This is a genomic window from Pseudonocardia sp. ICBG162, assembly GCF_020496225.1.
GTDB classification, from domain to species: Bacteria; Actinomycetota; Actinomycetes; order Mycobacteriales; family Pseudonocardiaceae; genus Pseudonocardia; species Pseudonocardia alni.
The window spans coordinates 841234-897341 of the sequence record NZ_JAHLJD010000017.1; the positions used below are offsets into that span (position 1 = coordinate 841234).

Sequence of the window (56108 nt, forward strand, 5' to 3'; positions counted from 1 at the left end):
GCGGTCCGCGGACGGGTCGAGCAGCTTGTGCAGGTGCCCCTCGGGCAGCCACACCAGCGTCTCGAGCTCCAGGGCGTCGAGGAAGCGGACGCGGCCGGTGCGCAGGTCCTCGATCCGCAGGCGACGGCTGTTGGCGTCGTCGTCGACCCGGATGCTGACCTCGGCGAACTCGTTGCCGACGATGTCGGGGGCGATCTCCATCAGATCAGGAACGACAGCGTCGCGATCGCCCTGGCGTTGTCGACCAGGGCGACCTTCTTGTAGGACAGGGCGAGCTCGCCGTCGACGACGCGGAGCCGGTAGGTGGTCCGCCCGGCCCACAGCCGGTTGCCCCGCTCGCGGGACTCGACGAGGACGAAGTTGGCGCCGACCTCGGTGTCCCCGGTCTCCGGGACGGTCCCGAGGATCTCCACGTTGGACACCACGCGCCGCAGCCGGGACGCGGGCACCTGGGAGTGCCGACGCCCGGTGCGGTACTGCTTGATGCGGGTGGCGATCCGGTTGCGGTTGTCGTGGATGATCGACATCTGCGTCATGCGGTCGGCGTCGTCGTCGTTGGCGGGCACCCAGTAGAGGGCGTCCGGGGTCCAGAGCGCCTCCCAGTCCTCGTAGCGGTGCTCGTCGGCGTAGCGCGCCTCGCGGTAGAGGAACTGCTCGACGGTGCGCAGGTCCAGCTCGGTGGTGGTCATCGGCCCTCCGTCATCAGCCGGGTGTAGTGCTGCCAGAACCCGCGCATGCCGGTCTCGTCGGTGGCACCGCCGACGGTGAGGCCGCGCTCGTCGACGTGCTCGCGGTCGGCGCCGCGGCGGATGTCGAGCCACTCCGGGCGCAGCTCGGCGACGCCGGCCTGGTTGCGCTCGTACATCTCGGTGTCGTCGGCGAGCAGCATCCCGGCGGGCCCGACCGAGCCGATGCACTGCTGCAGCATCCGCCGGTTCATCTCGGGGGCGCCCTTGAGCTGCACGGCGGTGACGTGCTGGACGGTGAGGTCCGCGGCCAGCGGCTGGATCGTGAACAGCTGGATCTCGGCGATGAACAGGTTCGGGAAGATCATCACGTGCGGTCCGCCCTCGACCAGGATGTCGTGGGCGTCCGGGCCGTAGGTCTCGCGCATCCGGGCGGAGTAGCCGGGCACCTTCTCCTCGGTGGTGCCGAACCAGCCCAGCGGCGTGCCGAGGCGCCGGAACTCCGGGCGCAGGTCGTTCTCGCTGTGGCCGCCCCCGAGGTCGCGGGTGACCGCCGTGGACTTCTCGCCGTAGAGGGCGCCGATCCCGCTCTCGGCGACGCTGAAGATCGACGCGTGCACGAACTGCGGGTGGTAGCCGTCGGTCTCGTTCTCCGCGAGGAGCTTCCAGTTGGCCTGCGCCCGGTGCTGCAGGAACCCGGCGGTCAGCTCGATCTCGCCGTCCGGCGAGAGCCGGACCAGCCGGTCGATCTCGCCCTTCGCCTCGCCGAGGTGCTCGTCGAGCGTGGGGCCGTCGGGGGCGAAGCTGCCGAACACGAAGCCCTGGTAGACCCCGACCCGGGCGACGCGGCCGAGCCCGAGGTCGAGCTTGCCGCGGCCGCCGTAGCCCTGCGGGAACGGGTAGCCGAGCATCCGGCCGTCGTTGCGGTAGGTCCAGCCGTGGTACGGGCATCGGAAGGAGCTGGAGTTGCCCGCCGAGGCCTCGCAGACCAGGTTGCCGCGGTGCGCGCAGCGGTTGAGCAGCAGGTGCACCTCGCCGTCGGCCGTGCGCGTCATGATGACGTCCTGCGGGCCGATGGACTTGCGGACGTAGTCGTTCGGTGCGGCGATCTCGCTGACGTGGCCGACGTAGACCCAGGTCCGGTACCAGATGCGCTCCAGCTCGTCGGCGAAGATCTCCGGCGAGGTGTAGAGCGAACCGTGCACCCGCCGGGGCTCGATCAGCTCCTCGTAGGGAGCCGCGGGGGGACGCGGCGCGCCGGCGGGGGCGGTCGGGGTCACTGTCGGTTCCTCTCGTTCACAGCTGGTCAGGGGTAGAGCCGGCCGACGCTCTCGATGACGCAGGCGGGCTTGGCCGAGCCCTCGACCTCGAGCGTCGAGCGCACGGTGACCTCGACGAAGCCCTCGCCTCGGCGCACCGACGCGATCTCGGCGGCGAGCCGGACCTTCGAGCCGACCGGGACGGGGGCGGGGAAGCGGACCTTGTTGAGCCCGTAGTTGATGCCCATCCGGACGTTGTCGACGGTGTAGAGCTCGTTCAGCAGCCGCGGCAGCAGCGACAGGGTCAGGAAGCCGTGCGCGATGGTCCCGCCGAACGGGCCGGACGCGGCCCGCTCCGGGTCGGTGTGGATCCACTGGTGGTCGCCGGTGGCCTCGGCGAACAGGTCCACCCGGCGCTGGTCGATCTCGGTCCAGTCGGTGGGCCCGAAGGACTCGCCCTCGGCGGTCAGCAGCTCCTCGACGGAGTCGAACACCCTGGTCATCGCACTCATCCCTCGATCCGCAGCGCCTCGGTGGGGCAGGCCCGACAGGCCTCCTCCAGCTCCGAGCGCTGTGCCTCGTCGGCCTCGGCCTGCAACAGGTTCAGCGAGCCGTCGTCGGCGACCTCGAAGAAGTCGGGGGCCAGCGACTCGCACAGTCCCAGCCCGGTGCACTTGTCGTAGTCGACCACCACACGCATCGGTGGTTCCTCCTCACAGGTTGAGCGTGCACGGCATGGACTTCACGCCGTCCACGAAGTTGCCGACGAGCTGCACGGGCTCGCCGGTCCGCAGGTCGGGCACCCGGTGCAGCAGCTCGCCGAACAGCGCGCGCAGCTGGGTCCGCGCCAGCATGTTGCCCATGCAGAAGTGCGGCCCGCCGCCGCCGAACCCCACGTGCGGGTTCGGCGAGCGGGTGACGTCGAAGACGTGCGGGTCGGTGAACACCCGCTCGTCGCGGTTGCCCGAGGCGTAGAACATGACGACCCAGTCGCCCTCGCGGATCTGCTGCCCGTGCAGCTCGACGTCGCGGGTGGCGACCCGGCGGAAGGTCATGACCGGGCTGGCCCAGCGGACGAACTCGTCGGTCGCGGTGCCGATCGTGCCGTCGAAGTCGGCCTGGAGGATCTTGCGCTGGTCCGGGAACCGGGTCAGCGCCTCCATCGTGCGGCTGATCGTGTTGCGGGTGGTGTCGTTGCCCGCCACCGACAGCAGCACGAAGAACGCGGCGATCTCCTCCTCGCTGAGGCTCTCGCCGTCGACCTCGGCCTGCACGAGGCTGGTCATGAGGTCGTCGCGGGGGTTCTCGCGCCGGTCGTCGGCGAGCTCCAGCCCGATCGTGATGAGGGTGACCAGGGACTGGTTGAGCAGGTCGGCGGGCTCCAGCCCGGCGCGGACATCGGCGTCCGACCAGGACACCATGCCGTCGGCGGCGTGCGCAGCGGCGTCGCGACGCTCCGGGGACAGGCCGCACATCTCGTAGATCGTCCACATCGGCAGCCGCCGGGAGACCTGGTCGACGAAGTCGCAGTCCCCGGTCGCGATCAGCTCGTCGACGATCCGGCGGGCCTGGTCCGCGATCTGATCCTCGATCTTCTTGACCTGGCGCGGGGTGAACGCGGCGCTGACGAGCCGGCGCAGCTGGGTGTGCCGTGGTGCGTCGGTCGCGAGGAACGAGCTGGCCGCCTCCAGGATGTCGCTCGGGACGTCCTCGATCATCACGCCCTGCCCGGAGCAGAAGGTCGCCGGGTCCTTGCTGACGGCCTGGATGTCGGCGTGCCGGGTGATCGCCCAGAAGCCGGCGTCGTCCTCCTGCGGCAGCATCGACCCCTCGGCGGGGCGCTGCCAGCTGACCGGACGCTCGTCGCGCAGGATCCGCAGCCGCTCCTCGCGCCCCTCGGGGGTCAGCGACCAGAACTCGAGCGACCCCACCGATACCGGGTCGTGGTCGGGCCGGGACTGCACCATTGCTCCCCCAGGACGGTCTCGTTTTTAACATTGATTAATCTCGCGCAAGAGGACATCACGGCCGTCCGTCCGGTGTCAAGACGGCGACGCCGCGGTCGCACCGGTGTTTAATCCCGCGTCGAAAGACCGGGCCGGAGAACGGGAGGCACAGTGGATCTGGGACTGCGCGACGCACGGGTCGTCGTCACCGGGGCGGGGGCCAACATCGGGCGGGGCATCGCCCGGGTCCTGGCGGCGGAGGGGGCGCGGGTACTGGTCGTCGACATCGACGGCGAGCAGGCCGAACGGGTCGCGGGCGAGCTGCGCGACCTCGGCGCACCGGACGCGGCCGCGTGCGCGACCGACCTGACCGCCGAGGGCGCGGGCGCCCGGGTGACCGCGCAGGCGGTGGCGGCCTGGGGCGGGGTGGACGTGCTGGTCAACAACGCCGGGTGGAGCAGGCCCGGCTGGTTCGCCGAGCAGACCGACCGGGACCTCTGGCGGCGCACGGTCGAGGTGAACCTGTTCGCCGCGATCGACTGCACGCAGGCCGTGCTCGGCCCGATGCGCGAGGCCGGCCGGGGCGCGATCGTGTTCCTGTCCAGCGACGCCGCCTACGGCGCCGTCCGCCAGGGCATCTACGGCGGCACCAAGGCGGCGCTGATCTCGCTGGCCCGCACGGTGGCGCGGGAGAACGGCCGGTTCGGGATCCGCAGCAACGTCGTCGCCCCCGGGCTGGTCCTGCCCCCCGAGGACGACCACGTGGGTCCGAGCTCGGTCTGGGCGGGCGGGGCGGACGCGCTGTTCGCGCCGGACCAGGTCGACGCGATCGTCCGCACCCAGGCGCTGCGCCGGCGCACCACCCCGGCCGACGTCGGCAACGCGGTCGCCTGGCTGGCCTCGGAGACCGCGGCGCACCAGGTCACCGGCCAGGTCGTGGCCGTCGGCGGCGGCTCGTCGATGCCCTGAGCCGCTCCGGCCGCGTTGACGGAGCCCTACCCTGTTACCTATTCTGAATTAGAAAAATATCCGGGCCCCCGAGGAGACACCGATGCCCAGCTCGCTGATCGTCGCCGACACCGAGGAGCGCGCGGCACTGCGCGACGCGGTGGCGACCCTGGTCGGTCGCTACGGCCACAGCTACTTCATGGAGAAGGCGAAGGCCCACGAGGAGCCGACCGAGCTGTGGAAGGAGCTCGGCGCGGCCGGGTTCCTGGGCGTGCACCTGTCCGAGGCCTACGGCGGTGGCGGCGGCACCATGAGCGACCTCGCCGTGGTCGTCGAGGAGGCCTCGTCGCAGGGCGTCCCGCTGCTGATGATGGTCATCTCCCCCGCGATCTGCGGGTCGATCATCGACGCGCACGGCTCGCACGAGCTCAAGGAGCGCTGGCTGCCGGGGATCGCCGACGGCTCGCTCAAGATGGCGTTCGCGATCACCGAGCCGGACGCGGGCTCGAACAGCCACGAGATCACCACCACCGCCCACCCCGACGGCGACGGCTGGCGGATCCGCGGGCAGAAGTACTGGACCTCGGGCATCGACGAGGCGGACGCCGTCCTGGTCGTGACCCGGCAGCCCGAGCCGGGGCCGGGCGGGCGCCACCCGCTGTCGCTGTTCGTCGTGCCGACCGACGCCGAGGGACTGACCTGGCAGACCATCCCGGCGGCGCTGCAGCAGCCCGAGCACCAGTTCACCGTGTTTCTCGACGACGTGCGGGTCGGCCCCGAGGCGCTGATCGGCGACGAGGGCAACGGCCTGCGCCAGGTGTTCGCCGGGCTCAACCCGGAGCGGATCACCGCGGCCTGCATCTCCAACGGGATCGCCCGCTACGCGCTGGACAAGGCCACCGGCTACGCCAACGAGCGCCAGGTGTGGGGCGTGCCGATCGGCTCGCACCAGGGCGTCGCGCACCCGCTGGCCGAGGCCTACATCGGGACCCAGCTGTCGCGGCTGATGACCTACCGCGCCGCCGAGCTGTTCGACGCGGGCGCCGACGCCGCGGAGGCGTCGAACATCGCGAAGTTCGCCGCGGCCGACTCCTCGCTGCGCACCCTGGACCAGGCGATCCAGAGCCACGGCGGGAACGGCCTGTCGCTGGAGTACGGCCTGGCCGACCTGTGGTTCGTCGCCCGGATGCTCAAGACCGCGCCGGTCAGCCGGGAGATGGTCCTGAACTTCGTCGCCCAGCGCAGCCTGGGCCTGCCCGCGTCGTACTGACGTCGTGCCCCGCGCCCACACGGTCCGGACGGCGGGCGTCCGGGGCCCCGGCGAGAAGTCGGCGCGGACCCGGCGCCGGATCCTGGACGCGACGGCGTCGCTGCTCGCGACGTGCGGGTACGCCGGGACCCGGCTCGCCGACGTCGCGCGGCTGGCCGGGGTCCGGCCGCCGGCCGTCTACTACTACTTCGACTCCCGCGAGGACCTGGTCGAACAGGTCGTGGTGGCGGGCATGGTGCGCAACCTGGAGCACGTGCGGGCGCAGGTGCAGGAGCTGCCGGCCGGGGCGACGGCGATGGACCGCATCTGCTGCGCGGTCGAGGCCCACCTGCAGGTCGTGCTCCGCATCTCCGACTACACGGTCGCCTCGATCCGCAACACCCAGCAGCTGCCCCCGGAGGTCCGCACCCGGCAGCTGGCGGAGCAGCAGCGCTACAGCGAATTCTGGCGCGAGCTCGTCGAGGCCGCCCGTGACGCGGGCGAGCTGCGGGACGGGCTCGACCCGCGGGCGGCCCGGATGCTGGTGCTCGGCGCGCTCAACTGGGCGTGCGAGTGGTGGAGCCCCGGGCGCGGCTCGCTGAAGTCCCTGGTCCGGACCGCCCGGACGATCGTCCGGCGCGGGCTGTCGGCTCCGACCGGCGGTTGACCCGACCGGAATTTTATCTAGGTTCGTTTATTCGATCGGTCCACGCCCTCTCCCGCCTCACGGAGGCCCGTCATGAGCACGCAGGCCGTCAGCTCCACCTCCCCCGCCCCGGCGACCGGGCGCTCCGAGTGGCTCGAGGGCCCCGGCCCCGGCCTCGTCGAGGGCACGGTCGGCGGTCTCCTGCGCGAGCAGGCCGCCGCGCACCCGGACACCGTCGCGCTCGTCGCGACCCGGCACGACGGCAGCGCCGGCCACTGGACCTACGCCGAGCTGCTCGACGAGGCGAGCCGGGTCGCCGGGACCCTGCTGGAGCTCGCCGGGCCCGGCGGGCACGTCGCGATCTGGGCGCCGAACGTCGCGGAGTGGACGATCGTCCAGTACGCGGCGGGCCTGGCGGGGGTCGTGCTGGTGGCGCTCAACCCGGCCCTGCGCCCGGGCGAGCTGGAGTACGCACTCACCCTGTCCCGCTCGACGGTCCTGCTGCACGCCGACCGGGTGCGCGACCACGACCTGACCGGCGTCGTCGCCGACGTCGTGCCGCGGGTGGCCGGTCTCGCCCACGTGGTCAGCCTGTCCGACACCGACCGGCTGCACGGCACGCCGCTCGACGGCGGCTCGCCCGACATGCCGGAGCGCAGCGCGCCGGACGCCCCGGCGATGATGCAGTTCACCTCCGGGACCACCGGGCGCCCCAAGGGCGTGCTGCTGGCGCACCGCTCGCTGCTGAACAACGCCCGGCTCACCATGTACACCGCCGAGGCCCGCGACGGCGCCGTCGCCGTCGCGCCGCTGCCGACCTTCCACACCGCGGGCTGCGTCATCTCGACGCTGGGCCCCGCGGTGCTGGGCGGCACGGTGGTGCTGATCGAGCGGTTCGAGCCCGGCGCCGTGCTCGACGCGATGCACGACGAGCGCGCGACGATCCTGATGAGCGTGCCGACGGTGCTCGGCGCGGTGCTGCACGAGGCGCGCCGCCGCGACGGCCAGGCACCGGCGCTGGACACCGTCCTGGTCGGCGCCGCGACCGTCCCCGGGTCGATGATCACCGCCGTCCGGGAGACCTTCGGCGCCTTCGTGCACAACCTCTACGGCCAGACCGAGCTCTCCCCCGTGCTGAGCCTGACGCGGCGCTCCGACACCGCCGACGACCTCGTCCGCAGCGTCGGCCGCCCGCTGCCGCACACCGGGGCGCGGATCGTCGACCCCGCCACCGGCGACGTCGTGCCGCTCGGCACCGTCGGCGAGGTCTGCGCCCGCGGCTACAACCAGATGCTCTGCTACTACGACGACCCCGGCGCCACCGCCGCGACCGTCGACGACGAGGGCTGGGTGCACACCGGCGACCTCGGCTCGATGGACGACCGCGGCATGATCACCCTGACCGGCCGGCTGAAGGAGCTCATCATCCGCGGCGGCGAGAACATCGCCCCGGCCGAGATCGAGGTCGCGCTGGCCGAGCACCCGGCCGTGGCCGCGTCGGCCGTGGTCGGCCTGCCGGACCCCACCTGGGGCGAGATCGTCGCCGCCGCGGTGGTGACCCACGAGCCGCAGGAGCCCGGGTTCACCGACGAGCTGGCCGGGCACTGCCTGGAGCGGCTCACCCCGTACAAGGTGCCGGTGCGCTGGTTCCTGGTCGACGAGCTGCCCATGACGCCGTCGGGAAAGGTCCAGAAGTTCGTGCTGCGCGACCAGCTCGACGCCTGAGGGCCCGACCCCTTCTCAGCCCAGCACCTCGGCGGCGCGCCGGGCGAGCCGGAACTTCTGGACCTTGCCGGTCGGGGTGGTCGGCAGGTCCTCGGCGGTGGTCACCAGCACGTGCTTGGGCACCTTGAACCGGGCGAGCTTCTCCCGGCAGAGCGCCAGCACCGCGTCCGGGTCGACGGTCGCGCCCGGCTCCGGGACGATCCACAGGCACCCGACCTCGCCCCACCGGTCGTCCGCGACGCCGACGGCGTAGGCCTGGCTGACCCCGGGGTGGCGGGTGATCAGCTCCTCGATCTCCTTGGGCATCACCAGCTCGCCGCCGCTCTTGTAGAGCTCCTTGCTGCGGCCGGTGATCTCCAGGTAGCCGTCGTCGCGGACCCGGCCCAGATCGCCGGAGAACACCCGGCCCCCGCGCAGGGCGGCGGCGGTCTCCTCGGGCTTGTCCCAGAACCCGAGCATGTGGGTGGGCCCGGACGACACCAGCTCCCCCTCCGTCCCGGCCGGCAGCTCCTCGCCGGTCATCGGGTCGCAGGTCCGGTAGTGGCACAGATCGCCGTCGTGGTCGGGCAGCCCGGCCACCCCGGCGCGCTTGACCCGCCCGACGGTCGCCGAGTGCTGCTCCAGGGGATCCTCGGGCAGCGTCATCGTCATCGCGCCGCCGCACTCGGTCATCCCGTAGCCGGTGGTGATCTCGGAGATCCCCAGCTCGGCGCGGACCCGCTCCCACAGCCACACCGGCGCGGGCGCGGCGCCGGAGAGCACGGCGAACGCCGAGGACAGGTCGCGCGCGGAACGGTCGGGGTGCTCCAGCAGGGCGACGGTCATGGTGGGCACGCAGAGGATCTCGGTCGCGCGGTGCCGCTCGATGCCGTCGAAGTAGTCGGCCGCGGAGAACGCCAGCCGCGGGACGATCGCCCCGCCCACGAACATGGCCGCGACCAGGCCCTCGACGTAGCCGAACATGTGGTAGCAGGGCAGCGAGAACAGGATGCGGCGCCCGTCCTCGAAGGCGCGGGTCAGCGCGGAGGCGTAGCCGGTGCGCAGGACGGCGTCGTGGGTGATCATCACCCCCTTCGGCGACCCCGTGGTGCCCGAGGTGTAGAGGATGTCGCCCAGGTCGCCCGGGGCGACCCCGGTGGACCCGGCCGCGACCGGCTCGCCGAGGGCACCCAGCTCCTCCACCGTCGTCACGTCGGGCCGGGCCGGGCGCACCGTCGGCAGCTGGACGACCGCGCGCAGGTCCGGGAGCTCGGCGGTGGGGCCGTGCTCCCAGCCGGGGGCCACCTCGTCGAGCAGGGCGAGGTGGTCGAGGTCGCCGTAGCCGGTCATCGTGACGAGCACCGTGCAGCGGGACTGGCGCAGCACGTAGGCGAGCTCGTCGCGGCGGTAGAGGAAGTTGAACGGGATGGCGACCGCGCCGGCCCGCGCGACCGCGAACTTGAGCGGGACGAACTCCAGGTGGTTGGCCATGAGCAGGCCGACCCGGTCGCCCGGGCGGACGCCGAGCGCGGCCAGCCCGCCGGCGAGCCGGGCCGTCAACTCGGCGGCGCCGGCGTAGTCGAGGGTGCGGTCGTCGGTGACGACGAGCGGCCGGTCGGGGAACTCGCGGGCGCAGTCGTCCAGGAACCCGTCGAGCGTGCGGGGCTGCCACGTCGGGTGGCGTGCCTCCAGGGCCGCTCGGCGGTGCGCGATCGGGGCGGGCATCGTCGGCCTCCTCGTCGATGTTTAATCGCTCGTAGATTAGACACCGCTGGATGGAGCGGGCAATCGTCCGTCCGGCCCACACCGGGGCCCGGCCGGAGCGCGTCTCCCGAGCCGGCCGACCGGCTGTTGACCCGGACGTGATCGGGACGCGACGCTGATGTCACGGCGGTGCCGACGATGGTGTGGGCCCGGCGGACCACGGAGGCGCGGCATGACGGTGTGGGACGTGTCCTCCCAGCCCGCGAGCGAGCAGTTCGCGTACTGGAGAGAGATCATCTGCGAGGCCTTCGTCCCGCTGTCGCCGGCGCCGACCGTCGCGGGTCACGGCTTCGCGAGCCGGGTCGAGACGCGGTCGCTCGACTCGGTCGTCCGGGCGTCCCTCGGCTCGCAGCCGCAGACGACCATCCACGGGCGCCGGGAGGTCGCCAGGACCGACGGTGACTACGTCTTCGTCAACCTCCAGACGGTCGGCGAGTGCGGGGTGGAACAGGCCGGTCGCCGGTCGGTGGTGCGGCCCGGCCAGTTCACCGTCGTCGATACCACCGAGCCCTACCGGTTCGCGTTCGACGCGCCGTGGGAGATGGTGTCCTACCGGGTGCCGCACGCGCTGTTGAGCAGCCGCCGTGACACGGTCCGGGACCTGCTCGCCGGGGCCTGGGGCTCCGACGGGGCGGGGGCCGTGGTGACCGGTCTCGTGCGGGCCATGTGGGAGGTCGAGCCCGGGCCGGGCGCCCCCGACGTCGAGGCCGCCCTCGTCTCGGCGCTGTGCGGCGTCGCCGGCGGGCAGGGCGCCGCCGCGAGGGACCCGCGGGCCGCGCTGCGGACCGCGGCCCTGCGCTGCATCGACCGCGGTCTGGGGGACCCGGCACTCGGCGTGGCGTCGGTGAGCCGGGAGCTCGGCGTCGCTCCGCGCACGCTGCACGCCGCCGTGAGCGCCGGCGGCGAGAGCTTCGCCGCGCTGCTGCGCCGCCGTCGGATGGAGCGGGCCGCGGCGCTGCTCGCCGGCCCGGGCGCCGCGCCGGCGGTCACCGAGGTCGCCGCGGCGGTGGGGTACGACGGCCCGTCGTCGTTCAGCCGGGCCTTCCGGCGTGCGTTCGGCCGGTCGCCGAGCGAGGCCCGCCGCGATGCACGAACTGCACGGGAAGCGTGCACGGACTGAACGGACCGACCGGTGTCCCGCCGTGAGACTGGCGTCGATCGCATGACTGACGACGGAGGTCGACGATGGCGGTGTCGTTCTCGCTCTCACCCGAGCAGGAGCAGCTGAAGAAGGTGGCCCGGCAGTTCGCCGAGGCGCACCTGGCGGATCTGGCCGAGGCCGTGCGGAACGAGCCGGATCCGGCCCGGCGTGCCGACCTCGCCCGGCCGGCGTTCGAGCAGGCGGTGGCGGCCGGTTTCCTCAAGGGGCTGATCCCGGTGCCCTTCGGCGGCGCCGCGGGCAACGGCGTCGACGCCGCGATCCTGATCGAGGAGTGGGCCGCCCACAGCCCGGACTTCGTGATCTCGATGGCCGGGCCGCTGATCGCGCTGGTGCCGGTCTACCAGGTCGGCACCCCGGAGCAGATCGAGCGCTTCGTCGCGCCGTTCCTGGCCGATGCCGGCGCACCGGTCGCGGCGATGGCGTACTCCGAGCCGGGTGGCAGCGCGAACTTCGACGCGCCCGCCCCGGCGGAAGGGGTCCGGACCACGGCGGAACCGGACGGCGACCACTACCTCGTCAACGGGACGAAGGCGTGGGCGTCGCACCTGCCCGGGTGGGACGGTGACGGTCCCGACATCATGACGATCGTCTGCCGCGCCCCGGGCGGAGTGTCGCTCGTCGTCGCCGAGCGGGAGCACCTGGCCGGACACATCGAGGTCGAGCACCTCTACGACCTGCCCGGCCTGCGCGGGTGCCTCACCGCGCGGATCCGGCTGCGCGACGTCCGCGTGCCCCGCGGCAACCTGCTCGGCGCCGAGGGGCAGGGCGTCGACCTGACCCGTGCCGCGTTCGTCGGCAGCGGGGCCTCGATCGGCACGTTCTCCGTCGCGGCGATGCGCCGGGCGTTCGAGATCGCACTCCGGTTCGCGACCACCGAGCACCGGGGCGGCGCCGTCCCGATCGTCGAGCACCAGGCGGTGGCCGACGTCCTGACGAACGCGAAGGCGCGGATCGAGTCGGTCCGGCTGCTGTCGTGGCGGGCGCTGGACGCGGCACTGTCCGGTGACCCGCACGGCCTGGAGTGGGCGCTGCACGCGAAGGTCCTCGGCTCCGACAGCGCGGTCGAGGTGATCAACGACCTGATCCGGGTGGTCGGGGTCTCGGCCTACGACAACGGGTTCCCGCTCAAGCGGCTCCTGGACGAGGCGCTCGCCTACCCGGTGATCGAGGGGTCCAACATCGGGGTGCGCCGGCGCCAGATGCAGGCGCTGCTGTCCGGCGCCGGGTACGACCCGCTCGCGGCGTCCGGGATGTCCTGAGGTCCGGAGGTCCGCTGCGCGACGCGGTGCGCCCGGCCGCGTCGCGCACCGCGGGCCCACCGTCCGGGACGCCGCCGGCAGGACGACCCGGGACCCCGTGGTGCGGCCGGTGCCGATGTCGCCGGCGGACCGCGGCCGGTCACCGGGCCGGGTGCGGCTACGCCTCCTGTGCCGCCCCCGAGGCCAGCAGGGCGTCGACGTCCAGGCCGGCGCCGGCCAGCACCTCCCGGGTGTCGCGCCCGCGGGCCGGTGGCGCGGCGGGTGCGGTGACGGGGTGGCCGGAGAACCGGGGCGCCGGGCCGGGCTGCAGCACCCCGCCGGTGTCGGCCACGCTCCCCCGGGCGGCGACGTGCGGGTGGGCGGCGGCCTCGCGCAGCCCCAGCACCGGCGCGACGCAGGCGTCGGTGCCGTCGAAGACGGCGGTCCACTCGTCGCGGGTGCGGGTGGCGAAGCGCGCGGCGAGCGCGGCCCGCAGCGCGGGCCACCGGCTCCGGTCCTGCTGGTCCTCCGGCGCCGCCACCTCGCGCGGGATCTCCAGCAGCCGTAGCAGCTCGGCGTAGAACTTCGGCTCCAGCGACCCGACCGCCATGTGCCCGCCGTCGGCGGTCGCGTAGACCGCGTAGAACGGGGTGCCGCCGTCGAGCATGTTGACCCCGCGCCGGTCCTCCCAGCGGCCGGAGCCGAGCATGGCGTGGATCGCGGCGAGCAGGTGCGACGCGCCGTCGACGATCGCGGCGTCGACGACCTGGCCGCGCCCGGTGCGCTCGGCCTCCAGCAGCGCCGCGAGCACCCCGATCACCAGGTAGGTGGACCCGCCCCCGAAGTCGCCGACGAGGTTGAGCGGGATCTGCGGCGGGCCGCCCGCCTCGCCCATGGCGTGCAGGGCGCCGGTCAGCGCGATGTAGCCGATGTCGTGGCCGGCGGTGTGGGCGAGCGGGCCGTCCTGACCCCAGCCGGTCATCCGGCCGTAGACCAGCCGGGGGTTGCGCGCCCACACCGCGTCCGGCCCCACCCCCAGCCGCTCGGCGACGCCCGGCCGGTTCCCCTCGACCAGCACGTCCGCGCGTCCGGCGAGGGTCAGCACGGCCTCCACCGCCTCGGGACGCTTCAGGTCCAGCACGACCGACCGCTTGCCGCGGTTGAGCACGTCGGCCGGGGGCGGCGCCGTCGAGAGCGGCCCGGCCGCGGGCCGGTCGATCCGGATCACCTCGGCGCCAAGGTCGGCCAGCGCCATGCAGGCGAACGGCCCCGGCCCGATGCCCGCCAGCTCGACGACCGTCCGGCCGGCCAGCGGTCCACGACCGCGCTCCACCTCGTCCATGCCACGCCTCCAGGTCTTTTTTCTTATTACGATTAGACAGTAGCCTGACGCGATGACGGACGGACCGGACCGGCGACGGGGGCCGCGCCGCGCGGGCACCGGGTCCGCGCCGCGCTCGGCGCGGACCCGCGAACGGATCCTCGACGCCGCGGCGGTCGTGCTGAACCGCAGCGGCTACGCCGGCACCCGGCTGCTCGACATCGCCGGGCTCGCCGGCCTCCAGGCCCCGGCGATCTACTACCACTTCGCCTCCCGCGACGAGCTGATCCAGGAGGTCGTGCAGGTCGGGCTGCGGCGCACGATGGCCCACGTCCACGACGAGCTCGCCGCCCTCCCGGACGGGACGCCGCCGATGGACCGGATCGCCACCGCGGTGCGCGCCCACCTGGAGATCGTGCTGCGCGACTCGGAGTACGCCGCCGCGGCGATCCGCAACGCCGCCCAGCTCCCGCAGGGCATCCGCGACGTCCAGCTGCGCGACCAGCGCCGCTACGGCGCCCTGTGGCGCGGCCTGGTCGACGACGCACGGGCCGCTGGGCAGCTCGACCCGGAGCTGGACCCGCACGCGGCGCGGATGCTGGTGATGGGGGCGCTGAACTGGGCGCCGGAGTGGTGGCGCCCCGACCGCGGCGACCTCGCCGACACCGTGCGCACCGCGCAGACGATCGTGCGGGAGGGTCTCGCACCGGGCGGTTGACCCGGCCACGGCATTAATTTACTGTCGATTAAAAGAAGCGATCGAAGGAGATGACCCGTGGCGCCCATCGAGTCCGACACCGCGTTCGACGCGCTCGTGGTGGGAGCGGGGGCCGGTGGCCTGTTCGCCGCCGCCCGGCTGGCCCACGCCGGCTACCGCACCCTCGTCGTGGAGCGGCTCGACAAGGTCGGCGGTCGCGCGTCGACCACCGACATCGACGGCTTCCTCGTCAACGACGGGGCCATCGTGATCGAGGTCGGCGGGATCACCGAGGAGACCTTCGCCGAGGTCGGCGCCGAGTTCGACGTCCGCACCCCGCAGGTCCCCGTGCTGTACCGGGTCGGCGGGAAGAACCTCGACGTCACCCGCGGCGGCTGGGGCATGCTGCTCTCCCAGCTCACCCGGCAGGGCGCGAAGCTGCTCTCGGGCATCGGCGCCGCCCGCACCGACGACGACGCGCTGCCCGGCAGCGAGATGTCCACCGCGGAGTGGGTCGGGAAGTACTCCAAGAACGAGGCCGTCCAGGGCGTGTTCCGCAACATGTGCGCCTCGGTGTTCGCCGTCGGCTCCGAGGAGCTGCCCGCCCGGGTGTTCCTCACCTACTTCACCCGCAAGTCCGCGTTCAAGCGGTTCGGGTTCTGCCCCGCCGGGACCATCGGGGTCTGGCAGTCGCTGGCGGACTCCGTCGCCCGCAACGGCGGGCAGGTGTGGCTGTCCTCGGAGGTCGAGCGGCTGCACGTCGCCGACGGCCGGGTCACCGGCGCCACCGTCGTCCGCGACGGGGAGCGGGTCGAGGTCACCTGCCGGGTCGCGGTCAGCGACACCGGTCCCGCGGGCACCGTCGCCATGGTCGGCGAGGAGAACCTGCCGGCCGACTACCGCGAGCAGGTCCGGATCAAGGACCGTCCGTGCTCGATGCTCGCGGTGAACTTCGCCAGCCGTGAGCGCCTGGTGGACGTGCCGGGGATGCTGCTGTTCTCGAAGTCCGAGCGGCTCTGCTACGTCGCGAACTTCACCGACACCTGCCCGGAGATGGCCCCCGACGGCTGGAACCTCTACGTCGCGGCGTCGGTGCCCAAGCCCTCGGTCGGCGACTTCGACGCCGACGCCGAGGTGGCGCTGCTGAAGAAGGACATCCAGGAGCAGGTCCCCGGCTTCGACGGCGCCCGGATCCTGTCCGTGGCCGTCATGCGCGACGGCTGGCCGCCGCAGCGCGCCGTCGCCGGGTACGACCTGACCTCGGAGACCCCGATCGCGAACCTCTGGAACGTCGGCGACGGCGTCAAGGAGTACGCCAACGGTGGCACGACGGCATGCGCGGAGACTGCCAAGCTCGTCACCGAGCGCATCCTCGCGGACTTCCCGCTGACCGCGACCGTCTGACCTCCGCTCCCCGCCGACGCGCCGTCGCCCGTGCCCGGGTGGCGGCGCGTCGGGCGTCTCAGGTGGTGGCGTAGCGGCGGACGCCGTCGGCACCGTCGGCCGCGACGAGCTCCCCCGCCAGGACGAGCACGTCGAGGTGGGCCGCGATCTCCAGCACCGCCAGCGCCGCGTGCTCGGTCGCCAGCTGCGACACGTGCTGCGCGCGCCGGGTCCACGGCAGCGCCGCGGCGACCGCCCAGGCCGTGTCGTCCCCGGCGCGGACCCGGTCGGCCGCGGCGGCCAGGCGCTGCTCGTGGTGGGCCAGCAGCTCGTCGACCCGGGTGTGCACGCTGCGGGTCACCGGCCCGTGTGCGGGCAGCAGCAGGGCGTCGGGCAGGTCCCGGACCAGCCGCAGCGAGTCCAGGTAGCTGCGCAGCGGGGTGGGCTCGGGGGCGCGCTCGTAGCCGATCGAGGGCGTGATGTGCGGGAGCACGTGGTCGCCGGCGAACAGCGCGCCCCGTGCGGTGTCGCGCAGCACGACGTGTCCGCGAGTGTGCCCCGGGGTGGCCCGCACCTCCAGGTCCCCCCGCCCGGTCGGGACGGTCCCGCCGTCGTCGAGCCAGACGTCCGGCGGACCCCACGGGGTCGTGTCGGACTGCTCGATCGCCGCCACCAGCGCGGCGTACTCGCGTGCGAGGTCCGCTGCGCCGGCCCGGGCCACCAGCGGGGACTGCGGGGCCGGGTGGTCGAGGGGGTGGGTCTGCGCGGTGACCGTCGGCTCCTCCCCGCGCCCCAGCAGGACCCGGGTCCCGTGCTCCGCCCGCAGCGTCAGCGCCTGGGTGTAGTGGTCGTGGTGGGCGTGGGTGACCACCACCTGCGCGACGTCGGCCGGGCCGTACCCGAGCGCGCGCAGCCCGCGGGTGAGGGCGTCGCCGTCGGTACCGGCCCAGCCGGAGTCGACCAGCGTCGGGCCGTCGGCGCCCTCGATCACGTACACGTTGACCGCGCGCAGGCCGTCGGTGGGCAACGGCAGCGGGATGCGGTGCACCCCCGGCAGCACGGGGTGCGCCCCCGGCTCGGTCCAGTCCTGCGTCTGCTCGGCGAGCTCCACGGTCACACGGTCTCCTCTGTTTTCGAATCTGAGTTCAATGTAGGTTGCGGGGGTGACCCCGCGCTACGAGGACCTGCGGTACACGACCGGCGACGGGCTCGCCCGGATCGAGCTGCACCGGCCGGACGCCCTGAACGCCTGGACCCCGCAGATGGGCTCCGAGCTGCTGGACGCGGTCCGCCGCGCGTCGGCGGACGACACGGTGCGGGCGGTGCTCGTCACCGGTGCGGGCCGCGCGTTCTGCGCGGGCGCCGACGTGAAGAACGCCCGCGACCTGACCCCGGAGGGCGACCCGGACCTGTCGAGCCGGCTGCGCGAGATCTACAACCCGATCGTCACCGGGATCCGGGCCGCGCCGAAGCCGTTCGTCGCCGCGGTCCAGGGCGCCTGCGCCGGGCTCGGGGTGTCCCTCGCCCTGTCCTGCGACCTGCTCGTCGCCGCCGACGACGCCTACCTGCTGCTCGCCTTCGTCCGGATCGGGGTGATGCCCGACGGTGGGACGACCGCGTTCCTGGCCGAGCGGATCGGGCTGACCCGGGCCGCCGAGCTGTGCATGCTGGGCGACCGGCTGCCCGCCGAGACCGCGCTCCGGTGGGGCCTGGTCAACGCCGTGCACCCCGTCGGGCGCCTCGCCGAGGAGGCGGAGACCCTCGCGCAGCGGCTCGCGCAGGCGCCGACGGTCGCGCTGGCGAGCACCAAGCAGGCGCTCGGCGCCGCGGCCCAGCGACGCCTCGCCGACCAGCTGGAGCTGGAGGCGACGCTGCAGCAGCGCCACGCCACGACCCACGACTACGCCGAGGGCCGAGCCGCGTTCGTCGAGAAGCGGCGGGCCGTCTTCCGCGGGTGCTGACCCGCGGGGGACGGCCCGCCGTCCCCTCAGAGCCGCTCGATGATCGTCGCGTTGGCCATGCCACCGGCCTCGCACATCGTCTGCAGGCCGTAGCGGCCGCCGGTGGCCTCCAGGTGGTGCAGCATCGTCACCAGCAGCCGGGTCCCCGACGAGCCGAGCGCGTGGCCCAGCGCGATCGCCCCGCCGCGCGGGTTGAGCCGGGCCGGGTCCGCGCCGAACTCGCGGGCCCAGGCCAGCGGGACCGGCGCGAACGCCTCGTTGACCTCGTAGGCGTCGATGTCGCCGATGCCCAGGCCGCTGCGGGCCAGCACCGCGTGCGTGGCCGGGATCGGCCCGGTCAGCATCATCAGCGGGTCGTCGCCGACCACGGAGAACGCGTGGAACCGGGCGCGCGGGCGCAGGCCCAGCTCCACGGCGCGGCGCTCGCTCATGACCAGCACCGCGGACGCACCGTCGGTCAGCGGCGAGGAGTTGCCCGGGGTGATCTTCCAGTCGACGTCCGGGAAGCGGGCGACCGCCCCGTCGGTCCGGAACGACGGCCGCAGCCCGGCGAGGCCCTCGGCGGTCGTCGTGCCGCGGACGGTCTCGTCGGTGACCAGGTCCGGTGCCTCCGGGACCGCGACGACCTCGGCGTCGAAGCCGCCCTCGGCCCAGGTCGCCGCGGCCCGGCGGTGCGACTCGGCGGAGTAGGCGTCGAGCTCGTCGCGGTCGAGCTTCCAGCGCTGGGCCACGAGCTCGGCCGAGATGCCCTGGTTGACCAGGCCGTCCGGGTAGCGGGCCGCGTGCCGGGCCCCGGCGCCGGCGCGCGCGCTGCCGATCGGCACCGCGCTCATCGACTCCACCCCGGCCGCGATCACGACGTCGTGCACGCCGGCCATGACCGCCTGCGCGGCGAACGCCGCGGCCTGCTGGCTGGACCCGCACTGCCGGTTAAGGGTGGTGCTCGGCACGCTCTCCGGGAACCCGGCCCCGAGCACCGCGTTGCGCCCGATGTTGCCGGCCTGCTCCCCCACCTGCTGGGCGCAGCCGACGATCACGTCCTCGACCAGCGCGGGGTCGATGCCCGCCCGCTCGACCAGCGCGACGAGCTGGCCGGCGAGCAGGTCGGCCGGGTGCACCCCGGACAGCCCTCCCCCGGCCTTCCCCTTGCCGACCGGGGTCCGGACGGCCTCGACGACGACGGCGGTGCCCATCAGAGCCGCTCGATGATCGTGACGTTGGCCTGGCCGCCGCCCTCGCACATGGTCTGCAGGCCGTAGCGGCCCCCGGTGCGCTCGAGCTCGTGCAGCATCGTGGTCATCAGCCGGGCGCCGGTCGCGCCGAGCGGGTGGCCCAGGGCGATCGCCCCGCCGTTGGGGTTGACCTTGGCCGGGTCGGCGCCGGTCTCGATCAGCCAGGCCTGCACGACCGAGGCGAACGCCTCGTTGATCTCGACGGTGTCGATGTCGTCGATCGTCAGGCCGGTGCGCTTGAGCGCGTACTCGGTGGCCGGGATGGGCGCGGTCAGCATCCACACCGGGTCCGAGCCGCGCACCGACACGTGGTGGATCCGCGCCCGCGGGGTCAGCCCGTGGTCGCGCACCGCCGACTCCGAGGCGATGAGCAGCGCCGCCGTGCCGTCCGAGACCTGGCTGGACACCCCGGCGGTGAGCCGGCCGCCGTCGGTCAGGGTCTTCAGGGCGGCGAGCTTCTCCAGGGAGGTGTCGGCCCGCGGGCCCTCGTCCCGGACGACCTCGCCGAAGGGCACGATCTCGCGGTCGAACCGGCCCTCCTCGATCGCGGTGAGCGCGCGGCGGTGGCTCTCCAGCGCGAAGACCTCCATGTCCTCGCGGGAGAGGTTCCACTTCTCGGCGATCATCTCCGCGCTGCGGAACTGGCTGATCTCCTGGTTGCCGTAGCGGGCCTCCCAGCCGACGCTGCCCGTCCACGGGTCGGTCGCCCCGAACGGCTCGCCCGCGGTGAACGAGGACAGGATCGGGTACTGGGACATGACCTGCACGCCACCGGCGACGACGAGGTCCTGGGTGCCCGCCATGACCGCCTGCGCGGCGAAGGAGACCGCCTGCTGGCTGGACCCGCACTGCCGGTCGACGGTGGTGCCGGGCACGGACTCGGGCAGCCCGGCGACCAGGGCCGCGGTGCGCGCGATGTCCCCGGCCTGGGCGCCGATGGTGTCCAGGCAGCCGTAGACGACGTCGTCGATCGCGGCCGGGTCGACGCCGGTGCGCTCCACCAGCGCCCGGATCGGGTGCGCGCCGAGGTCCGCGGGGTGCACCGCGGCCAGGCCGCCCTTGCGCCGGCCCACCGGGGCCCGGACGGCGTCGACGATGTAGGCCTCGCCCATGAGTTCCTCTTCCTGCGTCGATCAGTGGCCCGCCGCGACGGCCGCGGCGTTGCGCTCCTCGGCGAACGCGAGTGCGTCCGCCCAGCTCGTGCGGCGTCCGATGCGGACGCGGTACTTCATGACGTCGGCGCGACGGTCGAGCGTCAGCGCGCCGGTCAGCCGGTCCCCGGTGCGGTACAGGGCCACGAAGCGGCCCTCCTCCACCGAGCCGGAGACGACCCGGATCTCGTCGGCGGCGGCGACCCCGACGAACTGGATGCGGCTGGAGTACCAGTCCGACCAGAAGTAGGGCACCGTCTCGTAGGGCGTCGCCGCGGCCGGGTCGAGCGCGTTCCGCGCGGCGCGGGCGCCCTGCTCCGCGGCGCTGGTCCAGTGCTCGATGCGCATCAGGCCACCGGTCGGCAGGTCGGCGAACAGCGGGTTGCGCCAGCGGACGACGTCGCCCGCGGCGTACACCCCGGGCAGCGCGGTCGCGAGCGTCTCGTCGGCGAGGACGCCGTCCTGCAGCCCGACGCCCGAGCCCTCCAGCCACTCCGTGTCCGGGGTGGCCCCGATCCCGGCGACGACGAGGTCCGCGGGCAGCACGGTGCCGTCGCTCAGCCGGACACCGGTGACCCGGTCGGTCCCCTCCACGGCGTCGACGCCGACGCCGCAGCGCAGGTCGGTGCCGTGTGCCTCGTGCAGCCGGGACAGCGCCGCGCCCATCTGCTCACCGACGGCACGCACCAGCGGGGTGGGCAGCGCCTCGACGATGGTGGCGGACAGACCCCGCCTGCGGGCCCCGGAGGCGACCTCGGAGCCGATGAACCCCGCGCCGACGACGACGGTGCGGGCCCCCGCGTCGAGCGCGGCCCGCACGGCGGCGGCGTCGTCGAGGGTGCGCAGGGTGTGCAGCCCGGCGAGGTCGCCGGGCAGCCTGCGGGCCCGCGCACCGGTGGCGACCACCAGGGCGTCGTAGCCGATCCGTCGGTCGCCGACGACGACCTCGCGGGCGTCGGCGTCGAGCCCGGTCGCGGGCGCACCCAGCTCCAGGTCCACGCCGAGGTCGGAGCGCAGGTGCTCCTCCTCGCGGAAGCGGACGTCGGGGGCCTCCCCGTCCTCGAGGAAGGCCTTCGACAGCGGCGGCCGGTCGTAGGGCAGGTGCGGCTCGGCGCCGACCAGCGTCACCGGGCCGGTGTGGCCGGCGTCGCGGGCGGCCTCGACGGCCCGCAGACCGGCGAGGGACGCCCCGACGACCACCAGACGGGGACCGGAACGCGGCGGCATCGCAGCACCTTTCGTCGACCAGATTTGAATCGAGAATAAACTTATGCGAGATTCGACGTCAACGCCGGGGACGCCGTTCGGGAGGACGCGATGCACGCAGACCGAGCCACCTACCGGGTCACCGAGGGGGTGGCCGAGATCAGGATGACCCGCCCGGACGCGGGGAACGCGATCGATCCGGCCATGGTCGAGGCGCTCGACGCCGCGATCCGCACCGCGGAGACCGACGACACCGTGCGGTGCGTGCTGCTGACCGCCGACGGCCCGGCCTTCTGCGTGGGCGGTGACCTGCGGTTCTTCCGCAGCAACCTCGACGCGCTGCCCGAGCACCTGGACTCGATGATCAGCACCTGGCACCGGTCGGCCCTGCGCAGGCTGTCCGCGCTGCCGGTGCCCGTCGTCGCCGCCGCCCGCGGCGGGGTCGGCGGCGGCGGGCTGGGCCTGCTGTGGGGCGCCGACGTCGTGGTCCTCGCCGACGACGCCAAGCTGGCGACCGGCTTCACCCGGCTCGGCATGACCGGGGACGGCGGCAGCTCCTGGTACCTGCCGCGGCTGGTGGGCCTGCGCCGCGCGCAGGACCTGATGCTGCGCTCGACGCCGGTCGGCGCCGCCGAGGCCCTGGAGTGCGGGCTGGCCTCACGGGTGGTGCCCGGCGCCGAGCTCGAGGACACCGGCTGGGCGCTCGCCCGGGAGTTCGCCGCCGGGCCGACCTGGGCCTACGGCGGGATCAAGCAGCTGCTGCGCGACAGCGGCGACCGCACGCACGCGGACCAGCTGATGGCCGAGTACGAGCTGATGAGGGCCGGCGCCGGCCGCGCCGACGTCCGGGAGGGCATCACCGCGTTCGCCGAGCGCCGCGCCCCGGAGTTCGACGGCCGATGACCGCAGGAGAGGACACGATGGGCACGACCGACGACGAGACCGTGGTCCGCCGCCTCTACCCGGCGCTGGCCGAGGGCGACCGGGAGACCCTCGACGCGATCCTGCACCCCGACTTCGTCGGCGTGCTCGCCGACGGCATGCCCGGCGGCGTCGGCGGTGAGCACCGCGGCGCCGAGGCGATGCGCCGCGACGGCTGGGGCGGTATCGCCCGGAACTTCGCCGCCCGCGCCGAGCCGGAGCGGTTCACCCCGACCGCCGACGGCCGGATGCTGGTGAGCGGGCGCTACCGGGGGCGCGGGCGTCGCGGCGGCGGCGCGCTGGACGCGGCGTTCACCCACGTCGTCACCGTCGCCGACGGCAGGCTCACCCGGCTCGAACAGCTCACCGACACCGCGCGGTGGGCCGCGGCGGCGCCGCCGTACACGACCCTCGACGTGCGGGTCGCCGACGGCGTCGCGACCGTGCGGCTGGACCGGCCCGAGAAGCACAACGCCGTCGACGCGACGATGGGCGCCGAGCTCGCCCGGGCCGTCGACGCGCTCGCCCGGGACACGACGGTGCGCGCGGTCCTGCTGACCGGCGGGGAGAAGGTCTTCAGCGTCGGCGGCGACATCGGGCTGTTCACCGGCTGCCCGCCCGAGGAGCTGCCCGCGCTGCTGCGCGACCTCACCGACCTCTACCACCCCGCCGTCGAGCGGTTGTCCACGATGGACGCCCCGGTCGTCGCCGCGGTGCACGGCGCCGCCGCCGGGGTGGGGCTCGGCCTGGTGTGCGCCGCGGACGTCGTCGTCGCCGCGCAGGAGGCGGTGTTCACCACCGCCTACGGCGGCATCGGGCTGACCTCCGACGCCGGGTGTCCTGGTTCCTGCCCCGGCTGGTGGGCCTGCGCCGGGCGCAGGAGATGTTCGTGACCGGGCGCCGGCTCACCGCGGCCGAGGCGCTGGACTGGGGCCTGGTGACGACGGTCGTCCCCGACGGCGAGGTCGACGCGGCGGCACGCGACTACGCGGCGTCGGTCGCGGCGGGGCCGACGCGGGCGTTCGGCGCGGTGCGGCGGCTGCTGCGGCAGAGCGGCGACACCGACCTGCACACGCACCTGGCCGACGAGCAGGACTCGGTCGTCGAGGCCGGGCGCGGCAGCGACCTCCTGGAGGGCGCGCGGGCGCTGGCCGAGCGCCGGCGGCCCCGGTTCACCGGGGCCTGAGCGCGGCGGGCCCGGCCCCGACGAGGCGCAGCGCGAAGTCCGCGAGCTGCCAGGCGACCTCGTTCTCCCCCGGGCCCGCGTCGTCGCGGAACCACACCGCGACGCCCATCCCCTGGTCGAGGATCGCGTACGACGCGAGCTGCGGCGACGCGACCGAGAACACCCCGGCGTCGGCGCCCTCGGCGATCAGCCGCCGGAAGCGCTGCTCGTAGTCGGCGCGCCTGCCGAGGATCTCCGACCGGTGCGGCTCGGTCAGGCTGCGCAGCTCCCGGTTGCCGACGAAGGCCTCCACGCGGTGCCGGGCGTGGTAGCGCACGTGCGCCTCGACGGCGCGGCGCAGCCGTTCGACCGGGTCGTCGATCCCGGCCACCGCGGCGTCGTGCTCGCGGATCAGCGCGTCCATGGTGGCGTCGATGACCGAGGCGAGCAGCTCCTGCTTGGAGCGGACGTGCTTGTAGAGGCTCGGCCCGCGGATGCCGACGGCGGCACCGATGTCGGCCATCGTCGTCGCCTCGTAGCCGCGGCGGGCGAACTCCGCCAGCGCCGCCGACCGGATCTGATCGCTCCGCACGGCTAGCAGTCTATAGCCGTGGTGTGAGATGTGGCTCCCGACGCTGTCCTCGCATGGTGCGATGCTGCTACAAGATGGCTAACACCCATTAGCCGATGGAGGAGACATGGCGGTCGACCTCGCCCAGGACGCGCACGTACAGGACCTCGCGGAGCGGACGGCACGCTTCGTCCGGGAGGTGGTGGTCCCGGTCGAGGAGGCCCACGGCGGCGTCCTGCCGTCGGACGGGGAGCGGGTCCGGCTGCAGGACGCCGCCCGCGCCGCGGGGGTGTTCGCCCCGCACGCCGCCCCCGAGTTCGGCGGGCACGGCCTGGACATGTGCGGCCGCGCCGCGGTGTTCGAGGAGGCCGGCTACTCGCTGCTCGGCCCGATCGCGCTGAACATCGCCGCCCCCGACGAGGGCAACATCCACCTGCTCGAGCGGATCGCCTCCGAGGACCAGAAGGTCCGCTACCTCGCCCCGCTCGCCGCCGGGGACGTGCGCTCGTGCTTCGCGATGACCGAGCCCTCCCCCGGCGCCGGGTCCGACCCCGACGCGCTGTCCACCACGGCCACCCGGATCGACGGCGGCTGGCGCATCGACGGCCGCAAGTGGTTCATCACCGGCGCCGACGGAGCCGCGTTCGCGATCGTCATGGCCCGCACCACCGGCTCCCCCGGTGACCGCGGCGGCGCGACGATGTTCCTGGTCGACGCCGGCAACCCCGGCATGACGATCGGCCGCCACATCCCGACGCTGGACGAGTCGCTCTACGGCGGGCACCTGGAGGTCGAGTTCTCCGACTGCCGCATCACCGACGACGCTGTGCTCGGCGAGGTCGACGAGGGCTACCGCTACGCCCAGGTCCGCCTCGGCCCGGCCCGGCTGACCCACTGCATGCGCTGGCTGGGCATCGCGCGCCGTGCGCAGGACATCGCCGTGGCCTGGGCGGCGGAGCGGCAGGTGTTCGGGTCACGGCTGGCCGACCTCGGGATGGCGCAGGCGATGATCGCCGACAACGAGATCGACATCGCCGCCGCGCGCGGGCTGATCCTGCGCGCCTGCTGGGAGCTCGACCAGGGCCGCCCCGCCGGGATGGAGGTCTCGATCGCGAAGACGTTCACCGCGGAGGCCGTCTGGCGGGTCGTCGACCGGGCCCTGCAGCTCAACGGCGGCCGCGGCGTCTCCGGGGACGTCCTGCTGGGCCGGTTCCTGCGCGAGGTGCGCCCGTTCCGCATCTACGACGGCCCCTCGGAGACCCACCGCTGGTCGATCGCCCGCCGCGCCGTCGCGCGGGCCACCCGATGAGCCCCGACGGCCTGGACCTGGCCGCGCTGGACGCCTTCCTGGCCGAGCACGTCGACGGCTACCGGGGCGGGGTCACCGCGGAGCTGGTCTCGGGTGGGCGGTCGAACCTGACCTACCGGGTCACCGACGGCGAGCACGTCTGGATCCTGCGCCGCCCCCCGCTCGGAACACTGACCCCCTCGGCGCACGACATGGGCCGCGAGTACCGGGTCGTCGCCGCCCTCGCGGGCAGCGGGGTCCCGGTCGCACCGGCGGTCGCGCTGGCCGACGACGCGGTACTCGGGGTGCCGTTCGCGCTCACCGGGTTCGTCGACGGGATCGTGGTGCGCAGCGAGGACGACCTCGCCGCCCTCGACGACCCGACCGTGCGGGCGACCGCGTTCTCCCTGGTCGACACCCTCGCCGCGCTGCACGCCGTCGACGTCACCACCGGCCCCCTGGCCGAGCTCGGCCGCCCCGCCGGATACCTGCGCCGCCAGGTCGAACGCTGGTACGGCCAGTGGCAGCGCGTCGCCACCCGCGAGCTGCCCGACGTCGACACCCTGCACGGCCTGCTCGACGCGACCTGCCCGGCCGAGAGCGACCACGCCGTCGTGCACGGGGACTTCCGCATCGACAACGCCATCCTCGACCGCGACGACCCCACCGTGGTGCGCGCACTGGTCGACTGGGAGATGGCCACCCTCGGCGACCCGCTGGCCGACCTGGCCCTGCACGTCGTCTACGGCGACCCCGTGTTCGCCCCGGTCCTGGCCGGGGCCGCGGCCTCCACCAGCCCCCGCATGCCGGGTGCCGACGAGCTGGTGGAGCACTACGCCGCGTCGTCCGGGCGCGAGCCGCGGGACTGGGCGTTCCACCGCGGCCTGGCCTACCTCAAGGTCGCCGTCATCGCCGAGGGCATCCACGCCCGGCACCTGCGCGGCGACACCCGCGGCGACGGGTTCGCGACCGTGGGCGAGGCGACCGCACCGCTGGCCGCGGCCGGGGTCGTCGCCGCCCGCGGTTGAGCGACGGCGGGCCGGGCCGGCCTGCGTGGCACGGCCCGGCCCGGCCGTCAGCGGACCTGCGCCGGCGCTCCGGCCGTGGCCGGGGCCGACGGCCCGACGCGGGCGGGTGCGGTCTCCGCGGCGAACCGGCTCGCCCAGGTCGAGATGATCCCGAGCAGCACGAACAGACCCGCCGGGCCGTACCAGCCGAGGAGCCCGTAGAGCGCGGTGGCGACGAAGGGCAGCAGACCGGCGACGACCGCGGCCGCGTTGTAGCCCAGCGAGATGCCCGAGGACCGCACGTCGCGCGGGAACTGCTCGGAGAACCAGGACGCCTCGACCGCGAAGATCGGGTCGTGGCTGAAGAGCAGCCCGAGTGCCACCGCGACGACGACGGCGATCGCGGCACCGGTGTTGACCAGCAGGAACATCGGGACACCGAACAGGATCGTGAACACCGACCCGAACAGGAACACCGGCTTGCGCCCGATCCGGTCCGACAGCGCCCCGAAGGCCAGGTGGCTGACCAGCCCGAGCGCGGACCCGACCAGGGTGCCGATGAGCACGGTGGTCCGGTCGGTCAGCGAGGCCAGCACGACGTAGGACAGCATGAAGCTGGTGGTGATGTAGTAGCCGCCGGTCTCGGCCAGACGCAGGCCGACGATGCGCAGGACGATCCGCCAGTCGTTGCGGAGGACGTCGAGGGCGGGGGTCTTGCGGATCTCGCCCGAGGCCTTCATCGCGTCGAACTCGGGCGACTCGGCGACCCGCATCCGGATGAACATGCCGACGCCGACCATCACCGCGGAGGCCAGGAACGGCGCGCGCCACACCCAGTCGCCGGTGAACATCTGCTCGGAGAGCAGGAAGGCGCCGTTGGCCAGCAGCAGACCGGCCGGGATGCCGATCTGGGGCACCGCGCCGAAGAAGCCGCGCCGTCGTTCCGGGGCGTGCTCGACGGCCATGAGCACCGCCCCGCTCCACTCGGCCCCGAAGCCGATGCCCTGGGCGATGCGGAGCACGACGAGCAGGATCGGGGCCAGCACACCGACCTGGGCGTAGGTGGGCAGGACACCGACCAGGACGGTGGCGACGCCCATCACGATGAGCGACCACATCAGGACGCGCTTGCGTCCGAGGCGGTCGCCGTAGTGCCCGGCGAGGTAGCCGCCCAGGGGGCGGAAGACGAAGCCGATCGCCAGCGTGGCGAACGAGGCCAGGACGCCGATCAGGGCGTTGTCGGTGTGGAAGAAGACGGTGCCGAAGTAGGCGGCCGCCGCGGTGCCGTAGATGAAGAAGTCGTAGCTCTCGACGGCGGTGCCGATCATCGAGGCGACGGAGACCTTCTTCGGGTCGTCCTTGCCGGCGACGCTGCCTGCGGTCGGGGTCATCGTGCTGCTCCTGTCGGGGGTGCGGTCAGTAGGTCTCGATCACGCGCGAGTCGTCGCGATGCAGCAGCCCCGCCCGGCTCGCGCGGAGGAAGCGGTCGTGGGCCGCGGCGAGCAGCGGGGTGTCCGCGCCGGCCGTCGCGGCGGCGTCGGCGACGAGGCCGGAGTCCTTGACGAAGATGCCGACGGTGCTGGTCACCTCGACGTCGGTGGCCGCGAGCATCCGCGGGCCGCGGTCGGTGAGCATCCAGGAGCCGCCGGCCCCGCCCTCGACGAGCGAGAGCACCTCCGCCCGGTCCAGCCCGAGCCGCCCGGCCAGGGCCAGCGCCTCGGCGGCCGCGGCCAGGTGCACCGAGCACAGGTGCTGGTTGACGATCTTCACGGCCTGGCCGTCGCCGGGGTCCGTGCCGACCCGCCGCACCGTGCCCATCGCGCCGAGCACCGGGGCGGCGGCGTCGACGTCGGCGGCGGGCCCGGCGGCGAACAGCGTGAGCTCCCCGGTGCGCGCGCGGGCGACGCCGCCGGTCACGGGCACGTCCAGGACGGTCGCGCCGGCCCCGGTCAGGCGCCGGGCCTGGGCCCGGACGGCGTCCGGGCCGACGGTGCTCATCACGATCCAGCACCGGCCGGTGAGCCCGTCCACGGTGGCGGCGCCGACCAGGTCGTCGAGCTGCTCGGGGGTCGCGACCATCACGACCACGACGTCGGCGGGGCCGGCCGCGGCGAGGTCGGGGACGACCGTCAGGCCGGTCCCGGCGGCCCGCTCGACCGCGGTGGGTGCCGGGTCGACCCCGGTCACGGTGAACCCGGCGCCGACGAGACGGGCGGCCATGGGCAGGCCGATCGCGCCGACTCCGACGAACACGATGTGCATGGCGGTGTGCCTCGCTCCTCCCGGCATGCGGAGTCCCCGGGCGGGCGCCGGGGGCCCGTCCGGTGGTGTGGGTGGAGGTCAGGGCTCGCCGACGAGCGAGGACCACACCTCGAAGTGGCGGCGCATCGCGGTCCGGGCGCCCTCGCGGTCGCGCTCGCCGATCGCCTCGACGACCCCGTAGTGGACGGTGTCGACGACCCGGGTCTGGCCCGGTCCGAGCGGGGTGCGGCGGACCGCACGGCGGCGGCGCTCGACGATCTCGTCGCGCAGCGCGTGGCTGAGGCCGTCGTGCAGCATCGTGAAGATGGGGTTGTCCACGACCTGGAACAGCCTGCGGTGGAACTCCATGTCGAGCTCGGCGGCCCGGACGTCGTCGCCGCCGCCGCTGGCCGTGACCATCCGGTCCACGAGGGCGCGGAGGTCGTCGACGTCGTCGGCGGTGGCGCGCCGGGCGGCCTCCTCGGCGACCGAGAGCTCCAGCATCTCGCGCGCGGAGCGGAACTGGTCGCCGCTGAGGTGGCCGAGCTGCTGGGACAGGTCGAAGTAGACCTGGATGAACCCGGCGTCGGGCACCCGCAGGTGCGAGCCCCGGCCCTGGGTCCGCTCGACGAAGCCCATCGCCTCCAGCATGGAGAGCTGCTCGCGCAGCGCTCCCCGGCTGATGTCCAGCGACGCGCCGAGCTCGCGCTCGGTCGGCAGCCGCAGGGTCCCGTTGCGGGGCTCCCGCGTCGCCGCACCGGCGAGCCGGTGCATCAACGCGGAGAGATCGACACCCATCGCAGGACCTCCTCGTCGTCCGGGGGCCGCCCCCGGGTCGCGACGCCGAAGGTAGGGCGCCCACCCTCACCCGTCAAGCATTGGTCAAACCTTTTATGACGCAGCAGGCCCCTCTATCGCCAGCTTCAGCAGATTGGTACAACCTTTGAACGTGGCGCTGCGCAGAGCGGCGGCCCGACCACCGACCGGAGGTGCCCGACGATGAGCTCACCCACGATCAGCCCGCCCGACACGCGGGCGGAGCGGATCCGCGCGGCCGCGACCCGGATCCGCCACCACGCACTGACCATGGGCGAGGTCCAGGGGCAGGGCTACATCGGCCAGGCGCTCGGCGTCGCCGACGTGCTCGCTGCCTTCTACGCCCGCGGCGACGGCGAGCTGACGCTGCGCCCGCAGGAGCCGGAGTGGGACGGCCGCGACCGGTTCCTGCTGTCCGTCGGGCACTACGCGATCGCCCTCTACGCCGCCCTCGCCGAGGCCGGGACGATCGGCGAGGACGAGCTGGAGACCTACGGGTCCGACGGCTCCCGCCTCCCGATGTCGGGGATGGCGTCCTACACCCCCGGCATGGAGATCTCCGGGGGCTCGCTCGGGCACGGTCTCGGCGTCGCCTGCGGGATGGCGCTCGGCCTGCGCCACCGCGGCAACCCGGCCCGGGTGGTGAACCTGCTGTCCGACGGCGAGCTGGACGAGGGCTCCACCTGGGAGGCGGCGATGGCGTGCGCCCACCACGAGCTCGCCGCCGTGACCGCCGTCGTCGACGTCAACGGGCTGCAGGCCGACGGCCCGACCGGCGGGGTCCTGCGGACCGAGCCGGTGGCGGACAAGTGGCGCGCGTTCGGCTGGTTCACCCAGCGGGTCGACGGCAACGACGTCGACGCCCTGCTGGCCGCCCTCGACCGCATCCGCGACCACACCGGCGGCCCGTCGGTCCTGATCTGCGACACCCGCACCGGGCGAGGCGTGCCGTTCCTGGAGGAGCGCGAGAAGGCGCACTTCCTGCCGGTGGCCGCACACGAGTGGGCCGCCGCCCACGACGCACTCGAGGGGATCGCGCGATGAACACGACCACCGGACCGCGCAGGCGGCTCACCACCTCGGCGATGATCGCCTCGTTCGCCGACCCCGACCAGCGGACCGTCGGTGCACCGTTCGGACACGCGCTGAACCGGCTCGCCGACGAGCGGCCCGAGATCGTCGGCCTGTCGGCGGACCTCGCCAAGTACACCGACATGCATGTCTTCCGCGACGCCAACCCCGACCGCTTCTTCCAGATGGGCATGGCCGAGCAGGCGATGCTCGGCGCCGCCGCGGGCATGGCCGAGGTCGGCCTGGTGCCGTTCGCCTCGACCTACTCGGTGTTCGCCACCCGCCGGGCCTACGACTTCCTGTGCCTCGACATCGCCGAGCCCGGGCTGAACGTCAACGTCGTCGGCGCGCTCCCCGGGCTGACGACCGGCTACGGCCCCAGCCACCAGGCCACCGAGGACCTCGCGATCCTGCGTGCCTGCCCGAACCTCACGATCGTCGACCCGTGCGACGCGACCGACATCGAGCAGGCCGTCCCCCAGCTCGCCGACCACCCCGGCCCCACCTACCTGCGACTGCTCCGCGGCCGGGTCCCCGCCGTCCTCGACGAGTACGACTACCGCTTCGAGCTGGGCCGGGCGGCGCTGCTCCGGCCCGGGCGGGACGTCCTGTTCGTCTCGACCGGGCTGATGACCATGCGCGCGCTGCAGGCCGCGTCCCGGCTGGAGGCCGACCACGTCGACGCCGCGGTGCTGCACGTGCCGACGGTCAAGCCGCTGGACACCGAGACGATCCTGCGGGAGCTGCGGACCGACCGGCTCGTCGTCACCGCCGAGAACCACAGCGTCGTCGGCGGGCTGTCGGAGTCGGTCGCCGCGGCGGCCGCCTGGGCCGGGGTCGCGACCCGCATCCGGCCGGCGGCCCTGCCCGACGAGTTCCTCGCCGCGGGCGCGCTGCCGACCCTGCACGACCGCTACGGCCTGTCCACCGACGCGCTCTGCGCACAGGTGAAGGCCGAGCTGTAGGGCGGCGCGCTCAGCGGGTGAGGCGCTCGCGCTCGGCGTGCTCGAGCAGCCGCCGCAGCCGCCCGGCGATCGCGTCCTTGGTCATCGGCGGGTCGGCGAGGCGGCCCAGCTCCTGCAACGACAGCTCCGGGTTGCGGGCCCGCAGCAGGCCGGTGGCCAGCAGCCGCTCGGGCACCCCGGCGGGCGGGTCCGCCAGCAGCGCCTGGACGCGCAGGGTCGTCGTCGCCGCGGCCTGGGAGGCGCGCTCCCGGTTGGCGTCGTGCAGCGCGCCGCTCACCGCCGCTTCGCCGGGACCGCGCCGCAGGGCGGGATCCCACGCCTGCGCGGCGCGGGATGCCCCCATCAGGCCGAGCACCGCTCGCACGTCGGCCGGGTCACGGATCACGACCCGGTCGCCGTGGGTGCCGGGGCGGGTCAGCGCGGCGACGCCGAGGCGCCGGGCCGCTCCGGTGAGCGCCATCGCCGTCTCCGGGGACGGGCAGAGCAGCTCCAGCCCGGCCCGGCCGCGGCCGCCGAGCGCCCCGGCCGCCAGGAACGCGGCGCGCCAGGCCCCGGCCAGGACCGCGTCGTCGCCCGCGACGACCGGCGGCGGCAGGCCGCGCACCCAGCGGCCGGTGCTGTCGCACAGCCGGGTGCGGCGGGCCAGCTCCGGGACCCGTGCGACGACCCGGAGGGACTCGGCGGACAGCCGGACGACGGGGATCTCGAACAGGTCGGTGATCTGCCGGGCCAGGCGACCGACGGCGCGCGCGCACCCGGCTGGGACGTCCAGCACCGGGACCGATGCCGCCCCGACGGTCCGGTCGAGGGTCCCGGCGCAGGCGAACCGGAGTGTCGTCGCCGCCTCCGCGCGTCCGATGTCGGCCCGTGCGGGGCGGTGCCGGAACAGCTCGTCCCGGACGTCGAGGATGTCCACCTGCGGCTCCTTCGGATCCGATCGGCGTGCTCCGCCGGTGCGGCTCGGCCCCGCGACCGTCGGACGACGCCCGGCCGAGGGGACGGCCGGTCCGGGACGTACCGCCCTGGCGGGGGCGACGCGCCTCGGACCAGCCGGTGCCGCACGCCGGGCTCCCGGTCGGCGTGCACCACGTCCCGGACAACGATCGACCGCCGCAGGACGAGGCGGATCCGTTTGCCCGCCACGACAACCGGGCGACCGGGGACGCCGGGCGCGGCGACCGGGACGACCGGTGGTCGACGGACCGCCGACCGGTGACCCTGCGTGATCCTCTTCCCCGGGGCGGCCCCGGCGCACGCCACCGGTCCGGCCCCGATCGGGTCCGTGGACGGTTGGGATCGCTCCGGCCGGGTAGCGCGTCCACAGCGGGCGCGCCCCCGACGGGGGCGCCGCCCGACGGGGGCGCCGCCCGACGGTCGTCGAACGCGGAGGTAGCCCCATGGACGGACACAGCGACGACTACTCGGAGGCCGACCTGGAGGTCGGCACGCCCGAGGACCACGCCGTCGGGGCGACGGCCGTCGCGGTGTCGATGAAGCGGTCGCTGGAGCGGATGGGACCGTCCCGCACCGCCCGCACGCTGCTGAAGCTGAACCAGGCCGAGGGCTTCGACTGCACCAGCTGCGCCTGGCCGGACCCCGACCCCGGGCACCGCTCGGTGGCCGAGTTCTGTGAGAACGGCGCGAAGGCGATCGCCGAGGAGGCGACGACGCGGCGCGCGACCCCGGAGTTCTTCGCCCGCCACAGCGTCGCCGAGCTCGACGAGCGGTCGGAGTACTGGCTCGGCCAGCAGGGCCGGATCACCCATCCCATGGTCCGGCGACCGGACGGGACCCACTACGAGCCGATCGGCTGGGACGCGGCGTTCCGGCTGATCGGCGACGAGCTGAACGCCCTGGACGACCCCGGCGAGGCCACCTTCTACACCTCCGGCCGGGCGTCCAACGAGGCCGCGTTCGTCTACCAGCTCTTCGCCAGGGCGTTCGGGACGAACAACCTGCCCGACTGCTCGAACATGTGCCACGAGTCGACCTCGATCGCCCTGCAGGAGTCGATCGGGATCGGCAAGGCCAGCGTGACGCTGCCCGACCTGCTCGAGGCGGACGTGATCGTCATCGCCGGACAGAACCCGGGCACCAACCACCCGCGGATGCTGACCCAGCTCGAGCACGCCAAGCGCAACGGCGCCACCATCATCACGATCAACCCGCTGCGCGAGGCCGGGCTGATGCGGTTCAAGAACCCGCAGACCCCGACGGGCGTCCTCGGACACGGCACCGACATCTCCGACCTCCACCTGCCGGTCCGGGTCAACGGCGACCTCGCGCTGTTCCAGGCCATCGGCTCACTGCTCGTCGAGTGGGACGCCCTGGACCACGAGTTCCTCGACCGGCACACCAGCGGCTTCGACGCCTGGCGCGACCACGTCGCCTCGATCGACCGCGACGCCGTCACCCGGTCCACCGGGCTGTCCTGGGCCGACATCACCCGGGCCGCGGCCCTGTTGCGGGACTCGCGCAAGACCGTCTTCTGCTGGGCGATGGGTCTGACCCAGCACCGCAACGGCGTCGCGACGATCAAGGAGGTCGTCAACGTCGCCCTGGCCCAGGGCAACATCGGCCGTCCGGGCGCCGGGCTCTTCCCGGTCCGCGGCCACTCCAACGTCCAGGGCGACCGGACGATGGGCATCTGGGAGCGCGTCCCGGACTCCTTCCTCGACGCCCTGCAGGCCGAGTTCGCGTTCGACCCGCCCCGTGAGCACGGCCTGGACACCGTCGACAGCATCCGGGCCATGCGTGACCGGAAGGTCAAGGTCTTCGTCGGCCTCGGCGGCAACTTCCTGCAGGCCGCACCGGACACCGACGTCACGACCGCGGCGCTGACCGGCACCCGGCTGACCGTGCAGATCTCGACGAAGATCAACCGGTCGCACCTGCACGGCGGCCGGACCGCGCTGATCCTGCCCACCCTGGGCCGGACCGAGCGCGACGTCCAGGAGTCCGGACCGCAGTTCGTCTCGGTCGAGGACTCCACGTGCTCCGTGCACTCGTCCCGCGGCCCGCTGCCGCCGGCGAGCCCGCACCTGCGCTCGGAGGTCGCGATCCTCACCGGGATCGCCGAGGCCACCCTGGGCGACCGGTACGGCATCGACTGGGCGGCGATGCGCGGGGACTACCGCCGCATCCGCGACCACATCTCCCGCGTCGTGACCGGCTGCGAGAGCTACGAGGTGAACGTCCGTCGCCCCGGTGGGTTCGTGCTGCCGCACCCGCCGCGGGACTCGCGGACCTTCGAGACCGGGTCCGGGCGCGGCGAGTTCGCGGTGTCGCCGATCGAGGTCCTCGAGGTGCCCGACGGGCACCTGCTGCTCCAGACCCTGCGCAGCCACGACCAGTTCAACACCACCATCTACGGCCTGTCGGACCGCTACCGCGGCATCGAGGGCGGGCGCCGGGTCGTGTTCTGCCACCGCGAGGACATCGCCGCGCTCGGGTACTCCGAGGGCGACCACGTGGACCTGATCACGCGCTGGGAGGGCGACGAGCACGTGCGCTGCGCGTCCGACTTCCGCCTGGTGGCCTACGACGTCCCGCGGGGCACCGCGGCGGCGTACTACCCGGAGACGAACCCGCTGGTCCCGCTCGACGCCACCGCGCTGAAGAGCAACCAGCCGGCGTCGAAGTCGGTGGTGGTCCGGCTCGGCGTGGCCGGGAGCGAGGAGTGCGACCCGCGGGGCGCCCAGGGAGCGGTCGGCGACGACAACGGCCACAAGTCCCGGCCGGAGGTGTCGCACCTGTCCTGACCGTGAGGCGTGCCGGGGCTCACCAGGGGACGACCGCGCCGGTGTGGTCGAGGAACTGCAGGCCGCCGTCGTGCGCGTGGCCCACCAGGACCTCGGCCACCCCGCGCGCGCTCTCCGCGACGGTCAGCCGGGCCCCGGGGCCGCCCAGCTCGGTCTGCACCCACCCCGGGTGCAGGAGCAGCAGGGTGCGCGGGTCCTGCGCCGTCCGGGCGGCGTAGCTGCGCATGAGCTGGTTGAGCGCGGACTTGCTCGCCCGGTAGACCTCGTGCCCGCCCCGGGTGTTGAACCCGATGCTGCCCTGCCGCGACGACATGACACCGATCGTGCCGGTGGGAGGGACCAGCGGGGCGAGCCCCTCGACGACCCGCATCGGGCTCAGCGCGTTGGTCACCATGACCTCGACGAACACCTCGGTGGGCACCTGCGCGGCCGGCACGTCGGCGTCGGTGATGCCGGCGTTGACGAACAACAGGTCGATCCGGCGGCCGCCGAGCCGCTCGCGCAGCGCGTCGATCTGCCCGGTGTCGGTGATGTCGAGGTGCTCGACGGTCACCCGCCCGGTCCGGTCGGCGAGTGCCGCGAGGGCCTCCGGGGTCTCACCACGCACGGTGGCGACGACGTCGAACCCCCGCTCGGCGAGTTCGCCCGCCAGGGCGAGCCCGAGTGAGCGCGAGGCCCCGACGACGAGTGCGGTGCGGTCGGTCATGTCTGCTCCTGGGTGTCGGTGCGGGGGTCGCCGGCGAGCCCGTTCTCGATCCGGCGCAGCAGGACGACGGCCGTGTCGATCCCCGCGGGGTCGTCGGCGACCCCGGCGAGCAGCTCGCTCCAGATGCGACGCAGCTCGCGCAGGTTCTGCTCGGCGCGGTCGGTCGGGTACAGGCGGACCCGGCGCGCGTCGTCGGGGTCGGACACGCGCCGCACCAGGCCCTTGGCCTCGAGGTTGCGTAGCGCCCGGCTGGTGTTGCTGGAGATCAGCCGGGTCGCCCGGGCGACGGCACCGGCGGTGATGCCCGGCTCCCGGTCGATCACGCGCATCACCGCGCTCTCCAGCGGGGTCCAGCTCTGCCCGGCGAACGCGGGCTCCTTCGACGCGTGGATGAGCCTGCCGACCGCGAGGATGCGGTCGGCCAGCTCGAACAGCCGGGTCTCCTGGTCGTCGTCCACCCCATCACCGTAGCTGAAAAACTGTCAGACGACAGGTATCAGGCGACAGTATTCGGGTCCGGGAACATCCGCGTCGCGATGGCGTCGTCGCCGGCCGGGACCCGGTCGAGGCCGACCATCCGGTCGACGACCATGTTCTGGAAGCGGTGGACGGGCTCCTCGAAGCGGAAGCACATCCGGCCGCCGCGGAAGGCCGGGTCCGCCAGGCCCTGCTGGACCCGCTCGACGATGTCCAGGTCCTGGCGGTTGACCAGGTCCCAGAACGCCTCGAGCTGGTCGAGCCCCGCACGGCCGGCCTCGTCGTCGACGAACTCGGGGTGGGTGAGCAGCACCGCGGTCTCCTCCGTCCGGTCGGCGGCCACCGGGCGGTTGAGCAGCACGAAGGCGTGGTTGGGCAGGACCACCAGCGCGCAGCTGGGGAACAGCCACACGAAGCGGCCGCTGTCCGCGTCGTCGGGGCCGAGCGTGCTCAGCGGCGCCGGGCCGTCCCAGCCGCCTGCGTCGGTGTTGCGCGACACCGGGGTGGTGCACATGCCCGTGTACATGCCGGGGCCCTGCCAGCGGTAGTGGTCGGAGAACCGGGAGACCCGGTTGAGCTCGGGATGCACCCACGGCAGGTGGTAGTACTCCATGAAGTTCTCGCCGACGAGCTTGTAGTTGGCCGCGACGTCGTAGCGGCGGCGACGGCGGGGCGACCAGGTCTCCAGCCGGTGGTCGGCGAACCGGGCGGGCAGGTCACCGAGCTGCTCGCGCAACGGGCCCGGGTCGCGGCCGAGGTGGACGAACAGCAGGAACCCCCAGCTGTCGACGGCGACGGGGAGCAGCCCCTGGTCGGCGCGGTCGAAGCCGGTGGCGACCGAGGTGTCGAACACGGGCTCCTGCCCGGCCGGGACGTCGGAGCCCTCGAACAGCGGGGTGCCCAGGCACGCGCCGTCGGTGTCGTAGGTCCAGCTGTGGTACGGACAGCGGATGCGGCCGCGCCTGCCGACCTCGCGGGCGTCGGCGTCGAGCAGCCGGGTGGCGCGGTGGCGGCAGACGTTGTGGAAGGCGCGCAGCTCACCGTGCCGGTTGCGGGTGACGATCACCGACCGCCCCGCGACCTCGACGACGACGCAGGCGCCGTGCCGGTCGACGTCGGCGGTGAGGCCGACCGCGACCCAGCCGGTCGCGAACACCCGCTCCCGTTCGAGGACGAAGAACTCCGGTGAGGTGTAGGCGTCGGGCAGCAGGGTCGACGCCTGGTCCACGGGGAGGCGGGTGTGCCGGTAGGTGGCCTCGTCGCCGAACGTGGCGGGGTCGACCGGCCGGGCGGGCAGGGCGTCGTGGGGGGCGGGCGCCGGGCCCGCGGTGACCGGGAGGTCGATGCTCACGGGGGTCTCCTCTCGTCGCGGGGCGGACGGGCTCAGGTGTGGAAGCTGCGCCCGAAGGCGGGGTCGGTCAGCGCGGGCCGGGTGACGGAGAAGGCGTCGACCGGATGCGCCGGCTCCTTCCCGAGAGCGAGGTCGGCGAGCAGCCCACCGATCAGCGCGGCGAACTTGTACGCGTGCCCCGCCCCGATGGCGACGACGAACTGCGGGGTGCCGGGCAGGGTGTCGAGGACGAAGTCCTGGTCCGGCGGGACGGTGTAGAGACAGGTCCTCGAGTACAGCTCCGGACCGCGGAACCGCGGCAGGTGCCGGGCGAGGAAGGCGTCGTAGCGCTCGCGGCGGACCGGGTCGGGGTCGAACGAGCGGCCGTCGGCGGTGGTCTCCTCGCCGCCCATGTGCTGGCCGAGCTTGGTCGCGACCTCGCCGTACACCGGGAAGCCGTAGAAGTTGTGCTCGCCGTGCCACATGAAGACCGGGAAGCGGCCGGGCGAGAACTCGGCCAGGTGCGGGGTCGCGTAGTAGGTGACCTGCTCGCGCAGCACGGTCAGCGGCAGCCGCAGCCCCACCCCGGCGAGCAGCTGGTTGGTCCAGGCGTCGGCGGCCAGCACGACGCGGTCGGCGCGCAGGGTGCCCCCGTCGGTGACGACCGCGACCCCGCCGCCGTCGGCCCGGATCGACCGGACCGGGGTGTGCGGGCGGACCTCGGCGCCGTGCGCCCGGGCCAGCGCGACGTGCACCGCGTTCGCCCGCGCGGCGTCGACGATGCCGGAGTCCTCCTGGTACAGGGCCTGCTCGCCGCCCGAGGTCCGGAACTGGGGCCAGCGCCCGGTGAGGGCGTCGGCGTCGAGCAGCTCGTAGGCGACGTCGTGGCGGTCGAACAGCGCGGTGTATCCCTCGATGTTCCGGGTGCCGGTGGCGGTGCCCGCGCGGGCGACCCGGTCCTCGATCACCAGCCCGCCGGTGCGGGTGACGAGCCGCTGGCCGGACTCCTCCTCGACGGCGGCCCAGGCCCGGTAGGCGGGTGCGGCCAGGGCGGCGTAGGCGTCCTGGTGCTGGGCGAGCCGGATGATCCGGGAGTGGTCCTGGGACGCGCCCCGGTGATGGCCGAGCGCGAACTGCTCCAGACCCAGGACCCCCGGGCCGAGCTCGGTGGCGAGCCGGTGCAGCGCGGCCGAGCCGAGCCCCCCGAGGCCGATGACGATCGCGCGGTACGCACCCATCCGTCGTGCTCCTGCCGTTGCGCGGTGTGCTGACGACGACAGGGTGGGCGCCGGAAACCGTTCAGGTCCATCGCAGAATCGGACCCGGAATCTTGTACGTTCGGCGAATGATCGACCGGAGGCTGCGGGTGCTGGCCGCGATCGCCCGGCACGGGACGGTGACCGCGGCGGCCGAGGTGTGCCGGATGACGCCGTCGGCGGCGTCGCACCAGATGCAGGCGCTGGCCCGCGAGCTCGGGGTGACGCTGCTCGAACCCGACGGACGACGCGTGCGCCTGACCGCCGCGGCGCGGACCCTGCTGACGCACGGCGAGACCCTGCGGGCGCAGTGGGAACGGGCGCAGGCCGACCTCGCGGCCCACCGCGACGGCGACGCCGGCGGGGCGCTGCGGTTCTGCGGGTTCTCCACCGCGGCGGCGGCCGTCGTGCCGGAGGTGCTGGGACGGCTGCGCACCGCCCACCCCGGGTGGGAGCTTCAGCTGCGGGAGTGCGAGCCGGCGCGGGCGTTCGACCTGCTCGCCGCGGGTGACACCGACATCGTGGTGGTCGTCGCGACGTCGAGCCTCCCGCCGGTGACCGACCCGGCGTTCGACCAGCGGACCCTGTTCGACGAGCCGCTGGACCTGCTGGTCGGCCCGGACCACCCGCTGGTCGGGCACGCGGACGTGGCGCTGGCCGACACGGCCGCGGAGCGGTGGATCTGCAGCAATCCGGGACGGGCCTACCACCAGCTCGTGACGATGGCCTGCGCCGGGGCGGGGTTCGCGCCCGCCATCGCCCACCACGCCGACGAGTGGGACACCGGCGCCGCGCTCGTCTCCCGCGGGTTCGGCGTCGCGCTGGTCCCCCGCCTGGCCGACGTCCCGGCCCGTCACGAGACCCGGCGGATCCGGATCGGCACGCCGCCGGTGCCGATCCGCCGGGTGGTCGCCGCGGTCCGCGCCGGTGCGCGGCACCGGCCCGCGGTGGCCGCCGGGCTGGCGACCCTGGACGAGGTGTGCCGGGAGCTGGCCGACCGGCTCGCCGCGACCTGACCGCCGGCCCCCGGCCTAGGGGCCCGGCCGTTCCGGTGGGACGACGTCCAGTGCGTGACGACGGCGGGCCCCCTCCGGACCGAGCATCGCCGACAGCGGGCCCGCGATCTCCTCGGCCGCGGCCAGCACCGTGCCCGCGAGTGCGCGCAGACCGTCGTCGTCGACGGAGTCCTGGGCCCCGGACAGCGACAACGCACCCGTCACGGCGGACCCGGACCGCAACGGTACCGAGATCCCCCGCCGACCGGCGTGGTTGTCGGCGTGGGAGAGGGCGAACCCGTCCCCGCGGATGCGGCGCAGCTCCGACCGCAGGGCACGCCCGTCCCCACCGGGCCGCGCCCGCAGGACGACGGCGACCTCCGCCGCGGACAGGTGGGCGAGGATGGCCCGGCCGCTGCATCCGCGGGGCAGCGGCGACCGCTCCCCGATCCGCGTCCGCCACGACGGGTCGTGGTCGTGCGGAGGGACCGCGGCCAGCAGCAGCACGCGGTCGTGTCCGCTGCGCACGTGCAGCCGGGCGCTCAGCGAGGTCCGGCCCGCCAGCCGGACCAGGACCGGGCGGGCGAGCGCCCGCAGCTCGGGCCACGGGCCGAGCAGGGCGCCGAGACCGAGCGCCCGAGCGCCCAGCCGGTAGCCCTGGCGTCCCACGTGGTCGACGAAACCCTCGTGCTGCAACGCCCGCAGCATCCGGTAGGTCCGGCTGACCGGCGCGTCCAACCGCTCCGCGAGTGCCGGGAGGGTCACCGGCTGCTCCATCCCGGCCAGGGCCTCCAGGAGCACCAGGGAGCGGACGAGCACGGTGTCGACCGGCGCAGTTGCCACGTGGTGCAACTTAGATCGTCCGGGTGCGACCGCGGCGCGAGACTGGATCCATGCATGACGCAACGATCGATGACCGCACCGCGCTCTTCGCCCACCTCGCCGACCCCGCCACCACCGCCGGCTTCTTCGACCGGGTGGCCGACGACGTGTCCTGGACGGTCGAGGGCACGCACCCGCTCGCAGGCCACTACACGTCCAAGAAGGACTTCACCGCCGCCACGTTCGACCGCCTCGGCCCGCTGATGCGGGACGGGATCCGCCTCGAGGTCAGCCACCTGCACGTCGCCGGGGAGATCACCGTCGCCGAGCTGCACGCGACCTCGGTGACCCTCGATGGGGCGCCGTTCGACAACGGCTACTGCTGGGTCTGCCGGTTCGACTCGGCCCGGCCCGACGCCCGGATCGTGGAGGTCCGCGCCTACCTCGACAGCGCCATGGTCGCCTGGACCGTCGACCGCAACGAACCGCTGCGGGCGGGCTGAGCAGTGGGAGGGGCGGCGTGGCAGGCACGGAGCGCCGTCCCCTCCCGGCCGTGCCGCTCCGGCGACCGGACCCGCCCACGATCAGGGGTGGCTCGCGCGCCGACCGCCTCGGGCCTCTCCTCCGCCCGGTGTCGGGGCGGTGCCGCCGCGCGGGCCGGCGGCGAAGCTCCGCACCAGTCCGGTGACCCGCTCGGCCGCCTCCACGTTGGTGAGGTGCGCGGCCCCGTCGATGACGACGTAGCGCCCGTCCGCCACCCCGTGGGCGACGATCTTCGCCATCTCCGGCGGTGTGGCCGGGTCGGCGCCACCGGCGATCACGAGTGTCGGGACGGTGATCTCCGGCAGCCGTCGCCGGACGTCGAAGGCGCCGATCGCCTCGCAGCATCCGGCGTAGCCCTCCGGGTCGGTCGCCCCGAGCATCCGCAGCAGGCGGACGGCCTCCTCGTTGCGGGTGCGCACGAAGTCGTGGGTGAACCAGACCCCGGCCCGGCTCGTGATCATCGCGGCCGTCCCCTTCGCGCGGACCTCCTGCGCACGCGCCGGCCAGCTGGAGGGTTCGGCGAAGCGCGCGGCCGAGGCGATCACCGTGAGGGTCTCGAGACGGCCCGGGTGGTCGAGGACGATCTGCTGGCCGATGGCGCCGCCGATCGAGACCCCCGCGTAGTGGGCGCGGTCGATGCCGAGCCGGTCGAGCAGCGCGACGACGTCGCGCGCGAGGCCGGCCATCGTGTACGGCCCGGCGGGTGCCGGGCTCGCACCGTGCCCGGGCAGGTCGTAGCGCACGATGCGGAACTCGTCGGCCAGGGCGTCGACCTGCTCGTCGAACAGGTGCAGGTCGGTGCCCAGCGACGGTCCGAGCACGAGGACGGGGGCACCCTCGCGGCCGTCGATCCGGTGCGCGAGGTCGATCGGGGCGTGGACGAACTCGACCTCCGGTTCGGGCGCGCCCGTCCGGAAGGTCGCGGCGGCGTCCTCGACGCTGAACACGCCCTTCTCCCAGCCGTCGGCGAGCAGGGCGAAGTAGTCGAACGAGACGCGTTTGCGCCGGTAGCGCCACTCACCGTCGAGGCGCACGACGCGGTCGTCGTAGCGACCGGCGGCCACGTGCGGCACCCCGTCGCGGACGCAGGGCTGCCACAGCAGCGAGTGGACACGCGCCGCCGCGGGCTCGCCGTCGACGGCGTCGTCGTCCAGCTCGACCTCCAGGTTGGACACGTGGTGCCAGAACGAGGTGAGCCCCTCACGGGCCAGGCCGGCGAAGAAGCGGCGCAGACCGACCGGGCCCCGTACGTGGCGGAGGCCGACGAACTCGCCGTCGTCGGTGAACAGCGAGACCAGGGTGTCCCAGTCGCCGTCGTCGAGGGCCCGGCAGTAGCGCGCGTCGAGGGCCCGGATCTCCTCGATGGCCTCCAGCCGGGCGAGGCGCTGCTCCGCGGTGGTCATCGGAGCGCGCCGCCGTCCCCGGCGAAGACGACCGAGACCGGACCGTCCGGTGACGGCCGGTCCCCCGCGGCCGCGACGATCCGCACCTGCCCGTCGGGCAGCACCTCGACGTCGGCCGCCCTGCCGTCGACGAGGCCGTGGTAGCGGCCGGGCGGTGGGAGCGCCGTCCCGGGCTCGGGACGGACGACGTCACCGCGGCGGGCGCCGTCGACCCGGTGCGGGCGGCCGAGGGCCCGCGCCGCGGCGTCGAGCCGGCCCGACCGGATGCACCGCCGGGCGTGGGTGGACGAGCACGGGGCGTCGACCACGCGCAGCAGCGGCACCACGTGGGTGGTGAAGCCGAACCCCGTCCCCAGGGTCGCCAACGTGGTGACGTCGCCGGCGGCGCGGGCGCCGAAGGTGAAGTTCGCGCCGACGACGACCGCCGCGGCCCCCAGCCCGCGGGCCAGGACGTCGCGGGCGAACTCGTCCGGGGTCCGGGTGGCCAGCCCGGCGGTGAAGCGCAGTACGCAGACCGCGTCGACCCCGGCGGCGGCCGCGAGCTCGGCACGGTGGTCCACGGTGGTCAGGACGGCGGTGTCGCGGTCGACCCCGAGCACGCGGGCCGGATGCGGGTCGAAGGTGAGCAGCACGACCGGGAGCCCCCGCTCCCGCCCGACGGCCCGGGCGTGGTCGATGAGGCGTCGGTGGCCACGGTGGACGCCGTCGAAGACACCGACGGTCACCACGCAGGGGCCGAAGGAGTCGGGGACGGCGTCGACGCCCCACCACAGCGGGACGACGGGCCGGCTCGGGGTGCGGTCGGGTGCCTGGGCGGCGGTCATGACCGGGACCTCCACGTCACGGTTGCGCCGACGGGTGGGCGGGCCCGTGCCGGGGCCCGCCCACCCGTTCGGACTACTCGGGTTCGAGGACGAAGTCGTGGTCCGAACGGACCTCGTCGCCGTCGCCGGTGGGCTGCGGGTCGAGTACCAGCTCCGGCTTGGTCGCCGAGGCGACGTCGGAGTCCAGGTAGGGGTCACCGGTGAAGAACAGCTGGGTGGTGACCGTGCGGTGCCCGGGGGCGGAGACCAGGAGGTGCAGGTGGGCCGGTCTCCACGGGCTCCATCCCGCGGTCGTGGTGAGCTTCCCGGTCGGACCGTCCAGCGGGATCGTGTACGGGGCGGGCCTGCGGGTGTGGATCTCGAACCGGCCCTGCTCGTCGCAGGCGACGACGCCGCGCAGGTTCCCGGCCGGGGGCTTCTCCGCGAAGCCGGAGTACCAGCCCTCGTCGTCGGTGTGCCAGATGTCGACCGTCGCCCCGGGCAGCGGCGTGCCGTCGGTGCCGGTCACACGGCCGGCGAGGACGAGCGGGGTGCCGGGTTCGTCCTCGCGCATCGGCAGGGTCGCCGGGGACTGAAGCCGGACCTGGCCGTCGAGCCAGAACGGGCCGAGGATGGTGCCGGTCGAGCCCTGCCGGGACTCGGCGGCGACCCGCTCGACCTCGAACTCGAGGTAGACGTCGAGGAACAGCGGCCACTCGCCGGTGTCGGAGACCTCGATGAGCCAGCGCTTGAACGCGTCGAACTCGGAGTAGGTCACCTTGTGGTCGCGGATCGCCGCCCGGATCCCCTCCAGCGCGGCGCCCACGACGGCGGCGACGCGGTCGGCGTCGGCGCCGCCGCCCGCCGCGGTGCGCCTGCTGGACAGGCCGAGGCGGGCGGACTCGGTGGCGTTCGCGCCGGCGAGCCCGGCGCCGGAGGGGACGGTGTCGGAGGGGACGGTGTCGTGGTCGGTGGTGGTCATGGCGCGCCCCGGGTTCAGCGGCCGTTGCGGCCGAAGAGCCGCACGTCGTCGTTGTTGATCAGGTCGGGCACGGTCCAGCCGTTGAGGTCGTACTCGTCGAGGCACTGCTCGGCGAAGCCCTTCATCGCCGACGCGGTGCCCGACGCCTCGGCGGCGAACAGGAGCTCGGCACGCACGCCCTCGTGGTTGCCGGAGTAGTTGCGCTCGTAGAGCTCGTGGCGTCCGCCGAACTCCGAACCGATGGAGTCCCAGATCAGCTTCATGAGCTTGACCCGGTCGACGGCCTCGTAGCCGTTCGAGCCGCGGACGTACTTGTCCAGGTACGGCCGGACCTCCGGGGAGAGGAAGTCCGCGGAGTGGCTGGGCAGGTAGATCAGCGAGGCGCCGAGGTCCTGCATGATGATCTCCTTGACCCGCGGGTAGCCCAGGGTCATGAACCAGCGGTAGGCCAGGCCGTAGTCGAGCTTGGGCAGCTTCGCCCCGCCGACCCACTCGTCGGGGTTGGCGCACATCGCGTCCGACAGCGCCCAGAACATGTTGCGCCAGGCGATGACCTCACCGACGCGGGTCTGCACGCCGCGGAAGTCCTTGGAGCCGGTGACCTCCAGGCCCTTCATCAGCAGGCCGGCGATGAAGTCGAGCTTGACCGCGAGCCGGGTGACGCCGTGGAAGGTGAAACGGTGCAGGAAGCCCGACCCGGGGAAGAACGTCGACGCCTTCTCCGCGTCGCCGTAGATGAACACGTTCTCCCAGGGGATGAGCACCTTGTCGAGGATGAAGATCGTGTCGTTCTCGTCCATCCGCGAGGAGAGCGGATAGTCGAACGGGGTGCCCATCATCGAGGCCTGCTGGGCGTAGGACGGCCGGCAGATCAGCTTCATCCCGGGCGCACCCATCGGCACGGTGCAGACCAGCGAGTACTCGCGCTTCTTGATCGGCAGGCCGTAGTGGGCGAGGAAGTTGAAGTGGGTGATCGCCGAACCGGTGGCGACGACCTTGGCCCCGGAGACGACGACGCCGTTGTCGTTCTCCTCCTCGACGTGCATGAACACGTCGGAGACCTCGTCCGGCGGGCGGTGCCGGTCGACCGGCGGGTTGATGATCGCGTGGTTCCAGTAGAGGACCTTCTCCTGGGACTCCTCGTACCAGCGCCGGGCATTGGCGGCGTAGGGGTCGTAGAACTCGGAGTTCGCGCCCAGGGTGCCGAGGAACGCGGCCTTGTAGTCGGGGCTGCGCCCCATGAAGCCGTAGGTCATCCGGGCCCACTCGGCGATCGCCTCGCGGTCCTTCCTGAGGTCCTCGACCGAGTGCGGGGTCCGGAAGAACGGGTGGGTGACGCCGGAGCTGCCGGTGTCGGTGGGGACGGTGAGCTTCTCCGCCCGGGTCGGGTCGTGCAGCGCGTCGTAGAGCCGCGCGGTCATCCGCACGGCGTTGCGGAACGCCGGGTGCGTGGTCACGTCGGCGACCTTCTCGCCGTAGAGGTAGACCTCGCGGTCATCCTTGAGGCTCTCGATGTACTCGTCGCCGGTCATGGGCCGGGTCACGCGGCCGTCCGCCCCGGTGGGGGTGGCGACCGAGTCCTGCTGCAGGGTCATCGTCGACTCCTTCGTCGATCGGGCATGGGGTTCGGGCCGTGCGGACGCACGGCGCCGTGGGGGTCGTGGTCAGCGGACCGTCGCGCCGGTGATCCAGCTCTGGCCCGCCGGGCCGTCGGCCGAGTCACCCCAGAGGACGGGCTCGTGATCGTCGCCGAGGTGGTGGAACCGGCCGGTGTGGAACAGGAGCGGGGCTCCGTCGTGGATCAGGAACTCCTGGACCTCGCCCAGGTAAAGAACGTGATCACCGCCGTCGTAGGCCTGCCAGGGGGTGCAGGAGATGTGCGCCAGGGCGCCGGCGAGCCGGGGCGCGCCGCACGCGCTGTCGGGCAGCCAGCCGACGTCCTGGTTGGGCCGGCCCGCGAAGTGCAGCGCCAGCTCCTTCTGCCCCGAGGCGAGGACGTTCACGGTGAACGGCCGCCGCTCCTGCTCGACGAGCGCGCACAGGCGGGACCGCCGGTCCAGTGACACCAGCACCAGCGGCGGGTCGAGCGACACCGCGGTGAACGCGTTCACCGTCGCGCCGTGCGGCGTGCCGTCGGCTCCCTGGCAGGTGATGACGGTGACGCCGGTGGCGAAGTGCCCGAGGCACCGGCGCAGCTCTCGCGGGTCGATCGCCATCGATCGCTCCTTCCTGTACGCTCTGCGTACGTACTGCCCGCTTTGCGTTCACGACCACTGTGTCGGGTGAGTTCGCGCTGGTCAACGCCCCTGCGGCACCCGCACGGACCGGGTCACGATCGATTGAGAGGAATCCCGTCCCAATGACCCACGTGGCCGACGGTGCCGGCGACCGGGACCGCATCCAGAGCATCGAGCGGGGTTTCGCCGTGCTGCTCGCCTTCGACGCCGACCGGCCCCGGCCGACCAGCTCGGACGTGGCGGCGGCGACCGGCCTGTCCCGGCCCGCCGTCCGCAGGATCCTGCTGACCCTGGAGCACCTCGGCTACGTCGAGCAGGCGGACGGCCACTGGCGGCTGACGCCGCGCGTGCTGTCGGTCGGACAGCGGTACACCGCGACGCACTCGATCGTCGACGCCGCCCGCCCCTACCTGACGCAGCTGGCCGAGCAGACCGACGAGTCCGCCTCGCTGACCGTGCTGGACGGCACGGAAGCCGTCTACGTCGCCCGGGTGCCGGTACGCCGGATCATGCAGGTCGACGTCTCCCCCGGCACCCGGGTCCCGGCCACGGCGACCGCGATGGGGCGGGTCCTGCTGGCCTGGGCCGAGGAACCGACCATCGCCCGGGTGCTCGCCGCGGGTCCCCCGGCCTGCACCCCGCGGACCGTCACCGACCCGAAGGCGTTGCGCGGGATCCTCCGGGAGGTGCAGACCCGGGGCTGGGCGCTGGCCGTCGGCGAGCTCGACCCGGACCTCATGGCCGTGGCGGTCCCGGTGCGGGACCACACGGGGACGGTCGTCGCGGCGCTGGCGTCCGCGACCAGCGTCGGCCGGTGCTCACCGGAGAGGCTGGTCGAGACCGTCCTGCCGCACGTACTGGCCACGGCCGAACGCCTGAGCCGGAGCCTCGGACGGCCCTCGGGCTCCCGGTTCGGCGCCACCCGCGACGGGTTCTACTGACCTCGGGTCAGTCGTGCGCGACGAACAGGGTGGCGCCGCCGTCGGCGAAGCTCTCCAGGTCGGCGGCCGCCGCCCGGCCCTCCGGTGACGCCAGCCCCGCCTGCAGGTCCGCTGCCGAGTCGAACCCGAGTTGGGCGATCAGGTGGTAGGGCGGCCGGGTGCCGTCCAGCGACGCGCAGTGGCGCGCGGTGAACTCGCGTACCCCGGGCACGCTGCGCGCGAGCGGGGAGTGCGTGGCGGCGTAGTGGTCGTCGAAGGCCGCAGGGTCGGACGGATGTCCGTAGGCGACGGTGAGTACGTGCACGGTCTGCTCCTCGGAGGTGGGGGGTCAAGGACGGTCGGCGTCGACCGGGTTCGCCGCCGGGTCCCACTCGACGAGCACGTGGTCGGGACCGCGGAAGGACGTGTTCGGCGAGTAGGTCCATTCCTGGTCCGGGGTGAGCCGCAGGTGCGGCAGCCGCTTCGCGACCTCCTCGAGCATCACCCGCATCTCCATCCGGGCGAGCGCCTGTCCGAGACAGTGGTGGACCCCCCAGCCGAAGGCGAGGTGCCGGTCGGCGTTCTCCCGGTGGATGTCGAAGCTGTCACCGTCGGCGAAGATCTCCTCGTCGTGGTTCGCCGACCCGGTCAGCACCAGCAGCCGCTCACCCGCCCGGATGTCCTGCCCGCCCACCGTCACGTCGCGGGTCGCGACCCGGCGCCATGTGGGCACCGACGAGGCGTAGCGCAGGATCTCCTCGACCGCGCCCGGGATCAGCGACGGGTCCGCACACAGCTCGGCCCACTGCCCGGGGTGCTCGAGCAGAACCTTGAAGCCGCCGGCCGCCGCGTTGGTGGTGGTCTCGTGCGAGGCGTAGAGGTGGCTCTGCATGATCGAGGCGAGGTAGGTGCGGTCCCACACCTCGTCGTCTCCGTTCTTCGCCCATGCCCGGATGGCGTTCGACATGTAGTCGTCCCCCGGGTTCTCGATCAGCCGCTCCACGTGCTCCCGGGCGTAGACGAGGTAGGCGGCGAACTCCTCGGCCAGCGCCACCTGCTGCTCGTCGCTCGGGCGGCCCCAGATCCACAGCGCGAACCGGGACGCGTACCCGCGCACCCGGGCGACCTCGGCCTCGGGTACGCCCATGAGCACGAACGCGGTCAGGGCAGGGACCTCGAACGTGAGGTCACCGACGAGGTCCGCACGGCCCTCACGCACGACGGCGTCGAGGCACGCCGACACGAAGCGCCGGGTGAGCGGCTCGATCTCGGCCACCTTCGCGTCGGTGACCCCCTTGCGCAGCACCCGGCGCCGCTTGGTGTGCAGCGGCGCGTCCTCGTCGACGAGCATGGTCGAGGGCACGAAGTCGACCTCGGCGAGCTTCTCCATCGCCGCGGGGCACGGCGGCTTGATCAGCTCCCCCGCCGCGGTGGCGCTGAACGACGCGGTGTCCCGGAAGATCGCGAGGACGTCCTCGTACCGGCTGACCACCCAGTAGTCGATCTCGGGGCTGTAGAAGACGGGCTCCTCCTGCCGGGCCCGGGTGAAGACCGAGTACGGGTCCTGCAGGTAGTCCTCGTCGAACGGGTTGAAGTCCGCCGCGAACTGGGTGACCGGGCACCGCTGGGCCGGGCTGTCCGCCCGGTCGTCCGTCTGGGGCATCGTCGACTCCTTCGTCGGTTCGTCAGATCGGTTCGGGTCCGACACCGCCGGGGACCGGCGGTGGGGTTCGGGACGGGGCCGACGGCCCCGGGGATCCGGGTCAGAGATCGAGGACGATGCGCGGCGAGCGGGCGCGGGAGCAGCAGATCATCATGACCGCGCCCTCCTCCCGGTCGTCCTCGTCGAGGACCTGGTCGCGATGGTCGATCTCGCCCGAGAGGACGGAGGTCTCGCAGGAACCGCACACGCCTTCGGCGCAGCTGCTGGTCATCGGGACCCCGTGGTCGAGCAGGACCTCCAGCACGGTGCGGTCGGCCGGGACGCGCACGACCTCGCCGCTGCGCGCCAGCTCGACCTCGAAGCCGGTCTCCCGGTCCGGGTCGAGGTCGACGACCGTGCCGCTGAAGTGCTCGACGTGGAGCTGCCGGGACAGGCCCCGCTCGGCACAGAGCCCGCTCAGGGCGTCGAGCAGCCGGTCGGGCCCGCAGCCGTAGACCGCGGTCCGCCCACCGACCCCGTCGAGCACCTCGGCGAGGTCGGCGCGACCACCCTCGTCCGAGACGTGGATGCGCACGGCGCCGTCCTCGGACAGCCGCTCGACGAACGCCATCCCCGTCCGGGTCCGGCCGGCGTAGACCAGGGCGTAGGGGCGGCCCGCGGCCCGGGCGGCCGCGGTCATCGGCAGGAACGGGGTGACCCCGATCCCGCCGGCGACGAACAGGTAGTCCTCGGCGTCGACCAGCTCGAAGTTGTTCCGCGGTGCGGACACGCCGATACGGTCGCCCTTCGCCAGCTCGTCGTGGATCCAGGCCGACCCGCCCCGGCTCGCCGGGTCACGCAGGACGGCCACCTCGTAGCCGTGCCGGTCGTCGGGATCACCGCACAGCGAGTACTGGCGGACGAGACCGCCCGGCAGGTTCAGGTCGACGTGCGCCCCGGCCTCCCACGGCGGCAGCTCCTGCCCGGCCTCGTCCACGAGGGACACCACGACGACGTCGTCGGCCTCGTGACGCAGGTCGTCGACGACCAGCTCGAACGGGACTGCGGGTACGGGGGCGGACACCAGTGGCCTCCAGGACAGCGGCGGGGATCACGTTGTGACCCGGCCAACGCTAGGAAGCCCGCACCCGGCCGACCATCCACTCCGCGACGCGATCCGGCCGTTGCGCGACACACCCCCGGTGTCCGGGGAGCCGGGTCACCGGTGCGTGCGCAGCGTCTCCGACGGGCTGGTCCCGTACGCCTTCCGGTAGTCCTGCGCGAAACGGCCGTGGTTGGTGAACCCCCACCGGGACGCGATCGTCGTGACCGAGGTGACCCCGGGGTCACCGGCCTGCAGGTCCTCGTGCGCACGGCGCAGCCGCACGTCCCGCAGCACCTGCATCGGGGAGGTCTCGGTGTGCCGGCCGAAGCTGCGTTGCAGGGTCCGCACGCTGAGCCCGACCGCACGGGCGATGTCGGCGACGGTCAGCGGCTCCGCCGCGTGGGTGTGGATGAACTCGACCGCCCGGGCCACGACGGACGGGGCGGCGGTCGCGACGGGGGCCCGGAGCTCCTCGGAGAACTGGTTCGGGGTGAGGGTGAGCAGCCCGGTGACCAGCGAGGACGTCAGCGGCGCCGCCATCCGGGGATCCCGCATCATCGAGCCGAGCAGCTGGCTGCGATGGGTGTTCACCAGCAACGACCACCAGGCACGGCCGTCGGGGCCGGCGAGGTCGAGGACGCCGCGGAACCGGACGGTCTCCTGGATCTGGCGCCCCAGCAGGTCCTCCAGGGTCGCGTGCACGGCGGCGCGCTCGATCTTGACCGCGAACAGGTTCAGCCTGCTGTGTTCCGGGCTGATGATGCGGGCGTCGGAACCGGTGCGGTAGACGACGGCGCTGCTCGGCAGGACCGTCGTCCGCTCGCCGCGGGAAATCGACAGCAACCGGCCGGTGAGCGGAACGTTGACGTGGTAGCCGTCGATCTCCGGGCAGTAGAGGTCGCTGTTGCTGTTGTAGCGGAGCCGACCGCTCACCATGGCGCCGACCGCCACCGCGTCGAGCGCGGCGTGGAAGCGGTGCACCGGCCCCACCCTGGTCAACCGGTGCGGGTGGAAGATCCGCCCGACCTTCTCCGTCGCGTCCTCGACGTCGGAGCTGGCGAGGCTGATCGCCCCGCCGGGGCCGACCCCGGTCATCGGACGCCGTCGTCCCAGCTGACCATGGGCCGACCATACCCAACGTGTGACCCCGGCGACATGCACGCGCGCAGGCACACGAGGGTCGGCGCCGTGTCACCCGGCCGCCCGCGCCCCGTCCGGCGCGAGGACACGCTCCCGGGATCGGCCGGACGTGACGTCCGACCGTGACAGGACGGGATACCACTCTGGCCCCGTGCAGATCGGAGCCGGCTGGCCGACCGTCCTCGCCGTCGTCACACCGACCGCGATCGCCGCCCTGGCCGCCCGTGCCGGGGGCACCGGCACGGCACGGATGTCGGTGTGGGCGGCGTCGTCGGGGTCAGAGGCGGTAGAGGCGGATCTTGCTGTACAGCGCGGTGCGGGAGATCCCGAGCTCACGGGCGGCGGTGGACTTGTTCCCGTCGTGCTCGCGCAGCACGGCGGCGATGACCGAGGCCTCGGCGGTCTCCAGCGGCGTCAATGCGCGACGTCCGCCGGCGTACCGGACCCCGGGCCCCAGGTCGGCTGCGCCGACCGCCGGGCCGTCTGCGTCCCGGGCCGCGTCCCGCACGACGCGGGCGAGCTCGGCGAGGTTGCCGGGCCAGTGGTAGCGGCGCAGCGCGGCCAGCGCGTCCGCGGTGAACGTCAGCCCGTCGCCGTGCCGGCGCAGCTCGCCGCGGGCGAGGTCGGCGATCACGTCCGGGGTGCGGCGCAGGGGCGGTACCGGGACGACGCTCGCGGCGAGACCGTCCAGCAGCAGGGCGGCGGCGGACGCGGGGGGCTCACCCTCGGCGACGGTGACCGTGAGCCCGACCCGGGGCCGGGTGCCGTCGTCGGCGAGGACCTCGCCGAGGACGGCGGTGACGGTGCGGACCGCGGCGGTGTCGAGCAGCTCCGCGTGGCGGACTACCACGGCACCCCGGGCCGCGCCGCGGCGCAGGCGCGCGATCCATCCGGCGGGGTCGAGCCGGTGGGTGGCGGCGTCGAGGACCTCCGCCCCGTCGCCCATCGCGGTGCGGAGCACGGTGGTCCTCCCGGTCCCCGCCTCCCCGAGGACCGCGACCGGCCCGGTCCCGGCGAGGTCGGCGGCGCGGGCGGCGATCGCGGTCCGGTCCCCGCCCGCGGCGGCCGGGGGCCGGCGGGCGCGCCGGACCGCCGCGGTGGCACCGGCAGCGGCGGGCGGGTCGGCGGGGTCGTCGACGGTCAGCACCGCACCCGTCGGGGTGCCGCCGTCCCGGACGAGGCGCACCGTCGCGGTGAGGTCGGCCGGGAGCCCGAGGCTGATCCGGTCGCCGTTGCCGCGCAGGGCGCGGAGCTCGTCCCAGAGGTCGAGCCGGTCCAGCCCGAGGTCGGCCGCCCGCTGGTCGGTGATGATCAGGTTGTCGCCGATCACGGCGATCGGGCCGGAACCGAGGCGCTGCTCCTGCAGGAACGCCGAGAGCAGGCGGCGCTCGCGGCCGGTGGCCATGTCGGACATGGCCACCCGGATCTCCTCGACGAGCTTGCGCACGACCACCGTGAGCAGGGAGTTCGTGTCGGCGGCCCGGCAGGTCACGTTGACCGCACCGGCGATGCGACGGGTGATGGGGTGCCGGACCGGCGCGGCGACGCAGGTGACGTCGTGGAAGCGGTGCACGTAGTGCTCGGAACCGCGCACGACGGCCAGCGCGCCGGTCTCCAGTGCCGTGCCCAGCCCGTTGGTGCCGACGTGCTCCTCGCCGAAGTTGAAGTGCTCGACGACCGACAGCTCGTCGAGGGTGTCGCGCAGCATCGGCTCGGACACCCAGCGCCAGATCACGCTGCCCGACGCGTCGGCCAGCGCCAGGCACGAACTGTCGCCCACCAGCAGCTCGGCCATCCCGCTCATGATCGGGACGGCGACGCGGGCGAACTGGGTGTCGAGGTCGGTCTCGATGTAGGGGACGTCGACGTGCTCCGGGTCGACCCCGCTGAACCGTGACCGTCGCCAGGAGGTGAGCACCTCGTGGCGCAGGCCGCTCGGCTCCTCGCCGGACTGGAACCGCTCCCAGTCGTCGCCCCTGGTCGTCATCGGCCCTCCTCCCGGACCCATCCTGCACGTCGGGGAGCCCGGGGTGGGGCCGGCGGGCCGGCCCCACCCCGACCGGCTCAGTTCCCGGACGCCTTCTCCTGCTCGTACTTCCTGGTCATGTGGTCGACGGCGTCGAGCTGGGTCTGCGCGTGCGCCTCACGGGTGGCGCCGGCCCGGTCCTTCGCGTCGAGGGTGCTCTGCGCCTGCCCCTGGAAGTGCGGGAACACCTGCTGCGCGATCAGCTCGTAGGAGCGCCGGGTGGCCTCGGGGTTGGCCCACTCGTGGCCCAGCATCAGGAACGCCCCGAAGCCGCCGGACTGGTCGACCAGCTTCTGCACCTGCGCCCGGGCGTCCTCCACGGTGCCGATCGCACCGATCCCGGCCTCGTTGATGAAGTCGATCATCCCCTTTACGTCGACGCTGTCCCCAACCGCCATCTGCGGGAACGCGGCGACCTTCTGGAAGTACTGGAACCAGTGCTCGATGCCGTACTCCACGTCCTTGTAGGCCTGCTCGCGGGTCTCGGCGATGTGCATGAGCCCGCACAGCCGCCACGCGGAACGGTCCGGGGCGGGCTGCCCGTGGTGGGCGGCCCGCTCCTCGACCACGTTCCAGTGGTGGGCCAGGGCGTCGAAGCCGTCCTGGGTGAGCGTCGCACCGATCGAGAGGAGCCCGACGCCGTGCTGCCCGGCCATCCGCGGCCCGGTAGGCGAGGCCACCGCGGCGACGACGACGTCGAAGCACGGGTCGGTGTAGGGACGCAGCTGCAGCTGCGCGGCGACCAGGTCGTGGGTCTTCGTCTGCCGGGTGACCGACTCACCGCGCAGCAGCCGCATGATGATGTCGAGGTTCTGCTCCAGCAGCTCGCGGGTGTCGGTCGGAGTCAGGCCGATCATCGCCGAGTCGGTCGGCAGCGATCCCGGGCCGCACCCGAGCATCGCCCGGCCGCGGGTCAGGTGGTCCAGCATCACCATGCGGTCGGCCACCCACAGCGGGTTGTGGTAGGCGATCGAGGTGACGCCGGTGCCGAGCCGGATGCGACGGGTGCGCTCGGCCGCGGCGGCCATGAAGATCTCGGGCGAGGCGATGATCTCCGAACCGGCCGAGTGGTGCTCGCCGATCCAGGCCTCGTCGTAGCCGAGGGCGTCGAGGTGCTCGACGAGCTCGAGGTCGCGCTGCAGCGCCAGCGTCGGGTTCTGACCGGGCTTGTGGAAGGGCGCCAGGAAGGTGCCGAAACGCAGACGGCTCACGGGGACTCCAGTACGTGTCGATCAGCGGCCGCGTCCCGACCGCTCTGTCGGAGTCGTCAGCATGACCGCGGTCACGTCGTACGGACTGTGCGGAAAGTGGACACCCCGTGGTCGCCGTGGTGTCCGCTGGGCATCTCGCGACGACGTATCCGCATCTGCGGCGAATCATCTCGTCCTGATCCGCGCTGGTGAGGACGTGTCCGAACTGCCACTCTCGGAGCTGCCACCGGGCGGCACACGCACGACCCCGCCTGCCACGAGCGACGTCGACCGATGGAGGTCCGACACTCGATGAGCGGCCTGCACCCCGCGGACCGCCACCGATCCGAAGGCGTTGCGCGGGATCCTCCGGGAGGTGCAGACCCGGGGCCGGGCGTTGGCCGAACGCCTGAGCCGGAGCCTCGGACGGCCCTCGGGCACCGGTTCGGCGCCACCCGCGACGGGTTCTACTGACCGCGGGCCGGTCCTGCCCGACGGCGTCGACGGAGATCCCGGGTCAGGGCGTTCCCGACGGGTCGACGGACGCGTCCAGGTCCGGGACCACCGCGCCGCGCAGCTTCGCCTGGACGAGGCGGGTGGAGACCACCGCGGCACTGTCGAGCAGGGCATCTATCTGCCGGCTGCCCGGACGTTCGTGGCCGAAGGTGAGGGCCAGCGAACCGATGGCCCTGCCGGGTTCGGAGCGGATGGGGGCGGCGACGCTGCCCTGGTGCTCGATGACCTCCCCGAACGTCACGACGAAGCCCGCGGCGCGACCGCGGGTGACCTCGGGCCGTTCGCCCGGTCGCGCCTCTCCCCCGGCCAGCACTGCCAGGCCCGGTGAACCGACCTCCCGGGGGTGGCGCGCGCCCGGGCTGTAGACGACGTTCAGCCGGGCGCTGCTGGTGTCCACCGAGATGAGGGTGACCACGTCCGGCCCGTCGCGGACCACCAGGAACGCGGTCAGGTCGGTGCGGCGCGCGAGGTGGTAGACCTTGCCCTTCGCGACCTGCTGCACCACGGGCAGCGCAGCCCGTCCCAGTGCGGTGGTGCCCGTGCCGAGCACGTACCCGGTGGGAGTACGGGCGATGAGGTGGTGCGCCTGGAGCGTCCGCACCAGGCGGTGGGTGATGGAACGGTGGACACCCAGCCGCGCCGACAGGTCGGCGAGA

Annotated in this window: 52 protein-coding genes and 1 pseudogene (2 of these 53 only partly in view); 19 read left to right on the plus strand and 34 right to left on the minus strand. The window is 73.8% G+C overall.

Annotated elements, in window-relative coordinates; genetic code table 11:
- The 6 genes in view from KPL60_RS18110 to KPL60_RS18135 are tightly spaced (at most 26 nt apart) and all read right to left on the minus strand, a layout consistent with a single transcriptional unit that may run on beyond the window.
- Window positions 1–201, minus strand: the 5' portion of a protein-coding gene (locus KPL60_RS18110; protein ID WP_178373065.1) for a hypothetical protein. The gene continues 18 nt to the left of window position 1, outside the view; 201 of the gene's 219 nt are visible here — the first part of the coding sequence; it begins with the start codon at window positions 199–201; its stop codon lies beyond the left edge, outside the window.
- Entirely contained in the window at window positions 201–689 is a 489-nt protein-coding gene (locus tag KPL60_RS18115) for an aromatic-ring-hydroxylating dioxygenase subunit beta (protein ID WP_226366561.1), read from the minus strand. The genes KPL60_RS18110 and KPL60_RS18115 overlap by 1 nt, the downstream gene beginning before the upstream one ends.
- Window positions 686–1966, minus strand: a complete 1281-nt coding sequence (locus tag KPL60_RS18120) for a Rieske 2Fe-2S domain-containing protein (RefSeq protein ID WP_226350375.1) — start codon at window positions 1964–1966, stop codon at window positions 686–688. Before KPL60_RS18120 ends, KPL60_RS18115 begins: the two co-directional genes overlap by 4 nt.
- A 26-nt stretch (window positions 1967–1992) precedes the next feature.
- On the minus strand, window positions 1993–2448 hold the full coding sequence (locus KPL60_RS18125) for a MaoC family dehydratase (RefSeq protein ID WP_226366562.1): 456 nt from the start codon (window positions 2446–2448) through the stop codon (window positions 1993–1995).
- 5 nt (window positions 2449–2453) lie between these two features.
- Window positions 2454–2645 carry a ferredoxin gene (locus tag KPL60_RS18130; protein ID WP_178376531.1) on the minus strand — a complete coding sequence of 64 codons (192 nt, stop codon included), beginning with the start codon at window positions 2643–2645 and terminating at the stop codon, window positions 2454–2456.
- Window positions 2646–2658: 13 nt separating this feature from the next.
- Window positions 2659–3912 (minus strand): cytochrome P450, encoded by a 1254-nt coding sequence (locus tag KPL60_RS18135; RefSeq protein ID WP_226350374.1) that lies wholly within the window; start codon window positions 3910–3912, stop codon window positions 2659–2661.
- Between the two features lie 150 nt (window positions 3913–4062).
- On the opposite strand from KPL60_RS18135, the gene KPL60_RS18140 reads away from it, so the two are divergent.
- The 4 genes from KPL60_RS18140 to KPL60_RS18155 all read left to right on the plus strand — a co-directional run bounded on the left by KPL60_RS18140 (window position 4063) and on the right by KPL60_RS18155 (window position 8459).
- Window positions 4063–4860, plus strand: a complete 798-nt coding sequence (locus tag KPL60_RS18140; RefSeq protein ID WP_208823282.1) for an SDR family NAD(P)-dependent oxidoreductase — start codon at window positions 4063–4065, stop codon at window positions 4858–4860.
- Window positions 4861–4942: 82 nt separating this feature from the next.
- The gene (locus KPL60_RS18145) at window positions 4943–6109 is read left to right on the plus strand and encodes an acyl-CoA dehydrogenase family protein (protein WP_226350373.1); all 1167 of its coding nucleotides are present in this window, start codon (window positions 4943–4945) and stop codon (window positions 6107–6109) included.
- 4 nt (window positions 6110–6113) lie between these two features.
- Complete coding sequence (locus KPL60_RS18150; RefSeq protein WP_226366563.1) at window positions 6114–6755, plus strand: TetR/AcrR family transcriptional regulator; 642 nt, start codon at window positions 6114–6116, stop codon at window positions 6753–6755.
- Between the two features lie 72 nt (window positions 6756–6827).
- Window positions 6828–8459, plus strand: a complete 1632-nt coding sequence (locus KPL60_RS18155; RefSeq protein ID WP_226366564.1) for an AMP-binding protein — start codon at window positions 6828–6830, stop codon at window positions 8457–8459.
- 15 nt (window positions 8460–8474) lie between these two features.
- Here the strand turns inward: KPL60_RS18155 and KPL60_RS18160 are convergent, their stop codons facing one another.
- Window positions 8475–10163, minus strand: coding sequence for a class I adenylate-forming enzyme family protein (locus KPL60_RS18160; protein WP_226366565.1), 1689 nt, complete (start codon window positions 10161–10163; stop codon window positions 8475–8477).
- Between the two features lie 211 nt (window positions 10164–10374).
- On the opposite strand from KPL60_RS18160, the gene KPL60_RS34285 reads away from it, so the two are divergent.
- Together KPL60_RS34285 and KPL60_RS18175 are read left to right on the plus strand one after the other, a co-directional pair.
- Window positions 10375–11322, plus strand: a complete 948-nt coding sequence (locus KPL60_RS34285; protein WP_305080688.1) for a helix-turn-helix domain-containing protein — start codon at window positions 10375–10377, stop codon at window positions 11320–11322.
- A gap of 65 nt (window positions 11323–11387) precedes the next feature.
- Window positions 11388–12623: an acyl-CoA dehydrogenase family protein gene (locus KPL60_RS18175; protein ID WP_226366566.1), complete on the plus strand. Its 1236-nt coding sequence runs from the start codon at window positions 11388–11390 to the stop codon at window positions 12621–12623.
- Between the two features lie 157 nt (window positions 12624–12780).
- Here KPL60_RS18175 and KPL60_RS18180 read toward each other — a convergent pair whose 3' ends face one another.
- Window positions 12781–13944 carry a CaiB/BaiF CoA-transferase family protein gene (locus tag KPL60_RS18180; protein WP_226366567.1) on the minus strand — a complete coding sequence of 388 codons (1164 nt, stop codon included), beginning with the start codon at window positions 13942–13944 and terminating at the stop codon, window positions 12781–12783.
- 52 nt (window positions 13945–13996) lie between these two features.
- Here KPL60_RS18180 and KPL60_RS18185 point away from each other — a divergent pair, with 52 nt between their 5' ends.
- Window positions 13997–14641, plus strand: a complete 645-nt coding sequence (locus KPL60_RS18185) for a TetR/AcrR family transcriptional regulator (protein WP_226350367.1) — start codon at window positions 13997–13999, stop codon at window positions 14639–14641.
- A 57-nt stretch (window positions 14642–14698) separates the two neighbouring features.
- Complete coding sequence (locus KPL60_RS18190; protein WP_226366568.1) at window positions 14699–16024, plus strand: NAD(P)/FAD-dependent oxidoreductase; 1326 nt, start codon at window positions 14699–14701, stop codon at window positions 16022–16024.
- 58 nt (window positions 16025–16082) lie between these two features.
- Here the strand turns inward: KPL60_RS18190 and KPL60_RS18195 are convergent, their stop codons facing one another.
- Window positions 16083–17120 carry an MBL fold metallo-hydrolase gene (locus KPL60_RS18195; RefSeq protein WP_226366569.1) on the minus strand — a complete coding sequence of 346 codons (1038 nt, stop codon included), beginning with the start codon at window positions 17118–17120 and terminating at the stop codon, window positions 16083–16085.
- A gap of 46 nt (window positions 17121–17166) precedes the next feature.
- Here KPL60_RS18195 and KPL60_RS18200 point away from each other — a divergent pair, with 46 nt between their 5' ends.
- Window positions 17167–17964, plus strand: coding sequence for an enoyl-CoA hydratase/isomerase family protein (locus tag KPL60_RS18200; protein ID WP_226366570.1), 798 nt, complete (start codon window positions 17167–17169; stop codon window positions 17962–17964).
- 26 nt (window positions 17965–17990) lie between these two features.
- On the opposite strand, the gene KPL60_RS18205 is transcribed toward KPL60_RS18200, so the two are convergent.
- The 3 genes from KPL60_RS18205 to KPL60_RS18215 are packed head-to-tail and all read right to left on the minus strand — an operon-like array spanning window position 17991 to window position 21574.
- Window positions 17991–19157, minus strand: a complete 1167-nt coding sequence (locus KPL60_RS18205; RefSeq protein ID WP_226366571.1) for a thiolase family protein — start codon at window positions 19155–19157, stop codon at window positions 17991–17993.
- Window positions 19157–20308, minus strand: a complete 1152-nt coding sequence (locus tag KPL60_RS18210) for an acetyl-CoA C-acetyltransferase (protein ID WP_226350362.1) — start codon at window positions 20306–20308, stop codon at window positions 19157–19159. The genes KPL60_RS18205 and KPL60_RS18210 overlap by 1 nt, the downstream gene beginning before the upstream one ends.
- Before the next feature lie 21 nt (window positions 20309–20329).
- Window positions 20330–21574 carry an NAD(P)/FAD-dependent oxidoreductase gene (locus KPL60_RS18215; protein WP_226366572.1) on the minus strand — a complete coding sequence of 415 codons (1245 nt, stop codon included), beginning with the start codon at window positions 21572–21574 and terminating at the stop codon, window positions 20330–20332.
- A gap of 90 nt (window positions 21575–21664) precedes the next feature.
- Between KPL60_RS18215 and KPL60_RS18220 the strand changes: the two genes are divergently transcribed.
- Both KPL60_RS18220 and KPL60_RS18225 read left to right on the plus strand, forming a co-directional pair.
- Window positions 21665–22456: an enoyl-CoA hydratase/isomerase family protein gene (locus KPL60_RS18220; RefSeq protein WP_226350360.1), complete on the plus strand. Its 792-nt coding sequence runs from the start codon at window positions 21665–21667 to the stop codon at window positions 22454–22456.
- 17 nt (window positions 22457–22473) lie between these two features.
- Window positions 22474–23660, plus strand: a pseudogene (locus KPL60_RS18225) (enoyl-CoA hydratase-related protein).
- Here KPL60_RS18225 and KPL60_RS18230 read toward each other — a convergent pair.
- Complete coding sequence (locus KPL60_RS18230; RefSeq protein WP_226350358.1) at window positions 23647–24231, minus strand: TetR/AcrR family transcriptional regulator; 585 nt, start codon at window positions 24229–24231, stop codon at window positions 23647–23649. The pseudogene KPL60_RS18225 and the gene KPL60_RS18230 overlap by 14 nt on opposite strands.
- A gap of 106 nt (window positions 24232–24337) precedes the next feature.
- Between KPL60_RS18230 and KPL60_RS18235 the strand changes: the two genes are divergently transcribed.
- Together KPL60_RS18235 and KPL60_RS18240 are read left to right on the plus strand one after the other, a co-directional pair.
- On the plus strand, window positions 24338–25519 hold the full coding sequence (locus KPL60_RS18235) for an acyl-CoA dehydrogenase family protein (RefSeq protein WP_226350357.1): 1182 nt from the start codon (window positions 24338–24340) through the stop codon (window positions 25517–25519).
- Window positions 25516–26526 carry a phosphotransferase family protein gene (locus KPL60_RS18240; RefSeq protein WP_226366573.1) on the plus strand — a complete coding sequence of 337 codons (1011 nt, stop codon included), beginning with the start codon at window positions 25516–25518 and terminating at the stop codon, window positions 26524–26526. Before KPL60_RS18235 ends, KPL60_RS18240 begins: the two co-directional genes overlap by 4 nt.
- Window positions 26527–26573: 47 nt before the next feature.
- On the opposite strand, the gene KPL60_RS18245 is transcribed toward KPL60_RS18240, so the two are convergent.
- The 3 genes from KPL60_RS18245 to KPL60_RS18255 all read right to left on the minus strand — a co-directional run bounded on the left by KPL60_RS18245 (window position 26574) and on the right by KPL60_RS18255 (window position 29544).
- On the minus strand, window positions 26574–27896 hold the full coding sequence (locus KPL60_RS18245; protein ID WP_226366574.1) for an MFS transporter: 1323 nt from the start codon (window positions 27894–27896) through the stop codon (window positions 26574–26576).
- 25 nt (window positions 27897–27921) lie between these two features.
- A complete protein-coding gene (locus KPL60_RS18250) occupies window positions 27922–28767 on the minus strand; it encodes an NAD(P)-dependent oxidoreductase (RefSeq protein ID WP_255655971.1) in 846 nt (281 codons plus the stop codon).
- A gap of 78 nt (window positions 28768–28845) precedes the next feature.
- Window positions 28846–29544: a FadR/GntR family transcriptional regulator gene (locus tag KPL60_RS18255; RefSeq protein ID WP_226350353.1), complete on the minus strand. Its 699-nt coding sequence runs from the start codon at window positions 29542–29544 to the stop codon at window positions 28846–28848.
- Between the two features lie 201 nt (window positions 29545–29745).
- Here KPL60_RS18255 and KPL60_RS18260 point away from each other — a divergent pair, with 201 nt between their 5' ends.
- Both KPL60_RS18260 and KPL60_RS18265 read left to right on the plus strand, forming a co-directional pair.
- Entirely contained in the window at window positions 29746–30606 is an 861-nt protein-coding gene (locus KPL60_RS18260; RefSeq protein WP_226350352.1) for a transketolase, read from the plus strand.
- Window positions 30603–31598, plus strand: a complete 996-nt coding sequence (locus KPL60_RS18265) for a transketolase family protein (RefSeq protein ID WP_226366576.1) — start codon at window positions 30603–30605, stop codon at window positions 31596–31598. Before KPL60_RS18260 ends, KPL60_RS18265 begins: the two co-directional genes overlap by 4 nt.
- A gap of 10 nt (window positions 31599–31608) precedes the next feature.
- Here the strand turns inward: KPL60_RS18265 and whiA are convergent, their stop codons facing one another.
- Entirely contained in the window at window positions 31609–32514 is a 906-nt protein-coding gene (whiA, locus tag KPL60_RS18270) for a DNA-binding protein WhiA (RefSeq protein WP_226366577.1), read from the minus strand.
- Window positions 32515–32995: 481 nt separating this feature from the next.
- Between whiA and KPL60_RS18275 the strand changes: the two genes are divergently transcribed.
- On the plus strand, window positions 32996–35359 hold the full coding sequence (locus KPL60_RS18275; RefSeq protein WP_226366578.1) for an FdhF/YdeP family oxidoreductase: 2364 nt from the start codon (window positions 32996–32998) through the stop codon (window positions 35357–35359).
- Between the two features lie 19 nt (window positions 35360–35378).
- Here KPL60_RS18275 and KPL60_RS18280 read toward each other — a convergent pair whose 3' ends face one another.
- The 4 genes from KPL60_RS18280 to solA are packed head-to-tail and all read right to left on the minus strand — an operon-like array spanning window position 35379 to window position 39110.
- Complete coding sequence (locus KPL60_RS18280; protein ID WP_062396927.1) at window positions 35379–36065, minus strand: SDR family oxidoreductase; 687 nt, start codon at window positions 36063–36065, stop codon at window positions 35379–35381.
- Window positions 36062–36523, minus strand: coding sequence for a MarR family winged helix-turn-helix transcriptional regulator (locus KPL60_RS18285; protein WP_226366579.1), 462 nt, complete (start codon window positions 36521–36523; stop codon window positions 36062–36064). The genes KPL60_RS18280 and KPL60_RS18285 overlap by 4 nt, the downstream gene beginning before the upstream one ends.
- A 38-nt stretch (window positions 36524–36561) precedes the next feature.
- A complete protein-coding gene (locus tag KPL60_RS18290; RefSeq protein ID WP_083474273.1) occupies window positions 36562–37893 on the minus strand; it encodes an aromatic ring-hydroxylating dioxygenase subunit alpha in 1332 nt (443 codons plus the stop codon).
- Window positions 37894–37925: 32 nt separating this feature from the next.
- Window positions 37926–39110 carry an N-methyl-L-tryptophan oxidase gene (solA, locus tag KPL60_RS18295; protein ID WP_226366580.1) on the minus strand — a complete coding sequence of 395 codons (1185 nt, stop codon included), beginning with the start codon at window positions 39108–39110 and terminating at the stop codon, window positions 37926–37928.
- A gap of 107 nt (window positions 39111–39217) precedes the next feature.
- On the opposite strand from solA, the gene KPL60_RS18300 reads away from it, so the two are divergent.
- Entirely contained in the window at window positions 39218–40144 is a 927-nt protein-coding gene (locus KPL60_RS18300; protein WP_226366581.1) for a LysR substrate-binding domain-containing protein, read from the plus strand.
- 15 nt (window positions 40145–40159) lie between these two features.
- Here KPL60_RS18300 and KPL60_RS18305 read toward each other — a convergent pair whose 3' ends face one another.
- Window positions 40160–40966, minus strand: a complete 807-nt coding sequence (locus KPL60_RS18305) for an IclR family transcriptional regulator (RefSeq protein WP_226366582.1) — start codon at window positions 40964–40966, stop codon at window positions 40160–40162.
- Between the two features lie 50 nt (window positions 40967–41016).
- Here KPL60_RS18305 and KPL60_RS18310 point away from each other — a divergent pair, with 50 nt between their 5' ends.
- The gene (locus KPL60_RS18310; protein WP_062396934.1) at window positions 41017–41448 is read left to right on the plus strand and encodes a nuclear transport factor 2 family protein; all 432 of its coding nucleotides are present in this window, start codon (window positions 41017–41019) and stop codon (window positions 41446–41448) included.
- Between the two features lie 81 nt (window positions 41449–41529).
- On the opposite strand, the gene pcaD is transcribed toward KPL60_RS18310, so the two are convergent.
- The 5 genes from pcaD to KPL60_RS18335 all read right to left on the minus strand — a co-directional run bounded on the left by pcaD (window position 41530) and on the right by KPL60_RS18335 (window position 46892).
- On the minus strand, window positions 41530–42891 hold the full coding sequence (pcaD, locus tag KPL60_RS18315; RefSeq protein WP_226366583.1) for a 3-oxoadipate enol-lactonase: 1362 nt from the start codon (window positions 42889–42891) through the stop codon (window positions 41530–41532).
- Complete coding sequence (locus tag KPL60_RS18320) at window positions 42888–43715, minus strand: adenylyltransferase/cytidyltransferase family protein (RefSeq protein WP_062403585.1); 828 nt, start codon at window positions 43713–43715, stop codon at window positions 42888–42890. The genes pcaD and KPL60_RS18320 overlap by 4 nt, the downstream gene beginning before the upstream one ends.
- 73 nt (window positions 43716–43788) lie before the next feature.
- On the minus strand, window positions 43789–44676 hold the full coding sequence (locus KPL60_RS18325; RefSeq protein ID WP_062396936.1) for a dioxygenase: 888 nt from the start codon (window positions 44674–44676) through the stop codon (window positions 43789–43791).
- Between the two features lie 14 nt (window positions 44677–44690).
- Window positions 44691–46271, minus strand: a complete 1581-nt coding sequence (locus KPL60_RS18330) for a 4-hydroxyphenylacetate 3-hydroxylase family protein (protein WP_226366584.1) — start codon at window positions 46269–46271, stop codon at window positions 44691–44693.
- 69 nt (window positions 46272–46340) lie between these two features.
- A complete protein-coding gene (locus KPL60_RS18335; RefSeq protein WP_062396940.1) occupies window positions 46341–46892 on the minus strand; it encodes a flavin reductase family protein in 552 nt (183 codons plus the stop codon).
- A 143-nt stretch (window positions 46893–47035) separates the two neighbouring features.
- On the opposite strand from KPL60_RS18335, the gene KPL60_RS18340 reads away from it, so the two are divergent.
- Window positions 47036–47854, plus strand: coding sequence for an IclR family transcriptional regulator C-terminal domain-containing protein (locus KPL60_RS18340; RefSeq protein ID WP_226366585.1), 819 nt, complete (start codon window positions 47036–47038; stop codon window positions 47852–47854).
- A gap of 7 nt (window positions 47855–47861) precedes the next feature.
- Here the strand turns inward: KPL60_RS18340 and KPL60_RS18345 are convergent, their stop codons facing one another.
- The 7 genes from KPL60_RS18345 to KPL60_RS18375 form a co-directional block, all read right to left on the minus strand.
- Window positions 47862–48158, minus strand: coding sequence for an EthD family reductase (locus tag KPL60_RS18345; RefSeq protein WP_226366586.1), 297 nt, complete (start codon window positions 48156–48158; stop codon window positions 47862–47864).
- A gap of 24 nt (window positions 48159–48182) precedes the next feature.
- Window positions 48183–49496: a cytochrome P450 gene (locus KPL60_RS18350; protein ID WP_226366587.1), complete on the minus strand. Its 1314-nt coding sequence runs from the start codon at window positions 49494–49496 to the stop codon at window positions 48183–48185.
- A 100-nt stretch (window positions 49497–49596) separates the two neighbouring features.
- Window positions 49597–50559, minus strand: coding sequence for a PDR/VanB family oxidoreductase (locus tag KPL60_RS18355; protein WP_226366588.1), 963 nt, complete (start codon window positions 50557–50559; stop codon window positions 49597–49599).
- 135 nt (window positions 50560–50694) lie between these two features.
- Window positions 50695–51675, minus strand: coding sequence for an AraC family transcriptional regulator (locus KPL60_RS18360; protein WP_226366589.1), 981 nt, complete (start codon window positions 51673–51675; stop codon window positions 50695–50697).
- 322 nt (window positions 51676–51997) lie between these two features.
- Complete coding sequence (locus KPL60_RS18365) at window positions 51998–53707, minus strand: sigma-54-dependent Fis family transcriptional regulator (RefSeq protein ID WP_226366590.1); 1710 nt, start codon at window positions 53705–53707, stop codon at window positions 51998–52000.
- 77 nt (window positions 53708–53784) lie between these two features.
- The gene (locus tag KPL60_RS18370) at window positions 53785–54957 is read right to left on the minus strand and encodes an LLM class flavin-dependent oxidoreductase (protein WP_226366591.1); all 1173 of its coding nucleotides are present in this window, start codon (window positions 54955–54957) and stop codon (window positions 53785–53787) included.
- A 496-nt stretch (window positions 54958–55453) separates the two neighbouring features.
- Window positions 55454–56108, minus strand: the 3' portion of a protein-coding gene (locus KPL60_RS18375) for an IclR family transcriptional regulator (protein WP_226366592.1). The gene runs 83 nt beyond the window's last position; only the last 655 of its 738 coding nucleotides appear in the window; the start codon falls outside the window, past its right edge; the stop codon is at window positions 55454–55456.

Coding starts and splice junctions, on each gene's coding strand:
- KPL60_RS18310 (WP_062396934.1), top strand. CDS start 41,017: ATGCATGACGCAACGATCGATGACCGCACCGCGCTCTTCGCCCACCTC.
- KPL60_RS18115 (WP_226366561.1), bottom strand. CDS start 689: ATGACCACCACCGAGCTGGACCTGCGCACCGTCGAGCAGTTCCTCTAC.
- KPL60_RS18335 (WP_062396940.1), bottom strand. CDS start 46,892: ATGGCGATCGACCCGCGAGAGCTGCGCCGGTGCCTCGGGCACTTCGCC.
- KPL60_RS18265 (WP_226366576.1), top strand. CDS start 30,603: ATGAACACGACCACCGGACCGCGCAGGCGGCTCACCACCTCGGCGATG.
- KPL60_RS18160 (WP_226366565.1), bottom strand. CDS start 10,163: ATGCCCGCCCCGATCGCGCACCGCCGAGCGGCCCTGGAGGCACGCCAC.
- KPL60_RS18240 (WP_226366573.1), top strand. CDS start 25,516: ATGAGCCCCGACGGCCTGGACCTGGCCGCGCTGGACGCCTTCCTGGCC.
- KPL60_RS18125 (WP_226366562.1), bottom strand. CDS start 2,448: ATGACCAGGGTGTTCGACTCCGTCGAGGAGCTGCTGACCGCCGAGGGC.
- KPL60_RS18320 (WP_062403585.1), bottom strand. CDS start 43,715: ATGACCGCCGCCCAGGCACCCGACCGCACCCCGAGCCGGCCCGTCGTC.
- KPL60_RS18330 (WP_226366584.1), bottom strand. CDS start 46,271: ATGACCCTGCAGCAGGACTCGGTCGCCACCCCCACCGGGGCGGACGGC.
- KPL60_RS18135 (WP_226350374.1), bottom strand. CDS start 3,912: ATGGTGCAGTCCCGGCCCGACCACGACCCGGTATCGGTGGGGTCGCTC.
- KPL60_RS18365 (WP_226366590.1), bottom strand. CDS start 53,707: ATGACGACCAGGGGCGACGACTGGGAGCGGTTCCAGTCCGGCGAGGAG.
- KPL60_RS18340 (WP_226366585.1), top strand. CDS start 47,036: ATGACCCACGTGGCCGACGGTGCCGGCGACCGGGACCGCATCCAGAGC.
- KPL60_RS18275 (WP_226366578.1), top strand. CDS start 32,996: ATGGACGGACACAGCGACGACTACTCGGAGGCCGACCTGGAGGTCGGC.
- KPL60_RS18220 (WP_226350360.1), top strand. CDS start 21,665: ATGCACGCAGACCGAGCCACCTACCGGGTCACCGAGGGGGTGGCCGAG.
- KPL60_RS18260 (WP_226350352.1), top strand. CDS start 29,746: ATGAGCTCACCCACGATCAGCCCGCCCGACACGCGGGCGGAGCGGATC.
- KPL60_RS18185 (WP_226350367.1), top strand. CDS start 13,997: ATGACGGACGGACCGGACCGGCGACGGGGGCCGCGCCGCGCGGGCACC.
- KPL60_RS18325 (WP_062396936.1), bottom strand. CDS start 44,676: ATGACCACCACCGACCACGACACCGTCCCCTCCGACACCGTCCCCTCC.
- KPL60_RS18180 (WP_226366567.1), bottom strand. CDS start 13,944: ATGGACGAGGTGGAGCGCGGTCGTGGACCGCTGGCCGGCCGGACGGTC.
- KPL60_RS18155 (WP_226366564.1), top strand. CDS start 6,828: ATGAGCACGCAGGCCGTCAGCTCCACCTCCCCCGCCCCGGCGACCGGG.
- KPL60_RS18245 (WP_226366574.1), bottom strand. CDS start 27,896: ATGACCCCGACCGCAGGCAGCGTCGCCGGCAAGGACGACCCGAAGAAG.
- KPL60_RS18210 (WP_226350362.1), bottom strand. CDS start 20,308: ATGGGCGAGGCCTACATCGTCGACGCCGTCCGGGCCCCGGTGGGCCGG.
- KPL60_RS18300 (WP_226366581.1), top strand. CDS start 39,218: ATGATCGACCGGAGGCTGCGGGTGCTGGCCGCGATCGCCCGGCACGGG.
- KPL60_RS34285 (WP_305080688.1), top strand. CDS start 10,375: ATGACGGTGTGGGACGTGTCCTCCCAGCCCGCGAGCGAGCAGTTCGCG.
- KPL60_RS18255 (WP_226350353.1), bottom strand. CDS start 29,544: ATGGGTGTCGATCTCTCCGCGTTGATGCACCGGCTCGCCGGTGCGGCG.
- solA (WP_226366580.1), bottom strand. CDS start 39,110: ATGGGTGCGTACCGCGCGATCGTCATCGGCCTCGGGGGGCTCGGCTCG.
- KPL60_RS18205 (WP_226366571.1), bottom strand. CDS start 19,157: ATGGGCACCGCCGTCGTCGTCGAGGCCGTCCGGACCCCGGTCGGCAAG.
- KPL60_RS18145 (WP_226350373.1), top strand. CDS start 4,943: ATGCCCAGCTCGCTGATCGTCGCCGACACCGAGGAGCGCGCGGCACTG.
- KPL60_RS18215 (WP_226366572.1), bottom strand. CDS start 21,574: ATGCCGCCGCGTTCCGGTCCCCGTCTGGTGGTCGTCGGGGCGTCCCTC.
- KPL60_RS18360 (WP_226366589.1), bottom strand. CDS start 51,675: ATGACCGGGGTCGGCCCCGGCGGGGCGATCAGCCTCGCCAGCTCCGAC.
- pcaD (WP_226366583.1), bottom strand. CDS start 42,891: ATGACCACCGCGGAGCAGCGCCTCGCCCGGCTGGAGGCCATCGAGGAG.
- KPL60_RS18350 (WP_226366587.1), bottom strand. CDS start 49,496: ATGCCCCAGACGGACGACCGGGCGGACAGCCCGGCCCAGCGGTGCCCG.
- KPL60_RS18130 (WP_178376531.1), bottom strand. CDS start 2,645: ATGCGTGTGGTGGTCGACTACGACAAGTGCACCGGGCTGGGACTGTGC.
- KPL60_RS18235 (WP_226350357.1), top strand. CDS start 24,338: ATGGCGGTCGACCTCGCCCAGGACGCGCACGTACAGGACCTCGCGGAG.
- KPL60_RS18250 (WP_255655971.1), bottom strand. CDS start 28,767: ATGCACATCGTGTTCGTCGGAGTCGGCGCGATCGGCCTGCCCATGGCC.
- KPL60_RS18280 (WP_062396927.1), bottom strand. CDS start 36,065: ATGACCGACCGCACCGCACTCGTCGTCGGGGCCTCGCGCTCACTCGGG.
- KPL60_RS18175 (WP_226366566.1), top strand. CDS start 11,388: ATGGCGGTGTCGTTCTCGCTCTCACCCGAGCAGGAGCAGCTGAAGAAG.